55 protein-coding genes and 1 pseudogene (2 of these 56 only partly in view) are annotated in these 55,998 nt (G+C 62.3%); 33 read left to right on the top strand and 23 right to left on the bottom strand.

Annotated features, from left to right (window positions below; translation table 11 throughout):
- The 5 genes and pseudogenes from ACS4RR_RS13685 to purB all read left to right on the top strand — a co-directional run.
- Positions 1-979, top strand: the 3' portion of a protein-coding gene (locus tag ACS4RR_RS13685) for an ABC transporter substrate-binding protein (protein WP_260110923.1). The gene continues 104 nt to the left of window position 1, outside the view; 979 of the gene's 1,083 nt are visible here — the last part of the coding sequence; its start codon lies off the left edge, out of view; it ends in the stop codon at positions 977-979.
- Between the two features lie 67 nt (positions 980-1,046).
- Positions 1,047-1,724 (top strand): ribulose-phosphate 3-epimerase, encoded by a 678-nt coding sequence (gene rpe / locus ACS4RR_RS13680; RefSeq protein ID WP_222385123.1) that lies wholly within the window; start codon positions 1,047-1,049, stop codon positions 1,722-1,724.
- Positions 1,721-2,442: pseudogene (locus tag ACS4RR_RS13675) on the top strand (DUF2259 domain-containing protein). The gene rpe and the pseudogene ACS4RR_RS13675 overlap by 4 nt, the downstream one beginning before the upstream one ends.
- A 2-nt stretch (positions 2,443-2,444) precedes the next feature.
- The gene (locus tag ACS4RR_RS13670; RefSeq protein WP_222385125.1) at positions 2,445-2,945 is read left to right on the top strand and encodes a hypothetical protein; all 501 of its coding nucleotides are present in this window, start codon (positions 2,445-2,447) and stop codon (positions 2,943-2,945) included.
- A 62-nt stretch (positions 2,946-3,007) separates the two neighbouring features.
- Complete coding sequence (gene purB / locus ACS4RR_RS13665; RefSeq protein WP_222385127.1) at positions 3,008-4,315, top strand: adenylosuccinate lyase; 1,308 nt, start codon at positions 3,008-3,010, stop codon at positions 4,313-4,315.
- A gap of 45 nt (positions 4,316-4,360) precedes the next feature.
- Here the strand turns inward: purB and ACS4RR_RS13660 are convergent, their stop codons facing one another.
- From ACS4RR_RS13660 to ACS4RR_RS13650, 3 genes are all read right to left on the bottom strand, one after another.
- On the bottom strand, positions 4,361-4,783 hold the full coding sequence (locus tag ACS4RR_RS13660; protein ID WP_162117062.1) for a hypothetical protein: 423 nt from the start codon (positions 4,781-4,783) through the stop codon (positions 4,361-4,363).
- Between the two features lie 48 nt (positions 4,784-4,831).
- Positions 4,832-5,311 (bottom strand): low affinity iron permease family protein, encoded by a 480-nt coding sequence (locus tag ACS4RR_RS13655; RefSeq protein WP_222385128.1) that lies wholly within the window; start codon positions 5,309-5,311, stop codon positions 4,832-4,834.
- Between the two features lie 152 nt (positions 5,312-5,463).
- On the bottom strand, positions 5,464-6,270 hold the full coding sequence (locus tag ACS4RR_RS13650) for a DUF2189 domain-containing protein (protein WP_260110926.1): 807 nt from the start codon (positions 6,268-6,270) through the stop codon (positions 5,464-5,466).
- 176 nt (positions 6,271-6,446) lie between these two features.
- Here ACS4RR_RS13650 and ACS4RR_RS13645 point away from each other — a divergent pair, with 176 nt between their 5' ends.
- The 7 genes from ACS4RR_RS13645 to ACS4RR_RS13615 all read left to right on the top strand — a co-directional run bounded on the left by ACS4RR_RS13645 (position 6,447) and on the right by ACS4RR_RS13615 (position 12,432).
- Positions 6,447-7,001, top strand: coding sequence for an RBBP9/YdeN family alpha/beta hydrolase (locus ACS4RR_RS13645; RefSeq protein WP_170261483.1), 555 nt, complete (start codon positions 6,447-6,449; stop codon positions 6,999-7,001).
- Positions 7,002-7,097: 96 nt separating this feature from the next.
- Entirely contained in the window at positions 7,098-9,395 is a 2,298-nt protein-coding gene (locus ACS4RR_RS13640; RefSeq protein WP_222385131.1) for a putative bifunctional diguanylate cyclase/phosphodiesterase, read from the top strand.
- 271 nt (positions 9,396-9,666) lie between these two features.
- A complete protein-coding gene (gene purC / locus ACS4RR_RS13635; RefSeq protein WP_003540062.1) occupies positions 9,667-10,431 on the top strand; it encodes a phosphoribosylaminoimidazolesuccinocarboxamide synthase in 765 nt (254 codons plus the stop codon).
- A gap of 15 nt (positions 10,432-10,446) precedes the next feature.
- Entirely contained in the window at positions 10,447-10,689 is a 243-nt protein-coding gene (gene purS / locus ACS4RR_RS13630) for a phosphoribosylformylglycinamidine synthase subunit PurS (protein ID WP_012757626.1), read from the top strand.
- Between the two features lie 44 nt (positions 10,690-10,733).
- On the top strand, positions 10,734-11,288 hold the full coding sequence (locus ACS4RR_RS13625; RefSeq protein WP_017964480.1) for an RNA 2'-phosphotransferase: 555 nt from the start codon (positions 10,734-10,736) through the stop codon (positions 11,286-11,288).
- Positions 11,285-11,956 (top strand): phosphoribosylformylglycinamidine synthase subunit PurQ, encoded by a 672-nt coding sequence (purQ, locus tag ACS4RR_RS13620; protein WP_260110929.1) that lies wholly within the window; start codon positions 11,285-11,287, stop codon positions 11,954-11,956. Before ACS4RR_RS13625 ends, purQ begins: the two co-directional genes overlap by 4 nt.
- A gap of 86 nt (positions 11,957-12,042) precedes the next feature.
- Positions 12,043-12,432 carry a hypothetical protein gene (locus ACS4RR_RS13615; RefSeq protein ID WP_222385134.1) on the top strand — a complete coding sequence of 130 codons (390 nt, stop codon included), beginning with the start codon at positions 12,043-12,045 and terminating at the stop codon, positions 12,430-12,432.
- 28 nt (positions 12,433-12,460) lie between these two features.
- On the opposite strand, the gene ACS4RR_RS13610 is transcribed toward ACS4RR_RS13615, so the two are convergent.
- The gene (locus tag ACS4RR_RS13610) at positions 12,461-12,718 is read right to left on the bottom strand and encodes a DUF1127 domain-containing protein (RefSeq protein ID WP_222385136.1); all 258 of its coding nucleotides are present in this window, start codon (positions 12,716-12,718) and stop codon (positions 12,461-12,463) included.
- Positions 12,719-12,799: 81 nt separating this feature from the next.
- On the opposite strand from ACS4RR_RS13610, the gene ACS4RR_RS13605 reads away from it, so the two are divergent.
- The 4 genes from ACS4RR_RS13605 to ACS4RR_RS13590 all read left to right on the top strand — a co-directional run bounded on the left by ACS4RR_RS13605 (position 12,800) and on the right by ACS4RR_RS13590 (position 17,499).
- Complete coding sequence (locus ACS4RR_RS13605; protein ID WP_222385137.1) at positions 12,800-14,218, top strand: aminotransferase-like domain-containing protein; 1,419 nt, start codon at positions 12,800-12,802, stop codon at positions 14,216-14,218.
- A 112-nt stretch (positions 14,219-14,330) separates the two neighbouring features.
- Positions 14,331-14,894 (top strand): acyloxyacyl hydrolase, encoded by a 564-nt coding sequence (locus tag ACS4RR_RS13600; RefSeq protein ID WP_222385138.1) that lies wholly within the window; start codon positions 14,331-14,333, stop codon positions 14,892-14,894.
- Positions 14,895-15,011: 117 nt separating this feature from the next.
- The gene (gene purL / locus ACS4RR_RS13595) at positions 15,012-17,246 is read left to right on the top strand and encodes a phosphoribosylformylglycinamidine synthase subunit PurL (protein ID WP_260298760.1); all 2,235 of its coding nucleotides are present in this window, start codon (positions 15,012-15,014) and stop codon (positions 17,244-17,246) included.
- Between the two features lie 19 nt (positions 17,247-17,265).
- A complete protein-coding gene (locus ACS4RR_RS13590) occupies positions 17,266-17,499 on the top strand; it encodes a BolA/IbaG family iron-sulfur metabolism protein (RefSeq protein WP_003540079.1) in 234 nt (77 codons plus the stop codon).
- A 35-nt stretch (positions 17,500-17,534) separates the two neighbouring features.
- On the opposite strand, the gene ACS4RR_RS13585 is transcribed toward ACS4RR_RS13590, so the two are convergent.
- Positions 17,535-18,716, bottom strand: a complete 1,182-nt coding sequence (locus tag ACS4RR_RS13585; RefSeq protein ID WP_456188904.1) for a hypothetical protein — start codon at positions 18,714-18,716, stop codon at positions 17,535-17,537.
- Positions 18,717-18,882: 166 nt separating this feature from the next.
- On the opposite strand from ACS4RR_RS13585, the gene ACS4RR_RS13580 reads away from it, so the two are divergent.
- The 5 genes from ACS4RR_RS13580 to ACS4RR_RS13560 all read left to right on the top strand — a co-directional run bounded on the left by ACS4RR_RS13580 (position 18,883) and on the right by ACS4RR_RS13560 (position 23,138).
- Positions 18,883-19,113, top strand: coding sequence for a hypothetical protein (locus ACS4RR_RS13580; RefSeq protein ID WP_260110934.1), 231 nt, complete (start codon positions 18,883-18,885; stop codon positions 19,111-19,113).
- A gap of 66 nt (positions 19,114-19,179) precedes the next feature.
- Positions 19,180-19,998, top strand: a complete 819-nt coding sequence (locus tag ACS4RR_RS13575; RefSeq protein WP_222385144.1) for a c-type cytochrome — start codon at positions 19,180-19,182, stop codon at positions 19,996-19,998.
- A gap of 144 nt (positions 19,999-20,142) precedes the next feature.
- A complete protein-coding gene (gene grxD / locus ACS4RR_RS13570) occupies positions 20,143-20,478 on the top strand; it encodes a Grx4 family monothiol glutaredoxin (protein WP_017964491.1) in 336 nt (111 codons plus the stop codon).
- A gap of 137 nt (positions 20,479-20,615) precedes the next feature.
- Positions 20,616-21,821, top strand: a complete 1,206-nt coding sequence (locus tag ACS4RR_RS13565; RefSeq protein WP_456188903.1) for a multidrug effflux MFS transporter — start codon at positions 20,616-20,618, stop codon at positions 21,819-21,821.
- A gap of 36 nt (positions 21,822-21,857) precedes the next feature.
- The gene (locus tag ACS4RR_RS13560; RefSeq protein WP_456188902.1) at positions 21,858-23,138 is read left to right on the top strand and encodes a multidrug effflux MFS transporter; all 1,281 of its coding nucleotides are present in this window, start codon (positions 21,858-21,860) and stop codon (positions 23,136-23,138) included.
- Positions 23,139-23,329: 191 nt separating this feature from the next.
- On the opposite strand, the gene ACS4RR_RS13555 is transcribed toward ACS4RR_RS13560, so the two are convergent.
- The 10 genes from ACS4RR_RS13555 to ACS4RR_RS13510 form a co-directional block, all read right to left on the bottom strand.
- Positions 23,330-24,154 carry an inositol monophosphatase family protein gene (locus ACS4RR_RS13555; RefSeq protein ID WP_260110935.1) on the bottom strand — a complete coding sequence of 275 codons (825 nt, stop codon included), beginning with the start codon at positions 24,152-24,154 and terminating at the stop codon, positions 23,330-23,332.
- 40 nt (positions 24,155-24,194) lie between these two features.
- Positions 24,195-25,022, bottom strand: coding sequence for an inositol monophosphatase family protein (locus tag ACS4RR_RS13550; RefSeq protein ID WP_456188901.1), 828 nt, complete (start codon positions 25,020-25,022; stop codon positions 24,195-24,197).
- A gap of 47 nt (positions 25,023-25,069) precedes the next feature.
- The gene (ttcA, locus tag ACS4RR_RS13545) at positions 25,070-25,939 is read right to left on the bottom strand and encodes a tRNA 2-thiocytidine(32) synthetase TtcA (RefSeq protein ID WP_170255794.1); all 870 of its coding nucleotides are present in this window, start codon (positions 25,937-25,939) and stop codon (positions 25,070-25,072) included.
- Positions 25,940-25,999: 60 nt separating this feature from the next.
- A complete protein-coding gene (locus ACS4RR_RS13540; protein ID WP_456188900.1) occupies positions 26,000-26,929 on the bottom strand; it encodes a glutaminase in 930 nt (309 codons plus the stop codon).
- A 102-nt stretch (positions 26,930-27,031) separates the two neighbouring features.
- Positions 27,032-27,649, bottom strand: coding sequence for a 30S ribosomal protein S4 (gene rpsD, locus ACS4RR_RS13535; protein WP_017964499.1), 618 nt, complete (start codon positions 27,647-27,649; stop codon positions 27,032-27,034).
- 224 nt (positions 27,650-27,873) lie between these two features.
- A complete protein-coding gene (locus ACS4RR_RS13530) occupies positions 27,874-29,388 on the bottom strand; it encodes an ATP-binding protein (protein ID WP_260110937.1) in 1,515 nt (504 codons plus the stop codon).
- Between the two features lie 178 nt (positions 29,389-29,566).
- Positions 29,567-30,367 carry a glutamate racemase gene (gene murI, locus ACS4RR_RS13525; protein ID WP_222385150.1) on the bottom strand — a complete coding sequence of 267 codons (801 nt, stop codon included), beginning with the start codon at positions 30,365-30,367 and terminating at the stop codon, positions 29,567-29,569.
- Entirely contained in the window at positions 30,348-31,178 is an 831-nt protein-coding gene (locus ACS4RR_RS13520) for an RNA methyltransferase (protein ID WP_222385151.1), read from the bottom strand. Before ACS4RR_RS13520 ends, murI begins: the two co-directional genes overlap by 20 nt.
- A gap of 4 nt (positions 31,179-31,182) precedes the next feature.
- The gene (locus ACS4RR_RS13515) at positions 31,183-33,222 is read right to left on the bottom strand and encodes an FUSC family protein (RefSeq protein WP_260110938.1); all 2,040 of its coding nucleotides are present in this window, start codon (positions 33,220-33,222) and stop codon (positions 31,183-31,185) included.
- 97 nt (positions 33,223-33,319) lie between these two features.
- Positions 33,320-33,847, bottom strand: a complete 528-nt coding sequence (locus ACS4RR_RS13510) for a hypothetical protein (protein ID WP_170281249.1) — start codon at positions 33,845-33,847, stop codon at positions 33,320-33,322.
- Between the two features lie 187 nt (positions 33,848-34,034).
- Here ACS4RR_RS13510 and ACS4RR_RS13505 point away from each other — a divergent pair, with 187 nt between their 5' ends.
- From ACS4RR_RS13505 to ACS4RR_RS13495, 3 genes are all read left to right on the top strand, one after another.
- Positions 34,035-35,246, top strand: a complete 1,212-nt coding sequence (locus ACS4RR_RS13505) for an NADP-dependent isocitrate dehydrogenase (protein ID WP_260110939.1) — start codon at positions 34,035-34,037, stop codon at positions 35,244-35,246.
- Positions 35,247-35,317: 71 nt separating this feature from the next.
- Complete coding sequence (locus ACS4RR_RS13500) at positions 35,318-35,764, top strand: GNAT family N-acetyltransferase (RefSeq protein WP_017964508.1); 447 nt, start codon at positions 35,318-35,320, stop codon at positions 35,762-35,764.
- A gap of 89 nt (positions 35,765-35,853) precedes the next feature.
- Positions 35,854-36,480, top strand: coding sequence for a glutathione S-transferase family protein (locus ACS4RR_RS13495; RefSeq protein ID WP_017964509.1), 627 nt, complete (start codon positions 35,854-35,856; stop codon positions 36,478-36,480).
- 46 nt (positions 36,481-36,526) lie between these two features.
- Here the strand turns inward: ACS4RR_RS13495 and ACS4RR_RS13490 are convergent, their stop codons facing one another.
- The 3 genes from ACS4RR_RS13490 to recA form a co-directional block, all read right to left on the bottom strand.
- The gene (locus tag ACS4RR_RS13490; protein ID WP_456188899.1) at positions 36,527-37,378 is read right to left on the bottom strand and encodes an AraC family transcriptional regulator; all 852 of its coding nucleotides are present in this window, start codon (positions 37,376-37,378) and stop codon (positions 36,527-36,529) included.
- A 150-nt stretch (positions 37,379-37,528) separates the two neighbouring features.
- The gene (alaS, locus tag ACS4RR_RS13485; protein WP_260110941.1) at positions 37,529-40,183 is read right to left on the bottom strand and encodes an alanine--tRNA ligase; all 2,655 of its coding nucleotides are present in this window, start codon (positions 40,181-40,183) and stop codon (positions 37,529-37,531) included.
- Positions 40,184-40,337: 154 nt separating this feature from the next.
- On the bottom strand, positions 40,338-41,426 hold the full coding sequence (gene recA / locus ACS4RR_RS13480; protein ID WP_003568997.1) for a recombinase RecA: 1,089 nt from the start codon (positions 41,424-41,426) through the stop codon (positions 40,338-40,340).
- Between the two features lie 229 nt (positions 41,427-41,655).
- On the opposite strand from recA, the gene ACS4RR_RS13475 reads away from it, so the two are divergent.
- Together ACS4RR_RS13475 and ACS4RR_RS13470 are read left to right on the top strand one after the other, a co-directional pair.
- The gene (locus ACS4RR_RS13475) at positions 41,656-42,600 is read left to right on the top strand and encodes a carbohydrate kinase family protein (protein ID WP_260110942.1); all 945 of its coding nucleotides are present in this window, start codon (positions 41,656-41,658) and stop codon (positions 42,598-42,600) included.
- 86 nt (positions 42,601-42,686) lie between these two features.
- Complete coding sequence (locus ACS4RR_RS13470) at positions 42,687-43,613, top strand: pseudouridine-5'-phosphate glycosidase (RefSeq protein ID WP_456188898.1); 927 nt, start codon at positions 42,687-42,689, stop codon at positions 43,611-43,613.
- A gap of 265 nt (positions 43,614-43,878) precedes the next feature.
- Here the strand turns inward: ACS4RR_RS13470 and cckA are convergent, their stop codons facing one another.
- Positions 43,879-46,482, bottom strand: a complete 2,604-nt coding sequence (cckA, locus tag ACS4RR_RS13465) for a cell cycle histidine kinase CckA (protein ID WP_260110944.1) — start codon at positions 46,480-46,482, stop codon at positions 43,879-43,881.
- Positions 46,483-46,780: 298 nt separating this feature from the next.
- Between cckA and ACS4RR_RS13460 the strand changes: the two genes are divergently transcribed.
- Together ACS4RR_RS13460 and ACS4RR_RS13455 are read left to right on the top strand one after the other, a co-directional pair.
- Entirely contained in the window at positions 46,781-47,851 is a 1,071-nt protein-coding gene (locus ACS4RR_RS13460) for a flagellar biosynthetic protein FliO (RefSeq protein WP_456188897.1), read from the top strand.
- A gap of 382 nt (positions 47,852-48,233) precedes the next feature.
- Entirely contained in the window at positions 48,234-48,869 is a 636-nt protein-coding gene (locus ACS4RR_RS13455) for a DUF1062 domain-containing protein (RefSeq protein WP_260110946.1), read from the top strand.
- Between the two features lie 141 nt (positions 48,870-49,010).
- Here the strand turns inward: ACS4RR_RS13455 and dksA are convergent, their stop codons facing one another.
- Entirely contained in the window at positions 49,011-49,430 is a 420-nt protein-coding gene (gene dksA, locus ACS4RR_RS13450; RefSeq protein ID WP_017964517.1) for an RNA polymerase-binding protein DksA, read from the bottom strand.
- Between the two features lie 276 nt (positions 49,431-49,706).
- Here dksA and ACS4RR_RS13445 point away from each other — a divergent pair, with 276 nt between their 5' ends.
- From ACS4RR_RS13445 to ACS4RR_RS13430, 4 genes are all read left to right on the top strand, one after another.
- On the top strand, positions 49,707-50,201 hold the full coding sequence (locus ACS4RR_RS13445; RefSeq protein ID WP_170255780.1) for a SixA phosphatase family protein: 495 nt from the start codon (positions 49,707-49,709) through the stop codon (positions 50,199-50,201).
- Between the two features lie 75 nt (positions 50,202-50,276).
- Positions 50,277-51,752, top strand: a complete 1,476-nt coding sequence (locus tag ACS4RR_RS13440) for a YcjX family GTP-binding protein (protein ID WP_260110947.1) — start codon at positions 50,277-50,279, stop codon at positions 51,750-51,752.
- The gene (locus tag ACS4RR_RS13435) at positions 51,715-52,827 is read left to right on the top strand and encodes a YcjF family protein (protein WP_456188896.1); all 1,113 of its coding nucleotides are present in this window, start codon (positions 51,715-51,717) and stop codon (positions 52,825-52,827) included. The genes ACS4RR_RS13440 and ACS4RR_RS13435 overlap by 38 nt, the downstream gene beginning before the upstream one ends.
- 210 nt (positions 52,828-53,037) lie before the next feature.
- Positions 53,038-53,589 (top strand): hypothetical protein, encoded by a 552-nt coding sequence (locus ACS4RR_RS13430; RefSeq protein WP_017964521.1) that lies wholly within the window; start codon positions 53,038-53,040, stop codon positions 53,587-53,589.
- Positions 53,590-53,658: 69 nt separating this feature from the next.
- Here ACS4RR_RS13430 and folK read toward each other — a convergent pair whose 3' ends face one another.
- From folK to folP, 3 genes are read right to left on the bottom strand one after another with little or no spacing between them, the layout of a single operon-like run.
- Positions 53,659-54,177: a 2-amino-4-hydroxy-6-hydroxymethyldihydropteridine diphosphokinase gene (gene folK, locus ACS4RR_RS13425; protein ID WP_017964522.1), complete on the bottom strand. Its 519-nt coding sequence runs from the start codon at positions 54,175-54,177 to the stop codon at positions 53,659-53,661.
- Positions 54,170-54,535, bottom strand: coding sequence for a dihydroneopterin aldolase (gene folB, locus ACS4RR_RS13420; RefSeq protein WP_017964523.1), 366 nt, complete (start codon positions 54,533-54,535; stop codon positions 54,170-54,172). The genes folK and folB overlap by 8 nt, the downstream gene beginning before the upstream one ends.
- Complete coding sequence (gene folP / locus ACS4RR_RS13415) at positions 54,532-55,401, bottom strand: dihydropteroate synthase (RefSeq protein WP_260110949.1); 870 nt, start codon at positions 55,399-55,401, stop codon at positions 54,532-54,534. The genes folB and folP overlap by 4 nt, the downstream gene beginning before the upstream one ends.
- A 101-nt stretch (positions 55,402-55,502) precedes the next feature.
- Here folP and ACS4RR_RS13410 point away from each other — a divergent pair, with 101 nt between their 5' ends.
- Positions 55,503-55,998: the 5' portion of a DUF922 domain-containing Zn-dependent protease gene (locus tag ACS4RR_RS13410; protein ID WP_456188895.1), read on the top strand. Its footprint extends 131 nt past the window's final position; the window shows 496 of its 627 coding nt (coding positions 1-496); the start codon lies at positions 55,503-55,505; the stop codon falls past the right edge of the window.

The raw sequence follows: 55,998 nt of genomic DNA, 5'->3' as shown, positions 1-55,998 counted from the left end.
CCCGCTCGCCCTCCTCGGCGCCCAGATTGCCGCGGGCGCCGGCTTCGAGATCCAGCAGTCGGGAAATACTCTGGTCGCCATCAACGAGACCTGCGAAGACAATAGCGGTGCTGCGGTTGCCGACGCGCTTGTCAGCGCCAAGGTGCAGGTCGCGATCGGCTTTCTCTGCAGCGAAACGCTCGAAGGCGCGCTGCCGAAGCTGAAGGACGCCAGCATTCCCGCGATCACCGTCTCCGTGCGCTCCCGCATCCTGATGGAGGATGCATTGAAGAACGGCTGGCCGCTCTTCCGGGCGGCGCCCGCCGACGGCGCCGAGGCAGCAAAGATCATTGAGGTGATCCTGAAGGACTGGGCCGCCGATCCGATCGCCCTGATCGAGGACGGCACCATTCATGGCCGCGAACTGACGGAATCGGTGCGCAATGCGCTGGAGCAGAACGGCCTGAAGCCGGTCTTTACCGATACCTACCGTCCGGGACAGGAGCAGCAGATTGCCCTGGTCCGCCGCCTGAAACGGGCCGGCGCCACCAGGGTCTTCATCGGCGGCGATCGCAACGACGTCGCCGTCATCGCCCGCGACGCCAAGGCCGAGAACATCCAGCTTTCCATCCTCAGCGGCGATGCCATGCGCGCTGCCGACCAGCCGCTGCCGCTGAATTCAGGCGTGCGCGCCGTCGCCCTGCCCGAATACGCTACCCTGCCGGAAGGCACGGCTGCTGCCGGCGCGCTGCATGCCAAAGGCGTCGAGCCGGAAGGTTATGTCCTGCCGTCGCTGGCCGCCGCCCTCATTGCCGGCCAGGCCGGGCAAGCCGCCGTTGCGGCGGGCAAGCCCCTCCAGGAGACGCTTCTCGGCACGACATTCCAGACGCCGGTCGGCGCTATTGCCTTCACCGGTGCGCATGAACTTTCGCAAAATCCCTACCGCCTGCTCGAATGGCGGGGCAACGGCTTTTTTCCACCTGCGGCGCCGACGCAATGAGCAGCGGCCGCCAGCTTTGAATTCTGGCGCCGCAGTGAAATGGCGCGCCCTATACGGAGTAGTTTTGATGACGCTGCCCATTCGCATTGCCCCCTCGATCCTCGCAGCGGATTTCGCCAGGCTCGGCGAGGAGGTGCGCGACGTGACGGCCGCCGGCGCCGACTGGATCCATCTCGACGTGATGGACGGGCATTTCGTGCCGAACATCTCCTTCGGCCCCGATGTCATCAAGTCGTTGCGCTCCTATACATCAGCCACGTTCGACTGCCACCTGATGATCTCGCCGGTCGACGACTATCTCGAAGCCTTCGCCAAGGCCGGCTGCGACCGCATCACCGTCCATACCGAAGCCGGACCGCATCTGCACCGCTCGCTGCAGACTGTCCGCAACCTCGGCAAGAAGGTCGGCGTGACGATCAATCCGGCGACACCGCTCAGCGCCATCGAGAACGTGCTCGACGATGTCGACCTCATCCTGATCATGTCGGTCAATCCCGGTTTCGGCGGGCAGAAGTTCATTCCGGCGATGGCGAAGAAGATCGCGGCGGCGAAGTCACTGATCGGTGATCGGCCGATCGAACTCGAGGTCGACGGCGGCGTCACGGTGGAAACGGCGCCTGATATCGCGCGGGCGGGCGGCAACGTCCTCGTCGCCGGCTCGGCAATTTTCAAGGGCGATACGGTCGAGGATTACCGCCGGACCGTCGCCGATCTGCGTCAGGCAGCCGAAGGGGCACGAGCATGAAGAAGCGTCTCATCATCGGCGGCATCATTGCCGCAGCATTTGCCGGCCTGCCCGGCCTGTCACTTGCCGGCGACATCGCCAATATCCAGCCGATCGGTTTTTCCGCTGACGGCAAGGTTTTCGGATTCCAGGAATTCGGCATCAAGCAGAGCGTCCCCCCTACTCCAACACTTATTTCGTCGATACCGAAGACGGCCACTATCTCGAGGGCACACCCTTCCGCACCGAACTGACCGATAAGGACGCCAATCTCTCCAAGGCGCGGCGGCAGAACCTGACGGCGGCGCGCAGCCAGATGGACAAATACGATCTGTTGACCAATCCCGGCCTGATCGCCGCCTTCAATCCACCGACCGAACTCGGCTCGCCTTCGAAGACGATCCGCTACACGACGCTTGCGACCGACGGTCCGCCGAAGGCGCCCTATACGCTCTCGCTCGGCGAGATGCCGGTGCCGACGCCGAAGGATTGCGCCGCGATCGATAAACGCGTCATCGGCTTCAGCCTGCAGATGATCGAAAAGGAAGGCGCTCCGAACCGGCAGGCGGCGCGCCAGGCCACCACGGTTCCGGCCGAGCGCACGTGCTCGGTCGAATACCGGATCGGCGGCGCGGTGGTCTATCAGCCGGAAGGCGGAAACCAGGTTCACATCGCCCTCGTCCTGGCCTTCGATGCGACAAGGAACGGCCGCTGGATCGCCGTTCCTGTTCATCCCTAAGCATGGATCGCCCCCGGATAGATCGTCTAAGAGCTGCATGGCCGCCCTACCCCGATCTGATCGCCGGCGCGTTGCTTTGGGGTATGCAGATGCTCGCCGCCGCCATGCTCGGCCTTTACCTGCGCAACGGCCTGCAGACGGGCCGCCTTGCCGAAGTGACAGCACTTTATTTCGCCGGGGGCCTGTTGGCCTGGCCGTTCGCCCTGCCGGTTGCCCGCTTCCTTGCCTATGGCAGGCCGCCGGAAGCGCGTTTTGCCGCTTTTTTCGTGACGTTGACCGCAGCTACGATCCTGATGACCGCCTTCCTCTTCGCCATGGAATACCGGATCTTCTATTCGCGCTGGCACGCGCCCTTCGGCAGTATCGTCTGGGCCTTCCAGTTCGTCTTCACCAGTATCAGCGCCGTCTACCAGTTCCTGGTGATCGGCCTGCGCCTCTTCCTGCCGCTCGGCCTCGTCTGTCTTGTCGCAAGCAGCTATCATCTTGCCAAACGCATGCGTTGAGATTGCCGCCCGTCTTTGCTACAGGGGCGCTAACAAACCTCTCGAAGTGAAGGCAGCCGCCCATGATCCCGCGTTATTCTCGGCCCGAAATGGTCGCCATCTGGTCTCCCGAAACCAAGTTCCGCATCTGGTTCGAGATCGAGGCGCATGCCTGCGACGCGCTGGCCGAACTCGGCGTCATCCCGAAATCGGCGGCAAAGACGATCTGGGAAAAAGGCGGCGCCGCCACCTTCGATGTCGACCGCATCGATGAGATCGAGGCTGTCACCAAGCATGACGTCATCGCCTTCCTCACCCATCTCGCCGAGATCGTCGGCCCGGATGCGCGCTTCGTCCACCAGGGCATGACCTCGTCCGACGTGCTCGACACCTGCTTCAACGTTCAGCTGGTCCGCGCCACCGACATCCTGCTTGCCGATATCGACCGGCTGCTCGAAGCACTGAAAAACCGCGCCTTCGAACACAAGGACACCGTCACCATCGGCCGTTCGCACGGCATCCATGCCGAGCCCACCACCTTCGGCGTCAAGCTGGCGCTCGCCTATGCCGAATTCGAGCGCTGCCGCCAGCGCCTCGTCGCCGCCCGCGAGGAAGTCGCGACCTGCGCCATATCGGGCGCCGTCGGCACCTTCGCCAATATCGATCCGCGCGTCGAAGAACATGTCGCCGAAGCGCTCGGCTTGAAGGCCGAGCCGGTCTCGACACAGGTCATCCCGCGCGACCGCCACGCGATGTATTTCGCCACGCTCGGCGTCGTCGCCTCGTCGATCGAGCGGCTGGCAACCGAGATCCGCCACCTGCAGCGCACCGAGGTGCTGGAAGCCGAGGAATATTTCTCGCCTGGCCAGAAGGGCTCCTCTGCCATGCCGCACAAGCGCAACCCGGTTCTGACCGAAAACCTGACCGGCCTCGCCCGCATGGTCCGCTCCTACGCCATGCCGGCAATGGAAAACGTCGCCCTCTGGCACGAGCGCGATATCTCCCACTCCTCGGTCGAGCGCATGATCGGCCCCGATGCCACCGTGACGCTGGATTTCGCACTTTCGCGGCTCGCCGGCGTCATCGAAAAGCTGCTGGTCTATCCCGAAAATATGGAAAAGAACCTCAACAAATTCCATGGCCTCGTCCACTCGCAGCGCGTCCTGCTGGCGCTGACCCAGGCCGGCACCTCCCGCGAGGATGCCTATCGCCTCGTGCAGCGCAACGCCATGAAGGTCTGGGAACAGGGCAAGGATTTTCTGGAAGAGCTGCTGGCGGATGCGGAGGTCCGCGCTGCACTGTCGGAAGAGGATATTCGGGAGAAGTTCGACCTCGGCTATCATACCAAGCATGTCAATACGATCTTCCGCCGGGTCTTTGGGACGGCTTGAGGGTCGCGGTCAACGCAGTGACGGCGCCCCTGCTCGGCGCCGTCTTCAACATATCTCGCTGTTGTTATTTATTAGCTGGTTTCTCCTTACCCGCAGCCTCAACATAATTGGGAAAGCGATACAGGCGACGAGGACAGAAGGAAGGCAGTAGGCCAAAACGAACAACAAAAAGACGAGCTCTTTTTCTCCGAAACCAGACAACGACAGAAACACTGCTGCAATCAAAGACAGCGTGCCAATAAAAACAATAAACGCCCAGAAACACGGCCGCGAATTCATTTCGATATATTTAATACGATAGGAAATAAACAATATAAAAATGAAGGGAAGCGAAAAAATAAACTTCGCGATCAAAGTGCCCATGGCCAGATCTCCGAAGAAAAATGGCAGATGACCAACCGTTATTCCAAGAAGATAGGCCTGAAAGAACAGCTCAGTCTGGGGCTCTCTTAGTTCGGAATCGACCATCTTCCCTACGCAATACGAACTCATCGTCTTGGAACTGTATTTAGCGATTCAATTTTTCTCAAGTGGCCGCTGCTTCTGCTTCGACGCCTTGGCAGCCACAGAGCGCTTAGGTGCATCCGCCTTTTTCGGCGGTGCCGCATTCGCTGCCTCCGATGTCCTGCAGGCCTCCGTCTCGCCCCTGCCCTTTGCGGCCTTGGCGACCAGGTGGTTGAGGTGCTTCAGCTCCTCCTCCTCGAGATTCTCGATGCCGATGAAACGGTTCTCGGCATGGCTGGTCAGGATGATTTCGTTGAGCTTGGCCTGGATCGCCCGCGTGTCGCGCGTCTGGGCGTTCTGCAGCACGAAAACCATCAGGAAGGTGATGATCGTCGTGCCGGTATTGATGATCAGCTGCCAGGTTTCCGAATAGTCGAAGAAGGGGCCGAGTGCCGCCCAGATAACGACCACGATCAGTGCCAGGATGAAGATGACGGGTTTGCCCGCCCATTCCGATACCTTTGTTGCGAACTGGGCGAACAGATGCTTCATCGTCACCTCTGCAATCCTCCCTCGAGGCCTCCGGACCATGATGTCGACGACATCACGCTCTCGGCTAAACAAACTCCGAGGCAGGTTCGAGGTTCCCCCAGGGATCCGATATTCCCCCGGGGGTCCGGAATTCGCCGCAGGCAAGGCCGTGGTTATGCGGTCGCTTCCCGCGCAATCAGCTTGCGATAGAGATGCCAGGTCGCATGGCCGAGGATCGGGATGACGAGCGCAAGCCCGGCAAAGACCGGGATCGTGCCGATGACGAGCAGCGCGGCGACGATCAGGCCCCAGAGCAGCACCGGCACCGGATTGAGAATCGTCGCGCGGATCGACGCTGTGACGGCCGCCACCGCCCCGACATCGCGGTCGAGCAGCAGTGGAAAGGTGATGACGGTTATCGCCAGCACGACGAGCGCAAAGACGAAGCCGATGAGATTGCCCCAGATGATCAGCTGCATGCCCTCTGACGTGCCGAAGACCTGGCGGAAGAAATCCGCCATGCTGCGCGGAAAGACCTCGCCGAGCAGGTTGATGTAGAGCGTCTGCGCCGTCACCAGCCAGACGACGAAGAGGCCCAAGAGCATCAGCCCGACCGCCACAATCGACGGCAGCGCCGGCGAATGGCGCACCTCGAGTGCATGCGTCCACGACGCGTCGAGGCCGACCTCGCGCCGGCGGCTGATCTCATAGAGGCCGATCGCCGCGATCGGGCCGATCAGCACGAAACCCGCCATCAGCGGGAAGACCATCGGTAAAAGGTTGGCGCCCGAGGTCCATAGCGTCAGGAAGACGCCGGCGATCGGGTACATCAGGCACAGGAACACATAATGGGACGGTTTCTCCATGAAATCTTCATATCCGCGCTTCAGCGCGTCGAAAACGTCAGCGATACCGATGCGATTGACAACGGGCCGCGCGAAGCTTTCGCTTGCACCCGTCATGACGTGAAATGCCGCCATGGCTTTCTCCTCCTCAGCCGAGACCTGATCGGCGGCGGACAGCATCGGCGGGCAAGCCGACACGAAATCCGCAACCGGCACTGGAGGAATATAGCAACTTTCACGGCCCGTGTCGCTCCCTCCCTTGACATTCCCCTCTTGACATCTTGGACCAGCTTTCTCACATCGGCGGCATCATGAAAGCCTCAGACGCAGATATCCTCATCATCCCCGGTTACACCAATTCCGGCCCGGGCCACTGGCAGAGCCGCTGGGAGGCAAAGCTCAGCACGGCGCGGCGCGTCGAACAGGCCGAATGGACGAAGCCGGTGCGCGAGGACTGGATCGCCCGCATCGCCGAGGAGGTGAACGCCTCGACCCGTCCGGTCGTTCTCGTCGCCCACTCGCTGGGCGTACCCTCGGTGATCCACGCCATCCCGCATTTCCGCAAGCCCGTGGCCGGCGCCTTTCTCGTCGCCCCGCCCGATGTCGCCAATCCCGACATCCGCCCGAAACACCTGATGACATTCGGCCCCTATCCGCGCGACCCGCTGCCCTTCCCGTCGATCACCGTCGCCAGCCGCAACGATCCGTTCGGCAGCTACGATCATGCCGACGATGTCGCCAGCAGCTGGGGCTCCTTCCTCGTCGATGCCGGCGAGGCCGGTCATATCAATGCCGATTCCGGTCACGGCCCATGGCCCGAAGGCACCATGGTCTTTGCCCAGTTCCTCGGCCGGCTCCCTGCCTAATCGAGGAAAAGGCGCCATCCCGCTTGTTGAGCAAGTGCTTTCTAAGTCTTTCTTAATGGAATGACAGCAGACTGCACCGAGGTGAAGTAAGCGAGAATGCCCGTGAAGAAAGCCCATCCAGAGGCCGGTGATCCGCACGGCTATGCCGCAGCGGCCGAGACAGGCATCGGCAATGGAGCAGCCGACGATTCCGATCCGGCCGAGCGCGAAAGCCGCTGGAACCATGCGCTCGTTGGCTCCGGCCTTGGCGTATGGGATCACAATTACCGTCTCGACACGAAATATTACTCGCCGACATGGAAAACCATTCGCGGCATGGCGCCCGACGAGGAAGCCGACGGCGATTACGACGCCTGGCTGCAGCTCGTCCATCCCGACGATCGCGATTTCGTCGTCCACGCTATTGACCGACAGAACGCCGGCGATCCCGATTACCAGATCTTCGAATATCGCGAGCGTCACAAGGACGGTCACTGGGTCTGGATCGAGTGTCGCGGCGCCTGCGTCGAATGGGACGAGAACGGCGTGCCGACGCGCATCATCGGCACGGATACGGATATCACCGCCCGCAAGCAGGCCGAGGAGACGCTGTCGCGTTTGTCGCGCCGGCTCGATCTGGCGCTGGAGGTTTCCCGCATCGGCGTCTTCGAGGCCGATATCGAGCATGATAGCGTCGAATGGGACGATCGCCTTATCGCCATTTACGGGCTGCAGGGCGCCTCGCGCCAGATCGCCAGCGACGCCTGGGCGAAAAGCCTGCATCCCGACGATCGCGAGCGCGTGCTTGGCTTATCCGATCGCAGCGTCGAAAGCGGCCGCGATTTCCAGCAGGAATACCGCATCATCCGCGGCGACGGCGTCGAACGTGTCATCCGCGCCCGCTCGGCCTTCTTCATCGATGGCAACGGCCACCGCAAGCTGATTGGCGCCAACTGGGACGTCACCGAGGAAGTCGCGCTCCGCAACGAGCTGCAGCGCGCCAAGGATCTGGCCGAGGCGCGCAACCGCGAGCTCGAAGCCGCCAAGGAGAGCATCGAGCACTTGGCGCTGCACGATTACCTCACCGGCCTTCCGAACCGCCGCTATCTCGACAAGATGCTGGGCGAGCGTTCGGCCGAATGCCAGGCCAAGGGCGCGGCACTGGCGATCCTGCATATCGATCTCGACCGCTTCAAGCAGATCAACGACACGCTCGGCCATCGGGCCGGCGACGCCATGCTGCAGCATGCCGCCAGCGTGCTGAGGAATTCCGTCCGCGCCGCCGATTTTGTCGCTCGCATTGGCGGTGATGAATTCGTCATCCTCTGCGCCGTCGATCCCGCGTCGAAGAAGATCGGCGGCCTTGCCGAACGTCTTATCCGCGAATTGCGCAAACCGGTCAGATATGAGGGGCACGACTGCCGTTTCGGCGCCAGCGTCGGCATCGCCATCGACAGCGGACCGAAGCTCGACGCCAAGCAGATACTGCTCGACGCCGATATCGCCCTCTATCGCGCCAAGGGCCTCGGCCGCAATCGCTTCGAATTCTTCTCGGCCTCGGCCCGCCGCGATATCATTTCCGCCAAGCATCTCGCCGACGAGATCCTGGTCGGCCTCGAATGCAACGAATTCGTGCCCTTCTACCAGCTGCAGTTCGATGCCCGCACGCTGGATGTCACCGGTGTCGAAACGCTTGCCCGCTGGCAGCACCCGGTGCACGGGCTGCTGACGCCCGACCGCTTCCTCGATATCGCCGAGGATCTCGACGTCGTCTCGACTATCGACGCCCTCATCTTGGAGCGCGCCATTGCCGACCGGAAGGCGTGGCTGAAGGACGGGCTACCGATTCCGAAGATATCGGTCAACGTCTCCGCCAGGCGGCTCGCCGATCCCGATCTGGGCAAGAAGCTTCGCGCCTTGAAGATCAAGCCCGGCACATTCTCCTTCGAACTGCTGGAATCGATCTCGCTCGACGATTGCGACGAGGCGGTGGCCGCCAACCTGAAAAAGCTGCGCAAGCTCGGCATCGACATCCAGATCGACGATTTCGGTACTGGCCATGCCTCGATCGTCAGCCTGCTGCGATTGAGCCCGAAGACGCTGAAGATCGACCGCGAGCTGATCCGCATGCTGCCGCAATCGGCCGAGCAGCGCAAACTCGTCGGCTCGATCATCGATATCGGCCGCTCGCTTGATATCCTCGTCATCGCCGAGGGTGTCGAAACAGCGGATCATATCCGGATTCTCGAAGAACTCGACTGTGACACGCTGCAGGGCTACGCGCTCGCCCGACCGATGCCGGCCATGCAGATCCCCTCCTTCATCCGCGCCGGAAGCTGGCGCCACGGGCAAACCGCCGCTCGCGCGCTGCAGACGCAGCTTCGCCGCGCGCTGCCAGGCAGAGCCGCCAAATAAAAACCTGCATAAGCGGCCCGCCATTTCGCCTTCATTCCACCGTAGAGGAAAAGGCGCTAAACTCCTCTCGCGAATTCATTCGATTCTCTTGGCAGTATTCCGTAAAATCGGAAACCGGGCCGCGAAATCTGGAAACCGGGGCCACGAAATCTGGAAACCAGGGAAGGAGCGACAGGCGGATTGTGAAACCCTCTCTTTTCCTTTAAGGGGACGCCACGAGATCGATCCACTCGCGCTATCCCAAGAGCGCCAACAATAGAGAATGACCACGATGAACCGTCGCCGCCGTATCTACGAGGGCAAGGCAAAGATTCTGTATGAAGGCCCGGAACCGGGCACTTTGATCCAGTTCTTCAAGGACGATGCCACCGCCTTCAACAAGAAGAAGCACGAAGTCATCGATGGCAAGGGCGTCCTCAACAACCGCATCTGCGAATATATCTTCAGCCATCTGAACAAGATCGGCATCCCTACTCATTTTATCCGCCGGCTCAACATGCGCGAGCAGTTGATCAAGGAAGTAGAGATGATCCCGCTGGAGATCGTCGTGCGCAATGTCGCGGCCGGTTCTCTCGCCAAGCGCCTTGGCATCGACGAAGGCGTCGTGCTGCCGCGCTCGATCATCGAATTCTATTACAAGTCCGACGCGCTCGACGATCCGATGGTCTCCGAAGAGCACATCACCGCCTTCGGCTGGGCAAACCCCGCTGAACTCGATGACATCATGGCGCTTGCCATCCGCGTGAACGACTTCATGACCGGCCTCTTCCTCGGCGTCGGCATCCAGCTCGTCGATTTCAAGATCGAATGCGGCCGCCTCTTCGAAGGCGATATGATGCGCATCATCCTCGCCGACGAAATCTCGCCGGACAGCTGCCGGCTCTGGGATATCGAAACCCACGAGAAGATGGATAAGGATCGCTTCCGCCGCGACCTCGGCGGGCTGCTCGAAGCCTATTCCGAAGTTGCGCGCCGTCTCGGCATCATCAATGAAAACGAGCCTGTGCGCGGCACCGGCCCGGTTCTCGTCAAGTAAGGCAGGAAAGACAAAGTGATCAAGGCTCGTGTCACCGTCACGCTGAAAAACGGCGTTCTCGATCCGCAGGGCAAGGCTATCGAGGGTGCGCTTGGCGCCCTCGGCTTCTCGGGCGTCGGCCATGTAAGACAGGGCAAGGTCTTCGACCTGGAGCTGGAAGGAGCCGACAAGGGCAAGGCCGAGGCCGACCTCAAGGCCATGTGCGAAAAATTGCTCGCCAACACGGTGATCGAGAACTACGCAATCGCGATCGACTGACGATCACAGACCCGTCGTCCGGTGGACTTTGAGGATTTGGCGTCATGATGAAAGCAAAGCTGGAGACGGAAGTCTCCAAGTATATGAGCTATGTTTTACGTCATGCGCCTGATGCCGCGGGTTTGACGCTTGATAGCGAGGGTTGGGTGTCGTTCGATGAGCTCGAAAAGGTGTTGGCGTCGAAATACAATGTTTCCCGCGCCGATATTATCGAGATTGTCGACAACAATCCGAAGAAGCGTTTCACGATCGCCGATGGCAGAATTCGCGCAAACCAAGGTCATAGCGTCGACGTCGATCTCGCATTGAACCAGGTTGAACCGCCCGCCGCTCTTTTTCACGGCACGTCTCTGACGAATTGGCAGTCGATCGAGCGCGAAGGCTTGAAGAAGATGCAGCGGCACCACGTTCATCTGTCGGCGGATGTCGAAACGGCAAAAATGGTCGCAGCCCGCCGTAAGGGTGAACATCTCATCCTGCGTGTGGACGCGGCCCGCATGTTTTCAGAGGGTCATTCTTTCTTTGTCTCCGACAATGGAGTATGGCTCGCCGAAAGCATTCCAGTTCAGTATCTTTCGTTAGACGCAGGGACCCCATGAAATCAGCCGTCGTTCAACTTCCGGGCCTCAACCGTGACCGCGACATGATCGCCGCCCTGACCAAGATCTCCGGCAAGCAGCCGGTGACGATCTGGCAGACGGAAACAGAGATCCCCGACGTCGATCTGATCGTCATCCCCGGCGGCTTCTCTTATGGCGATTACCTGCGTTGCGGCGCGATCGCCGCCCGCATGCCGGTCATGCAGGCGATCATCGACAAGGCTACAAAGGGCGTGAAGGTGCTCGGCGTTTGCAACGGCTTCCAGATCCTCGTCGAGGCCGGCCTGCTGCCCGGCGCGCTGATGCGCAATTCCTCGCTGAAATTCGTCTGCCGTGAGATCAAGCTCGAAGTCGTCAACGCCGAGACGGACTTCACCCGCGCCTACGCGCAGGGCCAGGTCATCCGCTGCCCGGTTGCCCATCACGACGGCAATTATTTCGCCGAGGAAGCGACGCTGGCCGCGATCGAAGGCAATGGCCAGGTGGTGTTCCGTTATGCCGAGGGCACCAATCCGAACGGCTCGATCAACGACATCGCCGCTGTCATGAATGAAAAGGGCAATGTGCTCGGCATGATGCCGCATCCCGAGAACCTGATCGAAGCTGCCCATGGCGGCTCGGACGGCCGTGGCCTCTTCGCCTCGGCGCTCGACGTCATCGCCGCCTGAGCCAGTGCCTTGCCCAAAAACGCACAGCGGTCGTGGGCAACGGCATGCACCCAAAAATCCTTCCGTCCGGATCTGGAGCACGATTGATGCGCCCTCGCCTCGCAAACGCCGCCCTGTTTACCGCTGTCGCAACCATGGTCGCAGCCTGCCAGACGCCGGCGCCGACAGGCCCGAACCGCGCCGCGCTGCCGACCATGGAACGCGTGGCGCTCGGCGCCAATGCCTGCTGGTTCAAATCGGGCGATCCGGCCTTTGCAGCCTATAAGCTCGCGCCGGAGCTCAATTCCTTCTCCGGCCGGCCGCGCATCCTGCTTGTCCACAAGGGCAGCCCGGAGAGCCGGCCGCTGCTCGTCGTGCAGGCCGAGGGAAGCCCGTCGCGCCTGCAGGCCTTCGGTCCGATGATGTCGGAACCGGTCGCCGGCCGCATCACCACCGACCTTAACCGCTGGTCAGGTGGCAACAAGGCCTGCAACTGACCGACCCGGTCAGTTCCGAAAGCACGTTTCAGTCCCAAAAGAACGACTTGCCGACTTCGCGCGCTGCATCTGACTGCGACACCCCGATATCCTTGAGTTCGGTCGCCGTCAGCCCTCTCAGCGCACGCCGGCCTTCCCGCTTCTGATGCCAGAGAAGAACTGCGGACCAGATCCGGTCCAGGCGCGTCGTCGCCTCGGCAGGCGCGTCGGGGAAGACGACCTGCCTCCTGTCCTCATAAGAGACAATCGGTACAATTGGCATATTGATCTCAGGCAAGGCAGACATTCCATGAATCCTCTCGGTTCGTCCGTTGGATTGTCTCTTACTCTTGACGGGTACAATGTGCCAATATATACAATTGTCACCATGACAAATTGGCTTCCCGACATTTCCCGCGGTTCCGGTCCGGTCTATCTCCGGCTTGCCGACAGCATCGAATCCGCCATATCAAGCGGCGCCTTGCCCGCCGGCAGCAAATTGCCGCCGCAGCGCAACCTCGCCTATGATATCGGCGTGACGATCGGCACGATCGGCCGTGCCTATGCGCTGGTACATGAGCGCGGCCTGGTTGCCGGCGAAGTGGGGCGCGGCACCTATGTGCTGAACCGCTCTGAGACGCCGCCCGGAGAGCAAATCGATCCGCTGACCGTCTCGCTCGGCGGCACCCGCATCCAGGATGCGCCGGCCAACAAGATCCGCTTCGACACGACAGCCGCGCCGGATCTCGGCCAGGGCAAGGTCATAGCGGGCATCCTTGCCGAGATCGGCGTGCAGCATCTATCCGAAATCTCTTCCTATTCCCGGAGTTTCCCGCGCAACTGGTTTGAGGCCGGCCGCCTGTGGCTTGCCCGCAGCGGCTGGACGCCGGACGCTGAAAACATCGTGCCGACTCTCGGCGCTCATGCGGCGGCGATATCAGTCGTCGCCGCCGTCTCGGCGCCGGGCGACAAGATCGTCTTCGAGGATCTCACCTATACCCAGGTCAGCCGTAGCGCCCGCCTTCTCGGCCGCCGCACGCTGACGGTCGATTCCGATGAGCTCGGCGTGATCCCCGAGGATTTCGAGCGGCTCTGCCAGCAGCAGCATCCGAAGATCGCCTTCCTGATGCCGACCGTCCACAATCCGACGCTGGCGATCATGCCCTATGACCGGCGCGCTGCAATCGCTATAATCGCCAGGAAGCACGGCGTCTGGCTGATCGAGGACGACCTCTACGGCGGCATGGCCGACGACGACACGCCGCTGCTCGCCTCGATTGCGCCTGATCGCACCTTCCTCGTCAACGGCCTGTCGAAAGCGGTCGCCGCTGGCGTGCGCGGCGGCTGGGTCGCCTGCCCGCCGCATTTTGCCCAGCGCATCAAAGTGACGCACAGGATGATCACCGGCGGCCTGCCCTTCATCCTGGCGGAGACCTGCGCGCGCCTTGTCGAAAGCGGAATGGCGCACGAGATCCGCAAGGCAAGTGTCGAGGAACTCTCCCGGCGGGTCCGGCTCGCCCGCGAACAGTTGCAGGGCTTCGATTTCGAATCGCACCCGCACGCGCCCTTCCTCTGGCTGAAACTGCCGGAGCCCTGGATGTCGGGCACCTTCAAGAATGCCGCCTTCCGCGATGGCGTGCTCGTCGACGACGAGGACGAGTTCAAGGCGGCGCGGGGAGAGAGGCCCTATCATCGCGTTCGCGTCGGTTTCTCCTCGCCGAAGACAGGGCAGGAACTGATCTCGGGACTGATGATCCTGCGCCGGCTGCTGGAAAATGGCGGCTCCGCCTATGATGGCGAAATATGATGTGTTGCAAATACACGTCAAAATCATCTCGCCAGGGTCCTGCCGCTTTACCCCTCGAACCGTCATGCTACCTCTTGTCATCCCCTCAGGTGAGGGAATCAAAGGACAGCATATGACGATCGACTTCGGAAAAGTCGCTCTGCTATTGTTGGGTATAGCGTCAGTGGCAGCGGTAGCCGGCTCGGCAAGTGCAGGCGAGCAGATATTTGATGAATTACGCTTCGGCGCTTCGGCCTCGGTGCAATCGGGCCACTCCAGGGAAGACGGCGTCTTTCCCGAAATTACCGCTCTCTTCGATCCTTTCGGCTACGACACGGCGGTCGGCTGGCAGCAAAAATTGTTGCATCCCCGCGTCCATCTCGGCACCTCGATCGGTACGTCGGGCGAAGCCACTCAGTTCTTCACCGGTTTCACCTGGACGGTCGATTTCAACGAGAAGCTCTTTGCCGAAGCCGGCTTCGGCGGCGTCATCCATACCGGCGATCTCGAGGGCGATGATGACGGCCCGGAACTCGGCTGTCGCGTCCTCTTCCACGAATACCTAGGCGCCGGCTATCGTTTCAACGCCCACTGGAATGTCATGGCCCAGTTCGCCCATTCCTCGCACGCCGATCTCTGCGACGGGCCGAACGACGGCATGACGCGCGCCGGCTTGCAGGTCGGCTACAAGTTCTGAGTGGTTGCTCTTTTGGATAGGTCTGCCCGCCCTCTGTTGACGGCGGGCATTTTCCTGTCGCGCGTCGCCGCTACATAAGCTAAAGACAGCGCAAAACGCGCCAGGGACTTTCCGCTCATGACCATTCCAAACACCATCCCGATCACGCCGGAACTCATCGCAAGCCATGGCCTGAAGCCGGACGAGTACCAGCGCATTCTGGATCTGATCGGCCGCGAACCGACATTTACCGAGCTCGGCATCTTCTCGGCCATGTGGAACGAGCACTGCTCCTACAAATCCTCGAAGAAATGGTTGCGCACGCTGCCGACCAAGGGGCCGCGCGTCATCCACGGCCCAGGCGAAAATGCCGGCGTGGTCGACATCGATGACGGCGATTGCGTCGTCTTCAAGATGGAGAGCCACAACCACCCCTCCTATATCGAGCCCTATCAGGGGGCTGCGACCGGCGTCGGTGGCATCCTGCGCGACGTTTTCACCATGGGCGCGCGCCCGATCGCCGCGATGAACGCGCTGCGCTTCGGCGAACCGGATCATCCGAAGACCCGCCACCTCGTCTCCGGCGTCGTCTCCGGCGTCGGCGGCTACGGAAATTCCTTCGGCGTGCCGACGGTCGGCGGCGAGGTCGAATTCGACGCCCGCTACAACGGCAACATCCTCGTCAACGCCTTTGCCGCCGGTATTGCGAAGTCCAACGCCATCTTCCTGTCCGAAGCCAAGGGCGTCGGTCTTCCGGTCGTCTATCTCGGCGCCAAGACCGGCCGTGACGGCGTCGGCGGTGCGACGATGGCGTCGGCCGAATTCGACGAATCGATCGACGAGAAGCGCCCGACCGTTCAGGTCGGCGACCCCTTCACCGAGAAGTGCCTGCTGGAAGCCTGCCTCGAGCTGATGCAGACCGGCGCCGTCATCGCCATCCAGGACATGGGTGCGGCCGGCCTCACCTGCTCGGCCGTCGAGATGGGCGCCAAGGGCGATCTCGGCATCCTGCTCGAACTCGACAAGGTGCCGGTGCGCGAAGAGAGGATGACGGCCTACGAGATGATGCTGTCGGAAAGCCAGGAGCGCATGCTCATGGTGCTGCAGCCGGAGAAGGAAGAGGAAGCCAAGGCGATCTTCGTCAAGTGGGGCCTCGATTTTGCCATCGTCGGCTGGACGACCGACGATCTGCGCTTCCGCGTCATGCACCAGGGCGAGGAAGTCGCCAACCTGCCGATCAAGGATCTGGGCGACCAGGCGCCGGAATATGATCGCCCCTGGCGCGAATCCGGCAAGCATGCCCCCCTGCCCGCCAATCTTGTCGCCGCACCCGAGGATTATGGCCAGGCGTTGCTGCAACTCGTCGGCTCCGCCAACCAGTCGAGCCGCCGTTGGGTCTATGAGCAATACGACACGCTGATCCAGGGCAATTCGCTGCAGCTTCCGGGCGGCGATGCCGGGGTCGTGCGCGTCGACGGCCATCCCTCCAAGGCGCTCGCTTTCTCCTCCGACGTCACCCCGCGTTATGTCGAGGCAGACCCCTTCGAAGGCGGCAAGCAGGCGGTCGCCGAATGCTGGCGCAACATCACCGCGACAGGCGCCGAACCGCTCGCCGCTACCGACAATCTGAACTTCGGCAATCCCGAAAAGCCCGAGATCATGGGCCAGCTCGTCGAGGCCGTGAAGGGCATCGGCGAGGCCTGCCGCGCGCTGGATTTCCCGATCGTGTCAGGCAACGTCTCGCTTTACAACGAGACCAACGGCGTCGCCATTCTGCCGACCCCGACGATCGCAGGCGTCGGCCTGCTGCCGGACTGGCGCAAGATGGCTCGTATCGGCACTGCCAACGACGGCGACAAGGTGATCATGATCGGCGTCGACGGCAGCCATCTCGGCCAGTCCGTCTATGTGAGAGACGTGCTTTCCAGCCGCGAAGGTCCGGCACCGGAGGTGGATCTGTTTGCCGAGCGCCGCAATGGCGATTTCGTTCGCTCCGTCATCCGCAACGGCCAGGCGACCGCTTGCCACGACATCTCCTCGGGTGGCCTTGCCGTGGCGCTCGCCGAAATGGCGATGGCCTCGGGCAAAGGCCTGACGATCGATCTGAGCGAAGGCAGAGGTGCACCACATGCGCTGCTCTTCGGTGAGGATCAGGCGCGCTACATCCTCACCTTGCCTGCCGATGTTGCCGATTTCGTCTGCGTCAATGCAGAAGGTGGCGGCGTTCCTTTCCGCCGCCTCGGCACGGTCGGAGGAACGGCGCTCGTCGTCGGCGATCTCATCTCGCTGCCGATTCAGCAATTGCGCGATGCCCATGAATCATGGTTCCCTGACTTCATGGAAGGCCGCGGCGAACTTGCCGCTGCGGAATGATGCGCAAGGAGTAACGATCATGGCCATGAAACCCGGCGATATCGAAGACATGATCAAGGCTGGGATTCCCGGTGCCAAAGTGACGATCCGCGATCTGGCGGGCGACGGCGATCACTACGCCGCCGAAGTCGTCGCCGAAGCCTTTCGCGGCAAGAGCCGCGTGCAACAGCACCAGATGGTCTACGAGGCGCTGAAGGGCAATATGGGCGGCGTGTTGCATGCGCTGGCGCTGCAGACCTCGGCGCCGGAATAGAGCCCGACGCAATCCGGACGGACGATGCCCGGCCCTCAGCCGGCCATTCTCTTTTCGTCGGGATCGGCAAAGACCGAGGCCGGCATCGGCCCGGATGTCAAAAGTGTGAAGTCGAAGGGCGCCTGCAAATCCGGCCCAAGCACATATTGCCGGTGGACGCGCAGCTGGTCCGTGCGGATCTTGCGGTAGTGCTCGCGCGTCAGCATCTGCTTGACGCGGATCAGGATCATCTTCGCCTGAGGCGCATCCGCATGGCCGGAGACGGCGACGACCGGCACCTTGTAGAAATTGATCGAATCCGTCAGGCACTGCACATCGAGCCAGGAAATCTCGGGACAGCGGGCGATCAGCCCGACACGGGCGCGAAGCAGCTTTGCCGATGACATGAGCGCACATTGCAGGATGGCGCTGCCGAGGGTGGCAAACACCACGCGCTTGCCTTTGAATATCTCCGGCTCTCTTTCCAGCAATATGCCGACGACATGGGCGGCGACGCTCGATCCCATGCTGTGCGAGGAAATCACATATTCGTCCACCTCTTCGTCAAGCGCCTTGCGCACGCCAGCGGCCCGGTCTTCCAGCCAGCTGTTGAAATCGGCCCGGTCCATACGGCCGAGCGCCACGGCCATTTTCCAATCGGCAAAGAGATGCAGCGTATGGAAACGCTCGGAAAACGGCAGGAAGGCGAAGATGAAGAAACAAAGCGCCAGCGGCCCGCTCCAGAGCATGTGCCACGGCGAAAAGCTAAGAGCATAGGGCAGGATGGCGATCTGCGCCGTCAGCGCGATCGCCAGCGCGGTCAGCAGGAACGGGAAAAGGAAGAACAGGCCGAAGCGCCAGGCATGGCGGAAATAGCCCCGCATCCCGCCTTCGAGCATGATCTCGGCGCAGCTTCGGAAGCCCGCTATGATCTGGCTCAGCGTGTTGCCGGCACGCAGTCTGCGCACCAGTGCATCGTGATCGACCATATGGATCCGGCTCTTCGTCTGCCAGCCGGGGGATCCGGCCCCTGCCTCCGGCGCTGTAGCCTTCTCACCCGTCGTGACCACGAAACTGACCGGATCGCTCCTCCCGTCCGCTGCCCCTGTCTCCACCGAATAGCCCCAAACGGCTGCACTCTGCCTCGCCGAACGCTCGTAGCGCGCCCTGTGAGCAACGCCGTCAAGCGGCTCGAAGCCCGGGAAATGCAGGACGACCCGCTTCTCGATCAGTTTCATTCCGCTCTTCCGGCCGGGCAAATGGCCGGCATGTTGCTGCGATCCGGCTGCTGTGCCGCTGATATCGGCAAAAAAGGCAGCTATGATCTCGAAGCCGTCTTGCTAACCGAACTCTTCCGGAATTCAATAGCATCCATGTCGATTCCACCACGAACGGAGGGGTTTTGTGGCCGACCTAGTCAAAGAATTGATATCGGGCGTCGTCGACAGCGTGCTGAAGGAGATCCTGAAGAAAACCACCGGCCGCGCCACGACGAAGCGCAGGAGGCGTAAGACACGCCCCGCCGCGACGACCACAGCTGCGCGCAAGACGATCTCGGCCAAACCCAAGCCTCCCCGCAAACAAGTCAGCAAGCGCCGCACCGCCGCCGGCCGCAGCCGTCAACGCCGTAGTTGAGGTGCAATGAAAATGTGAGCAGTTTTCGGACGAGTTCTGCGGCGCTATTGGGGGCATGAAGCGACGATGCGCATCGTGAAAATCATTCTCGCGGCCATCGTCGCGATCTGTCTCATCGCCGTTGCCGGCGTATACGCCCTGTCGGAGATGCGTCTCTCCAGGACCTATGACGTCGCAGCGGCCGATTTCACCGTCAAGACGACGCTGTCTGCGGAAGAAGCCGAACGCCGCGCCCGTACGCTGATGTGCGGCGGCTGTCATCACGATGCCGGCAACGTGCTCATCGACGAGCCGGGCGTCGGCCGCATCGTCGCGCCGAACCTGACCCGCTTCGTGCCCATGTACAGCGATGCTGAACTCGTGCGCCTCATCCGCCACGGCATCAAGAAAGACGGCACCGGTGTCTTCATCATGCCGGCAAGCAACTTCGCCAATATCACCGATGACGACATGGCGGCGATCATTGCCTGGCTGCGCAGTCTGAAGCAGCTTCCCGACGCGTTGGTGGGAACGACGCAATGGGGACCGCTCGGGCGAATCGGCCTGGCGCTCGACAAAATCCCCTTCGAAGCCGATCTGGTGCCCGCCGTCATCACCCCTGCCGCCACGCGTCCGGCCGATATCGGCGAATATGCCTTCAGGACCGACTGCAGCCATTGCCACAATCTCGATACGGCAAAGCAGTCGGAAGCGTTCCTGGCACCGGCGCTTAAGCCCCTGGCGCAATCCTATTCGGCTGCCGATTTCAAGACGCTGCTGCGCACCGGCAAGGGTGTCGGCGACCGCGATCTCGGCGTGATGACGCAGGTTTCACAATGGGATTTCAGCCACTTCACCGATGCTGAAATCGAGCAGATTCAGATCTATCTCGCCCACCAACCGTAACGCGACGGCAACAACCCGGCAACGGCCTGCCCGAATTGGTCTTTTTTTGGTTCGGGCGGCTGGAATTCCTGCTGTCGCATGCTATTTAAAGGCAACGATTGAAACGGTGGGCCTTTAACCCGCCTGTTGAAAGGATTAGGTCCCATGAGCGGTATTCACGAATTCATCGACAACGAAATCAAGAGCAACGACGTCGTCCTCTTCATGAAGGGCACGCCGCAGTTTCCGCAGTGTGGTTTCTCCGGCCAGGTCGTGCAAATTCTCGATTACATCGGCGTCGACTACAAGAGCGTCAACGTGCTCGCCGATTCGGAAATCCGCCAGGGCATCAAGGAATACTCCAGCTGGCCGACAATCCCGCAGCTTTACATAAAGGGCGAGTTCGTCGGCGGCTGCGACATCGTCCGGGAAATGTTCCAGGCTGGTGAACTGCAGCAGCACCTCCAGGAAAACGGCATCGCGGTGCGCGCCGCCTCCTGACCGGTCACCGGGCGTCCGCCCGGTTTCCAAATCTGTATCTTGAGTCCGAGGCGCTGCGGCAAGCAGCGCCTTAGCCTGTTTATGGGAATTTCATTGTGACAGATTCATCACAAGCCGTGTCCGCGGGCCGCCTGCCCATGGGCAAGCGAGAATTTATCGCGCTCGCCGCCTTCCTGATGGCCGTCAACTCTCTGGCGATCGACATCATGCTGCCGGCCTTGCAGCAGATCGGCGCCAGCCTCGGCGTCGAGAGCGAAAATCACCGGCAATTCGTCGTCTCCACCTATCTGCTCGGCTTCGGCTGTGCCCAGCTGTTCTACGGGCCGCTCTCTGACCGTTTCGGTCGCCGCACGCCGCTTTTGATCGGTCTCGTCATCTATATCCTGTCCGCCATCAGTATCGTCTTCGTGCCGTCCTTTGCAGGGTTGCTCGCCCTGCGCTTCGTGCAGGGCGTCGGTTCGGCCGCAACCCGCGTCATCACCGTCTCCATCGTTCGCGATATCTATGGCGGCCGGCAGATGGCCGAAGTCATGTCGCTGATCATGATGGTCTTCATGATCGTACCGGTCATTGCGCCCGGCACCGGCCAGATCGTCATGTTCTTCGGCAACTGGCACCTGATCTTCCTCTTCATAGCCACCATGGCGACTGGTATTGCCATCTGGGCCTATCTCCGCCTGCCGGAAACATTGCATCCCGCCAATGTCCGTCCCTTCACCGCCCGCTCGATCTTCGGCGCCTTCAAGCTGGTGCTGACCAATCGCGTCGCGCTCTGCTACACCATCGCCAGCACCTTCATCTTTGGCGCGCTGTTCGGCTTCATCAATTCGGCCCAGCAGGTCTATGTCGGCATTTACGATCTCGGCGTCTATTTCCCCTTCGCCTTCGCCGGCGTGGCGATCTTCATGTCGCTGTCGTCCTTCTTCAATTCACGCTTTGTCGGCAAGCTCGGCATGCGCCGGCTGTCGCACGGCTCGCTCATCGGCTTCATCGCCATCAACGCCATCTGGCTGATCGTCCAGATGGCCAGCACTGAGCCGATGCCCTTCGCACTGTTCATCTCGTTCTTCGGCCTTGCCATGTTCCAGTTCGGCTGGATCGGGTCAAACTTCAATTCGCTCGCCATGGAGCCGCTCGGCCACGTCGCCGGCACCGCCTCCTCGGTCCTCGGATTCATGAGCACGGTCGGCGGCGCCCTCATCGGCGCCGGCATCGGCCAGGCCTTCGACGGCACCGCGCTGCCGATGGTCGCGGGTTATTTCTTTGTGTCGATCATTGGCCTTGTCTTTGTGCTGATCGCCGAGAAGGGCCGCCTCTTCCAACAGCAGAACCCGGCCGTCTGAACGGCCGGCCTCCCTCGCATTCGGAGTCTCAATTACATGACGCCGTCGCATAAACCGCACCAGGAAAACCAGGGCTCCGGCCGCATCGGCATGGGCTTTGGCGAATTCGTCGTCACCATCGCCATCATGACCGCCAGCGTCGCCATGGCAATCGACAGCATGCTGCCGGCTTTGCCCAATATCGGCAATTCTCTCGGCGTCACCAATACCAACGACGCGCAGCTGATCATCGGCGTGTTTTTCTTGGGATTCGGCATCTCACAGATCTTCTTCGGCAGCCTTTCGGATACGTTCGGCCGCCGCAACATCCTGCTCGGCGGCCTCGCCTGCTATGTTGTCGGAATGTTTGCCGCCGCAGCAACCGGCAGCTTCGAAATGCTGCTCGTCATGCGCTTCATTCAGGGTGTGGGCGGTGCTGCTGTGCGCATAACGACCATGGCCATGGTACGCGACTGCTTCGGTGGCCGCGAAATGGCCCGCGTCATGTCCTATGTGATGATCGTCTTCATGATCGTGCCGATCGTTGCCCCCTCCGTCGGCCAGCTCATCATCCTCTATGCCAACTGGCACTGGATTTTCATCCTGCTCGGCATCATCGCCACCGTCCTGTTCGTCTGGGCTCTCCTGCGGCTGAAGGAATCGCTGCCGCCGGAAGAACGGCTGCCGCTGTCGGTCGGCTCTGTCGTCGATGGCTTCAAGACCGTGCTCACAAACCGCATCACCTGCGGCTATATGATCGGCCTCACCATGTTTACCGGCGTCATCAGCGCTTATGTGATCTCGGTGCAGCAGGTGTTCGGCGAGGTCTATGGCCTTGGCGACTGGCTGCCGATCGCCTTTGCGGCCACCGCCGGCGGCATCGCCGTCGCCAATTTCGCCAACGGCTTCTTCGTGCGCAAATTCGGCATGCGCCGCATCTCGCACGCTGCCCTGCTGATCTTCACGGCGCTGTCGGCCATCGGCTTTTTCCTCGCACTGGCCGGCAAGCCGGATTTCGCCGTCGCCTACGGCATCTTCTCCATCGTATTGATGATGTTTGCCGTGATCGCCACCAATTTCACCGCCATCAGCCTCGAGCCGATGGGCAATCTCGCCGGCACGGCAACCGCCATCACCGGCTTCGTTTCGACGACGGCCGGCGCCATCCTCGGCGGCCTGGTCGGCCAGATGTTCAACGGCACGGTGCAGCCGCTCTTCGGCGGCTTCGCGCTCTTCGGCACGGTGACGATCGCCGCCACCCTCTGGGCGGAAAACGGCAAGCTGTTCACCCACCCCGGCGACAGCCCGCAGATCGATCCGGGTGCTGCCCATTTTTGAATGCGAAGAGTGCTGGACCCGGCGGATTAGTTTGTTGAGAACCTCGCTCCCATTCGGCGTCATCCTCGGCCTTGTGCCGAGGATCTGCTACATATCAAACTGACCGCAGATGCTCGGGACAAGCCCGAGCATGACGAAAGAGGAACTGGCCGACTGTCTCAGCAGTCTGAAGCTCACCGAAACGGCATGGTTCAGACCGTAAAGACCTCACGCCGCAGCACGTCCCAGGAGGCCTTGTCGGGGGTAATCAGCAGCCCGCCATCGAGATGATGCGGCAGGTAGGCCGAGCCGTCGAAGCGCGCCGCATAGGCGCCTGCCTCCTGCGAGATCAACGTGCCGGCAAGGTGATCCCAGGGCATCAGCTTGTTGTACATGAGGTAATGCACATGACCGCCGGCAAAGGTGCGGTATTCGTGGGCGGCGCAGCGGTAATTGGTGAGGAAGCGCACCTTGGCGAGGTTGGCGAGCACCTCGGCGCGCTTTTCCTTCGGCAAGTAGCCAGTCGAGGCCATGCCGACCATGTGCTCCAGTTCGACGGGCGCTGCGACCGACAGCCGCTCGGCACCGCCATCAGGCCGCCGCAGCCAGGCACCGCCGCCCTTTTCCGCCATCACCCAGTCGTCGCCCATCGGATCATAGATGATGCCGGCAATCGTCTCGCCGCCGGAGATGACGGATGCCATGACGCCGAAGGCCGGGATGCCGGCGGCGAAATTGAAGGTGCCGTCGACCGGATCGACGACGATCGCGAGATCGGCATGCTCGAGGCTGCCAAGCAAATCAGGATCGGCCGCGACCGATTCTTCGCCGAGGAACAGCGCGCTCGGCCAGAGTTGGGCAGCTTCCGCCTTGATCATCCGTTCCGCCTGCTCATCGGCCTCGGTGACGAGATCGGTCGCCTCGCTCTTGGCGCGCACGTCGTTCTGGCCGAGCCGGCGAAAGCGCGGCAGAATCTCCGCCTTCGCCGCGCGGCGCAGCAGATCGGCAAGAACGGTCACGTCGACAATCGAAGTCATGTCAAATCCTCACGCTCAGGTCTCTCAGGAGAAGCTTGAATCAGATGCCGACGATCTCGCGCCGGATGAGCTGCCAGCTCTCCCGGTCGGGCGCAGAGATGATGCCACCCGTCGTCTCGCCGGGGCGATAGGGCGTGCCGTCGAATTTCGCCGTATGGCCGCCGGCCTCCTGATGCGCGAGCACGCCGGCCAAGTGGTCCCAGGGCATCAGCTTCGCATGGCCGATGAAATGCATCTTGCCGGAAGTGACCATCCAATATTCGTAGGCCGAGCAGTTGAAGGCGAAGGTCATGCGGATCTTCGCCATGTTGGCGCAGATACGGGCGCGATCCGGTTCGTCCATGTGGCTCCATGACAGGCCACCAACCATCTGGTTCAGGCTAGCAGGCTCGGCGACCTTCAGCTTTGTCGACTGCCCGTCCCGACGTTTCAGAAAGGCGCCTGCCCCGCTGATCGCGGTCACTGTGTCGCCGAGAACTGGATCGTGAATAATGCCGGCGACCGTTTCGCCCCTGACGGTCACCGCCAACATGGTCCCGAAGACAGGAAGCCCGGCGGCGAAATTGAACGTCCCGTCGACAGGGTCGATGACGAAGGCGAGCTCGGCATCGGCAAGGGCCGGCACGACGGACCGGTCGGCGTCATAAGCCTCCTCGCCGACGATGAGTGCTGCGGGAAAGCGCTCTCTCAGCGCCGCGGTGATCCGCTGTTCGGCAAGCAGGTCAGCCTGCGTCACCAGATCGATTGCCGACGTCTTTTCCGAAACATCGGCAGCGTCGAGATTGCGGAAACGCGGCATGATTTCGGCGCGCGCCGCCTCCCTGACGCAATCGCCGAGAAAGAGAATATCCTGATCTGAAATAGTCATGCGAAATCCTGTCCGTCATATAATGAGCAGCCTGCTTAGCTGGCTTTTCATGAAGGATCGGTGACACCAAGGGTGGAAAAGTCGAAGAGTTTCGGGTCGAGCAGATGCGACGGGTTCACATGCGAAAGCGCCCGCAGCATCGTATCCTTGCGGCCCGGCATCCGCCGCTCGATATCGGCGAGCATGTCCTTCATCGCATTGCGCTGCAGCCCGTCCTGCGAACCGCAGAGATCGCAGGGGATGATCGGAAACTGCATGGCGACGGCGAATTTCGCGAGGTCGTCCTCAGCTGCATAGGCCAGCGGCCGCAGCACCATCAGATCGCCCTCGTCGTTCAGAAGCTTCGCCGGCATCGAGGCGAGCCGGCCGCCATGGAAGAAATTCATGAAGAAGGTTTCGAGAATGTCCTCGCGGTGATGACCGAGCACCAGCGCATCGCAACCCTCTTCCCGCGCGACACGATAGAGATTGCCGCGGCGCAGCCGCGAACAGAGCGAACAATAGGTGGCGCCTTCAGGCACCTTCTCCTTCACGATCGAATAGGTATCGCGATACTCGATCCGGTGCTGAACGCCGATCTTGGTGAGATAGTCCGGCAGCACGTGTTTCGGGAAGTTCGGCTGGCCCTGGTCGAGATTGCAGGCGATGAGTTCGACCGGCAACAGCCCGCGCCATTTGAGATCGAGCAGCAGCGCGAGCAGCCCGTAGGAATCCTTGCCGCCGGAAAGGCCGACCAGCCAGCGCTTCTGGCCCTTCAGCATATCGAAATCGTCGAAGGCCTGGCGCACCTGCCGCAGCAGCCGCTTGCGCAGCTTGTTGAAAGAGACGGAACGCGGCGCATCGGCAAACAGCGCATGGCCGCTGGTGTCGGCTTCGCCGGTTTCCAAATCATCGGCGATGTTGGCTGCGATATTCATTGCTTCGTCCTACAGAAATTCCACATTTGCTCTAGCAGAAACCCGCCTGGCAACACAGCGTCAATCGCCGAAAACCGACCAGCCGGTGCGCGCTGCGAGCATTTCCAACGCCGCTGCGCCGAGCTGCGAATTGCCGACCTTGTTCAGCCCCGGCGACCACACCGCGATCGAGGCGATGCCAGGCGCCACCGCGAAGATGCCGCCGCCGACGCCGCTCTTGCCGGGCAGGCCGACATGATAGGCGAAGTCGCCCGAGCCGTCGTAATGACCGCAGGTCAGCATCAGCGCATTGATGCGACGCGCCCGCTTCGGCGAGACCACCGAATGGCCGGTCGTCGGATTGCTGCCGCGCGCCGCCAGGAACAGCCCGGCGCGGGCCAGCTGCTCGCAGCTCATCGACAAGGCGCATTGATGGAAATAAACGCCGAGCACGTGATCGACGGGATGGTCGAGATTGCGGTAAGCGCGCATGAAGTTGGCAAGCGCGAAATTGCGGTATCCCGTCTGCGTTTCCGAGCGCGCCACCTTGTCGTCGATGGTGATCGACTCGTCATCGGCGAGATAGCGCACGAAACGCAGCAGTTCGCCGATTGCCTCGCGCGGCGCATGGCCGGCCATGACGACGTCGCTGACGGCGATGGCGCCGGCATTGATAAATGGGTTGCGGGGGATGCCGCTCTCGTGTTCGAGCTGGACGATAGAGTTGAAAGCCGATCCGGAAGGTTCGCGCCCGACGCGCTGCCACAGCCCCTCGCCGACCTTGCCGAGCGCCAGCGTCAGCATGAAGACCTTCGATATGCTCTGGATCGAGAAGGCGGTATCGGCATCGCCGACACGATAGACCCTGCCGTCGACGGTGACGATCGCCATGCCGAACTGCTTCGGGTCGACCTTGGCGAGCTCGGGAATATAGTCCGCGACCTTGCCCTCGCCGATCCGCGGCTGGATATCGGCGTAGATGCTATCGAGGGTCGCCTGCAAATCTGCCATTGCTTCTCTCCAGCTCGCAAAAAAGCCGCTCGAAAGAGCGGCTTTCCGTATATCGACGCATGCTGTTGTCTCGCAATCGGTTTCGACTGCGAGACGAATGCATTAACGCGAATAGAATTCGACGACCAGGTGCGGTTCCATGACGACCGGGAACGGAACGTCGCTGAGTGTCGGAACGCGGCCGAAGGTTGCGACCATCTTATGGTGATCGACTTCGATGTAGTCGGGAACGTCGCGCTCGGCGAGGCTGACGGCTTCCAGAACGATCACCAGCTGCTTCGACTTTTCGCGAACCTCGATGACGTCGCCGGCCTTGCAGCGGTAGGAACCGATGTTGACGCGCACGCCGTTGACCGAGACGTGGCCATGGTTGACGAACTGACGGGCAGCAAAGACCGTCGGAACGAACTTGGCGCGATAGACGATCGCGTCGAGGCGCGATTCCAAGAGGCCGATCAGGTTTTCAGAGGTGTCGCCCTTGCGGCGGTCGGCTTCGGCGAAGATCGCGCGGAACTGCTTTTCGCGCAGGTCACCGTAGTAGCCCTTGAGCTTCTGCTTGGCGCGCAGCTGCACACCGAAGTCCGAAAGCTTGCCCTTGCGGCGCTGGCCGTGCTGGCCCGGGCCGTATTCGCGGCGGTTCACCGGGGACTTCGGACGGCCCCAGATGTTTTCGCCCATACGGCGGTCAATTTTGTACTTGGACGATTCGCGCTTGCTCATCGTATTTCCTTTCAAAGGTTTAAGACGGCTTGTTGCCAAACCGCACGAAGGAAACACGCCCTCCTCTGATCTCTGCCGAGATCCGACAGGATGTTCCGGTTAGCGAACAGAAACGATCCACGGGACATGTCAAATGAAACACCGGACATTGCTGCCCGGTGCTTGCGGCGGTCTTTAGAGGGCCGTCATGAAAATGTCAACAGCGGCAAACCCGGAAAGCGCCACTATTCCGCCGCCAGCGGTTGGTCCCCGCCAGCATCAGGCGCGTTGGCGTCGCCCGGCGCCGTCTGGCAGTCCATGTCCGGGAAAGCGACGATACGCTTGCCGGAAAAATCGGCGTGCACGACGATGATGCCCTGCTCCTCGAAATAGCCGAGCAGGCGCCGCGCGCGACGGGCGGAGTGGGTGCCGTAGGCGCGGGCTATGCGGGCGTCCGACGGGCACGGCTCGCCGCAGACGGCGGCCTTGGCGAGCATCAGGAAGACGCCCTGCAGGTCGTCGGTGACACCTGAAGACAGCGACAGCGCCGTCGCCCAGGCATCGGTCGCAGCTGTCGTTGCGTCGACGCCGGAACGTGAGATCGCCACACGCCGGCGGAAATCCGGCAGCGCGATCGGCGGTCCCGGCACGCGACGCATGCGCAGCCTTACCAGAAAATCCTGGTAGAGCACCGAATCGGTACGGAAGGCGGAGGTGGGATCGTCGAGGATTTCGGCAAGCACGCCAGCCAGGCGCTCCTTCCGCTCCTCGGCGGAGACTTCCGCCTGGCTCGCCCTCGCCTCGGCAGGTACCGCCGATGCCGCCGGCGTCGAGCGCGAGAGTTCGGCCAGAATATCGGTCGTCGGCCGCGGCGCCGGCGGGGCACGGCGCACCAGCGGCCGCTGGAATTCCTCCGGATCGGGCGTGAAGATCAGATCCTCGACATCCTGAGGCGCATCCGGCAGCGGCATCAGCTTCGGGCTGGAAGAGCGCGCCGAGGTCTCCACCGCGCCGATCTGAATCGGCAGCGGCCGGCGCGATAGCGCCGGTCCGAGGGCGACGAAATTGCCGCGCTTCAGGTCGCGGAACATCTCGGCCTGGCGCCGGTCCATGCCGAGCAGGTCGGCAGCGCGCGCCATGTCGATATCGAGAAAGGTGCGGCCCATCAGGAAGTTCGAGGCCTCAGCGGCGACGTTCTTGGCGAGCTTGGCAAGCCGCTGCGTCGCGATCACGCCGGCAAGGCCGCGTTTACGCCCGCGGCACATCAGATTGGTCATCGCGCCGAGCGACATCTTGCGCGCATCTTCCGAGACATCGCCGCCGACCGACGGCGCAAACATCTGCGCCTCGTCGACCACGACGAGAACCGGATACCAGTATTCGCGATCGGCATCGAACATGCCGTTGAGGAAGGCGGCGGCGGCGCGCATCTGGTCTTCGAGATCGAGGCCTTCGAGCGTCAGCACGCAGGAAACGCGATGCTGACGGATGCGGTTGGCGATGCCCGCCAACTCCCCTTCTGTGCGTTCACCATCTACCACGACATGGCCGAACCTGTCGCTGAGGGTGACGAAATCACCCTCTGGATCGATGATGACCTGCTGCACCCATTGCGCCGACTGCTCGAGCAGGCGGCGCAGTAGATGCGACTTGCCCGATCCGGAATTGCCCTGCACGAGCAGACGGGTCGCCAGCAGCTCCTCGATATCGAGCGTCGCCGGGCTGCCGGACGCCAATCCCATATCGATGCCAACCTGCAATGCATATCCTCGCGACGAAGAGACTTACATGAATGAAGCGCCATTCTTCCGAAACGGCATCGCCCCGTCTATCAAAGAATGCGCGGTTTTTCAGGACTGGATTTCGCCAACCCACAGGACAATTCCTGGCTTCATCCGAGAAACTGATCCAGCGCCGTGATCGCGCTTCTTCGCCGAGCTACGCCCTCAAGCCGAATCCCTGCATCAGCCGCCGGGTCGCAAAATCGGGATCGCCCGAGGTGAGCACCGCGAAGTCAACATTGTCGGGATGCACAGCGTCTGCAACCAGCGGCACCAGCGTGCGGGCGCGCCGCGCGATCGCTTCGGCGGGGTCGAGCCAGTCGACCGGCCAGGGCGCAAGCCGCCGGAAAAGATTGGCCATGAAGGGATAATGCGTGCAGGCGAGCACGACGATATCGGTCTTTCGGCCGTCCTTCTCGACGAAACACTGGTCGATTTCGGCAAGCACGGCGTCGTCGGAGACGGCGTCGCCGCGAATATAGGCTTCCGCCATGCGCGCAAGGTTCTCCGAGCCGACGAGCCGCACATGGCATTGCTGGGCGAAGGACTGGATGAGATCGCGGGTATAGGCGCGCTTGACTGTGCCCGGCGTCGCGAGCACCGAGACGAGGCCGGAGCGCGTACGCTCCGCCGCCGGCTTGATCGCCGGCACGGTGCCGACGAAGGTCATCTGGGGAAAAGCGGCGCGGAGATCGGCGCCAACCAGCGTGAAGGCGGTGTTGCAGGCGATGATGCAGACTTCGGGATCGTGCTCTTCGAGCAGCCGGCCGAAAAGCCCGATGATCCGTTCCTTCAGCGCCTGTTCCTCCCAGCCGCCATAGGGAAAGCCGGCATCGTCGGCGACATAGATGAAACCGCGTTCCGGCATCAGCACACGCGCCTCGCGCAAGACGGTGAGCCCGCCGATGCCGGAATCGAAGACGAGGACGGGTTTCAGCTCATGCGTCGGCGCTGTCATCGGGCGGTGTTTCCTTGGCCGCTATGGGGAACCGGCCACCGCGCGGGCTCTTGCGCGAGAAGCGGTCGAGGGAGGAGATGACGCCGCGCAGCACGCTGATTTCCTGCTCCGTGAAAGCCCGGCGGGATAGAACAGCGCGTAGATTGTCGACCATTTTCGGCTTTTTCCCGGCAGGGTGGAAATAACCGCGCACATCGAGCGCCTCCTCCAGCTGGTCGAACAGGCCGAACAGCTGTTCCTTGGTCGAAGGTGTCTGCCCCATCGCCTGGAAGGGCACGGCGCCGAGATCCTCCATGCCTGATTTCATCCATTCATAGGACATCAGCAGCACCGCCTGGGCGATGTTCAGCGAGGCGAAGGCCGGATTGACGGGAAAGGTGACGATCTCGTCGGCAAGCGCCACCTCCTCGTTGGTCAGCCCCCAGCGCTCGCGCCCGAAGAGGATGCCGGTGCCCTCGCCAGCGCGAAACCTCGCCCGGAGCGTCTCGGCGGCGATGACAGGCGAACGCACCGGTTTGTAACCGTCGCGCTCGCGCGCCGTCGTCGCATAGACGAAATTGAGGTCGGCGACCGCCTGCTCCAGCGTATCGTAGACCTTTGTCGCCTCGATGACGTGATCGGCCTTGGAGGCAGTCGCCAAGGCTTTCTCGTTCGGCCAGCCGTCGCGCGGATTGACGAGGCGCAGTTCTGCAAGGCCGAAATTCGCCATGGCACGCGCCACCATGCCGATATTCTCGCCCATCTGCGGCTCGACCAGAATGATGGCCGGCCCTTCGGCCAGAAGTTGACGCTCGCTGTTCGTGCCTGCCATGGTTCTATCCCTGTTTCGAGCGCGCAATAACCTCGCCCGGTGCAAACGGCAAGACGTCAGCCTGCGGATAGAGCCTTTCCAGCGCCGAACCGATCATTTCGAGCCCCAGCCTGGTGCCCTCGCGCGACAGCGGCAGATGCCGTCCTGTCGTCCGCGATGCCTTGCGCTCGATGAAGAAAGCGGTCGAGCCTTGCGCGGCCGCATCTTTCATCAGCGCCAGATCCGTCGCGATCAGCCTCTTCAGTGCGTCGGCCTCGGCCGGCGCTGTGGAACTCTTCGCCAGGATGCGCGACCAATAAGTGCAGGAGAGGAAGATCGCCAGCGTCTGGCGGATCTGGCCCGGCCGCGTCACCACCGACCAGGACGAGCCGAGCGGCTTGGCGGCCACCGTCACGTCGCGGTAGCAGGCATCGATCTTCTGTGACAGGGCGATCAACTCGAAGCCGCTCTTGCCCTCACCGATCGCGTTCAGCAGGTCCTCCAGCGCCTGGAACCAGCGGGCAAGTGCCGCATCGAGCGCACCCCGGGTGCGGGCCGGAAAGACCAGGAAGGCGACTGCCGTTCCGGCCACCGCGCCGATCATGGTCTCCCCGATGCGCAGCTGCAGCAGGTCGAGCGTCAGCACGCCGGTCATGCCATAGACCAGGCAAAGCACGATCGAGATGAAGAAGGTCATCGTCGCGTAGGAAACCTGCAGGAAATAGAAGGCGAGGAAAATGCAGACGGCCGCAACCGGAATGGCGATCGCCAGCTGCCCCGAAATCAGCGTCGCCAGCACAAGGCCGATCGCGATGCCGAACACCGTGCCGAGCGAGCGCGACAGCGCCTTCATCGCCGTGTCGCCGCGCGAATTGGTGTTGGTGAAAACGAGGAAGGAGGAAAGCACCGCCCAGAACCAGCGTTCGCGCGACAGAAGCAGACCGAAGCCCATGGCGAGCGCCGAGGCGAGCGTGATCTGCAGCGCCGACCGCAGCAGCGGATTGGCAAAGGAAAAGTCGATCTTTTCAGACTGCGCAGTGTCCCTGACGGCATCGATGCCGGCAAAGCCGGAGGTCTGCCCCTCGCCGATCGCCTGCGTTAGCTGCTGCCGCGCCTCGCCGAGCCAGAGAAGCGCCCGCACGGTTTCGCCTTGCGGCTCGTCCCTGATGGCTTCCGCCATGGCGCTATAGGCTGCAAGCTCGGCCGCATCCGCCTCGATCACCGCATGGACGAGTGCGAAGGGCGGCTGGCTCTGGAAGCTCAGCACGATCGCACTCTCGGCGGCAAGATGCGCATCGAAGAGCCGGATCGCCAGCTCCGCGGCGGGATCGGCGGTGGCATCGAAAACCCCGCCGGCCGGGCGCGGAATGAAGGTTTCGGCCATCAGCACCACTTCCTTCAACCGGTCTTCCAGCTGGCGCAGCTCCTGCCTGTCGGCTTCGCCGATCTCGGCGTCACCGGCTAGGGCGGCGAGCTTGAAGAGTATCTGGTTGATCCGGCCGCGCACGCTTTCGAGCGAGCGCAGCAGGTCGCGCCGCCAATCATCCGGCAGGAGCACAGCTCTCACCAGGTGCCCGAAGAGCACCGAAACGACGGGGCCGATCGCCACATCAGGCAGTTCGGCAAGAGAAGGCCGGAAATAAGATCCCATGAAATAGGAAGTGAAGGCGAACATGCCGATCGCAAAACCGCGCGGCCCGAACACGCGGCCGGCCGAGGCGAGCGCGATCACCACCAGGAAAACGAGATCGGAGAGAAAACGCCGATCCTCAAGGCCCGCCGCGATGGCGACGACGCCAACGCTTGCGACGCAACCGAAGAGCCGCGTCACCAGTTGGCGCGTATTGCCCTTGTCGCGAACCGCCACCCCGCCCTCGATCGACAGCACGATGCCAAGGCCGAAAGCTGCCGTCGGCAGCGGCAGGATGAACATCTGGATGGCAAGGAGAATCAAGAAGGAGAAAACGATCGTCAACGTTACCCGCGAGGCCATGCGCAGACGCGAGAGCGCCGGATCGTTGGCAAGCAACCAGTCGCGGAACTGAAAACCGGAAAACAAATGCAAAAGCCCCTCATGCCGCCCAGGGATCAACAGATACCGCCGCAGGAGCGGAAATCAAACCGCCCGAGATCGAATCCCAGTGCTTGCGAATGTCGCGCGCCTATTGGCCCTTGGCAATCAGCGCCATTGTCGTCTTGAGGGAATCGCGCGCCTGCGTTTCGATATTCTCGGTGACGATATCGTCGATGACGGGTTTGCTGCCTTCTTCGACCACGAGGAAATGAACAGTCGTATAATCTTTGGCATCGGGCGCATCCGAGCAGGCGGATTTTCGGAAGCGCACCGTCACCTCGGCCACCCCGTTGACCGGCGGTGCCGCGACCATCGTCAGATCCTCCAGCGGGCAGGCATCCTGGCCATTGACGATGACGTCGTAGTCGAAGGGCGAAATGCCGTCGTCGTCGATGGCGGGAAACTGCGCCGCCGCCTGGTATTTCGCGACGAAATCACGGCTGTAGAGATGGTCGAGCCGGCCCGCATCGAAGATGTCGGTCCAGTCGCTGTTGTTGTCGGCCCAGTTGCTCTTGGTCGCCTCCATGATCTCCTTCACGGGAGCAATGATGTCGGCGGCGTGACCGTTGCCGGAAAAAGCGATAAGGCTTGCGATTACAACGGCGATTGTCTTCATGGTCGAATATTCCGGGGGCAGCAGTTGGGCCGGAGACTAGCCGAAATCTGACACTTGGCAATGGCGGCAAAAACGCATTCCGAAACCGGTTGCAGCTTTGCGTTCCCGGTTCACAATGCTATAGCCCTCCTCATCACGTCACCCACCTGGGACCATGTCCCCATCCAAGCTCGAACGAGGCAGATACATGAACAAGATCAAGGTCGCCAATCCCGTCGCCGATCTCGATGGCGATGAAATGACGCGCATCATCTGGCAGCTCATCAAGGATAAGCTGATCCATCCGTACCTTGACCTCGATATCGACTATTTCGACCTCTCGGTCGAAAACCGCGACGCCACCAACGACCAGGTCACCGTCGACGCCGCCAACGCCATCAAGAAGCACGGCGTCGGCATCAAGTGCGCGACGATCACGCCGGACGAAGCCCGCGTCAAGGAATTCAACCTCAAGGAAATGTGGAAGAGCCCGAACGGCACGATCCGCAACATCCTCGGCGGCGTCATCTTCCGCGAGCCGATCATCTGCAAGAACGTGCCGCGCCTGGTTCCCGGCTGGACCAAGCCGATCGTCGTCGGCCGCCACGCGTTCGGCGACCAGTACCGCGCCACCGATTTCAAGTTCCCCGGCAAGGGCAAGCTGACGATCAAGTTCGTCGGCGAAGACGGCACCGTCATCGAGAAGGAAGTCTTCAACGCACCGGGCGCCGGCGTTGCCATGGCCATGTACAACCTCGACGAATCGATCCGCGAATTCGCGCGTGCTTCGATGATGTACGGCCTGATGCGCAAGTGGCCGGTATATCTGTCGACCAAGAACACCATCCTCAAGGCCTATGACGGCCGCTTCAAGGACATCTTCGAGGAAGTCTACGAGAGCGAATTCAAGGATCAGTTCAAGGAAGCCGGCATCACTTACGAACACCGCCTGATCGACGACATGGTCGCCTCGGCGCTCAAGTGGTCGGGCGGTTACGTCTGGGCCTGCAAGAACTATGACGGCGACGTCCAGTCCGACACCGTCGCTCAGGGCTTCGGCTCGCTCGGCCTAATGACCTCGGTTCTGCTGACGCCCGACGGCAAGACGGTCGAAGCCGAAGCCGCTCACGGCACGGTTACCCGCCACTACCGCCAGCACCAGAAGGGCCAGGAAACCTCGACGAACTCGATCGCCTCGATCTTCGCCTGGACCCGTGGCCTGGCGCATCGCGCCAAGCTCGACGACAATGCCGAGCTTGCCCGCTTCGCCGCGACGCTCGAAAAGGTTTGCGTCGACACCGTCGAATCCGGTTTCATGACCAAGGACCTGGCGCTGCTGATCGGCCCCGACCAGCCGTGGCTCTCGACCACTGCCTTCCTCGACAAGATCGACCAGAACCTGCAGAATGCCATGGCGTAAGCCGGCCTTTCCGAGATAACATCGAAGCGGCGGGGATTTCCCCGCCGTTTTCATTTTGGGAGAATGAACCGATGACGGCCATCCTGCGACCGCTCGAATCCTCGGACCGCGCCGCTTGGGAACCCTTGTGGGAGGCCTATCAGCGCTTCTACGAAGTGGTCATCCCGCCCGAAACCACCGATCTCACCTGGGCTCGTTTCCACGATCCTGACGAACCGATGCATGCGCTGGGCGCCTTCGACGAAGACGGCCATCTTGTCGGCATCGTCCATGCCATCTTTCACCGCTCCTGCTGGCTGCCGCAATGGACCTGCTATCTGCAAGATCTCTATGTCGACAACAGCCACCGCGGGCTCGGCACCGGTGCCGCATTGATCGAGGCCGTCGCCGATCTTGCCCGCGCAAACGGTGCAGGCCGACTCTATTGGATGACGCACGAAACGAATGCAACGGCCCGCCGGCTCTACGACAGGATCGCCGAGCGCTCGGGTTTCATCCAGTACCGCAAGACGCTTTAAAGGCCTGGGGTTGCACAAGGGCCCCGCCGCACTATTGATTCCGGGGGAACGGCAAGGCCGCAGAATAACGGGAACACGAGGAGGATCTCATGACTGAAGATTTGGTATTCTATACGAACCCGATGTCGCGCGGCCGCATCGCGCGCTGGATGCTGGAGGAGATCGGCCAGCCCTATCGCACCGAACTCCTGACCTTCGGCGAGACCATGAAGGCGCCGGAATATCTCGCGGTCAATCCGATGGGCAAGGTGCCGGCAATCCGCCACGGCGATACCATCGTCACCGAATGCGCGGCGATCTGCGCCTATCTCGCCGAGACCTTCCCCGAAAAGGCCCTGGCGCCGAGGCCGGAGGAGCGCGCCCGCTATTACCGCTGGATGTTCTTTGCCGCCGGTCCGCTCGAATCGGCGGTGACGATGAAGGCGCTCGGCTTCGAAATTCCGAAGGAACGCCTTCGCATGGCCGGCTGCGGCGGTTTCGGCGATGTCATGAACACGCTTGAAATGGCGGTCTCGGGCTCGACCTATGTCGCCGGCGAGCGCTTCACCGCCGCCGACGTCTATGTCGGCGCCCATATCGGCTGGGGCCTTGGTTTCGGCAGCATCGAAAAGCGCCAGGCCTTCGTCGACTATTTCGGCCGCATCAGCGAGCGTGAGGCCTACAAGCGCGCGAATGAGTTGGACAACGAGGCAGGCAAGACGATGCAGGCCGCTTGACCCTGAAACCGGCGCGGCTGCCAGACCGCGCCGGGGATATCCGCCGTCAGACAAGCGGCATGTGAATGTCCGTCAGAAGCTCGGTCGGCGGCACCTCGCGCGGATTGTTGAGATACTCCTCGAACATGACCCTGTCCTTCAGCTGCCGACCGGATTTCGGCAGCCATTCTGCAAAGAGCCATTGATAAGACTTGGGCATATTGGCATAGGGACCCTTGTGGCGCAGCACCGCATAATCGCCGCCGTCGATCGTGCGCCGCTCGAACGGCGCCGCCGCCGGCACGTCGGCAGCGCCGGTGACGCAGGCGATCGAGCGCAGCTTTTCCTCCGGCACGATATCGGGATCGTCGAGATAGATGCCGATCATCCGCATCTCGGGCTTGGCAAGGCCGCGGGCGTAAAGCGTGCCGAACAGCGTCTCGAAGGCTTTGTCGATATGCATGTAGGAACCGGTATGAAGCACACCGATCAGCTCGATCGGTCCGATCTCACGTATGGTAACGTCTAACATGACTTTGGTCTTTCCGTTGGGTGAGGGTTCAAAGGCTGTGTGGCTTCCCTCTTTCCGATAGCGCGCCGGCGGCATGCCGTAGACCGACTTGAAGATACGATTGAAGGATTGGAGATTGGGATAGCCTGATCGCTTCGCAATTTCGCTGACGGCAAGCTCCGTGCGGACGATCTCGCCCGCCGCGTGATGCAGCCTGAGCCGCTTGACGGTGGCCGCCAGCGTCTCACCGTAGATCGCCCGGTAGATCCTGTGCCAGTGATAGCTCGACATGCAGGCGATCTCGGCAAGCCGCTCCATATCCAGTTCCTCGTCGAGGTGGTCGTGAATATAGGCCGAAACCCGTCTCAGACGGTTTTCATAAAGTACCCATGCCGTTTCGCCATTCATGTCGGAACCTCGTGCAAATCGATCGGCTTGAGAGAACCATAGTCCGATTTGACAAATCCTGCGGAAATTGGCTCTGGGCTTTGAATCAGAGAACGAAAAAAGGCGGAAGCCGAGCCTCCGCCTTTCGAAAATCACTGGTGAACCGGCAGTTCAGCCGGCAAGTGCCACGGCAACCGCCTCGATCGCTTCGTCGGCCTTCGAGCCGTCGGGGCCGCCGGCCTGCGCCATGTCCGGGCGGCCGCCGCCACCCTTGCCGCCGAGGGCGGCCGAGGCGATGCGGACGAGATCGACGGCGCTGTAGCGCTGCACCAGATCCGGCGTTACCGCGACGACGGCACTTGCCTTGCCGTCGTCGGAAACGCCGATCAGCGTGACGACGCCCGATCCGATGCTGGTCTTGCCGTCATCGGCAAGACCTTTCAAATCCTTGGGATCGACGCCCGAAATCGCCTTGCCGAGGAACTTGATGCCGGCGACTTCGCGCACGGCATCGACCGAGCCGCCCTGCCCGCCACCCATGGCGAGCTTGCGCTTGGCGTCAGCCAGTTCCTTTTCGAGCTTGCGGCGCTCGTCCATCAGCGCTTCGACACGCGACAGCACTTCGCCGGGCTGCACCTTCAGCGAGGCGGCGAGCGCCTTCACGCGTTCGTCCTGTTCGGCCAGATATTCGCGTGCCGACTCGCCGGTGACGGCCTCGATGCGACGGACGCCGGCGCCGACGGCGCTTTCGCCGAGAACGCGGATCAGGCCGATCTGGCCGGTGGCCCCGACATGCGTGCCGCCGCAGAGTTCGATCGAATAGGGCTTGCCGGCCTTGGCGCCGCGCACGCCCTCGCCCATCGCAACGACACGGACCTCGTCGCCGTATTTCTCGCCGAACAGCGCCATCGCGCCTTCGGCGATCGCATCGTCGACGCTCATTAGCCTCGTGGTAACCGGCGAATTCTGCAGCACGATCTCGTTTGCCATGTCCTCGACGATCTTCAGTTCCTCGGCCGACATCGGCTTCGGATGCGAAACGTCGAAACGCAGGCGCTCGGGCGCCACCAGCGAACCCTTCTGCGCCACATGAGTACCGAGCACTTCGCGCAGCGCCTCATGCAGCAGGTGGGTCGCAGAGTGGTTGGCGCGCAGCCGCGACCGGCGGGCATGATCGACCGTCAGCACGACGGCGTCGCCGTCCCTGACCACACCGTCGACGACAGTACCCTGATGCACGAACAGGCCTTCGCCCCTCTTCTGCGTATCTGAAATCTCGATCTTGCCGTGGTCGGACGAGATCACGCCGGTATCACCCATCTGTCCGCCGGATTCGCCGTAGAACGGCGTCTGGTTGACGACGATTTGGACCTTGTCGCCGGCCTTGGCCTCGGTCGAAACCGCGCCTTCTTTGACGATCGCCTGCACGACGCCTTCAGCCGTTTCAGTGTCGTAGCCCAGGAATTCGGTTGCACCGTGTTTTTCCCTAAGCTCGAACCAGACGGTTTCCGTCGCCTTCTCGCCGGAACCGGCCCAATGCGAGCGGGCTTCGGCCTTCTGGCGCTGCATCGCATCGGTGAAGCCGGAAATGTCGACGCCGATCTCACGGGCACGCAGTGCATCCTGTGTCAGATCGAGCGGGAAGCCATAGGTATCGTAGAGCTTGAAGGCGGTCTCACCATCCAGCATGTCGCCCTTGGAAAGATCCGTCGTCGCGTCCGACAGAAGCGACAGGCCGCGTTCCAACGTCTTGCGGAAGCGGTTTTCCTCCAGCTTCAGCGTTTCCGAGATCAACGCCTCGGCGCGCACCAGTTCCGGATAGGCGCGGCCCATCTGCTGCACCAGCGTCGGCAGCAGCTTGTAGACCAGCGGTTCCTTGGCGCCGAGCAGCTGTGCATGGCGCATGGCGCGGCGCATGATGCGGCGCAGTACATAACCACGGCCCTCATTCGACGGAAGCACGCCATCGGCGATCAGGAAGGCCGAGGAACGTAGGTGGTCGGCGATGACGCGGTGGCTGGCGCTGCCTTCCGCCTTGACGCCCATCGTGTCCTCGATGGTGCCGATCAACGTGCGGAAGAGATCGGTGTCGAACACGCTCTGAACGCCCTGCAGAACGGCGGCCATACGCTCCAGGCCCATGCCCGTATCGATCGACGGGCGGGGCAGCGGGTTGCGAACGCCGGGTTCGGTCTGCTCGAACTGCATGAAGACGAGGTTCCAGAACTCCAGGAACCGGTCGCCATCTTCCTCCGGGGAGCCCGGAGGGCCGCCCCAAACATTCTCACCCTGGTCGATGAAGATTTCCGAGCACGGGCCGCAGGGGCCGGTATCGCCCATCTGCCAGAAATTGTCGGATGTCGGGATGCGGATGATCTTGTCGTCGGAAAAGCCGGCGATCTTCTTCCACAGCGTCGCAGCTTCTTCGTCCTCGGAATAGACGGTCACCAGCAGGCGGTTCTTCGGAAGGTCGAAGCCTTCGGTGACGAGCTTCCAGGCAAGCTCGATCGCATTCTCCTTGAAATAGTCGCCGAAGGAGAAGTTGCCGAGCATCTCGAAGAAGGTCAGGTGGCGTGCAGTATAGCCGACATTGTCTAGGTCGTTGTGCTTGCCGCCGGCTCGCACGCATTTCTGCGAAGACGTCGCCGTCGAATAGGGACGCTTTTCGAGGCCGGTGAAGACGTTCTTGAACTGCACCATGCCGGCATTGGTGAACATCAGCGTCGGGTCGTTGCGCGGCACGAGCGGGCTCGACGGAACGATCTCGTGGCCGTTCTTCTTGAAATAGTCGAGGAAGGTCGACCGGATATCGTTCACGCCGCTCATGCTATGCCCTTCAATGCTGCCGGAGGCAGGTAAATACAAATCCATCGGCTTTTAACGTTCGCCTCCGCCACTGTCCAGCAGACAAACAAAGCCGGCCGCATTCTCATCAGGGAATGCGGCCGGCTTTGATGTTTGAAAGAACCGAGCGTGAAAATCACATTTCCGCGGCGGAGTCGCCATCATCCGGGTCCGGTCCGCCATTCTGCAGGAAGCGGTCGGCAATCAGGCCGGCATTCTGACGCAGCGACAGTTCAATCTCGCGGGCGAGATCCGGATTGTCGCGCAGGAAGGTCTTGGCGTTTTCGCGGCCCTGGCCGAGGCGCTGGCTGTTATAGGAGAACCAGGCGCCCGACTTTTCGACGATGCCGGCCTTGACGCCGAGATCGACCAGTTCGCCGGTCTTGGAAACACCCTCGCCGTACATGATGTCGAACTCGACCTGCTTGAAGGGCGGCGCCATCTTGTTCTTGACGACCTTGACGCGGGTCTGGTTGCCGATCACCTCTTCGCGCTCCTTGACCGCGCCGATGCGCCGGATGTCGAGGCGCACGGAGGCATAGAATTTCAGCGCATTGCCGCCCGTCGTCGTTTCCGGCGAACCGAACATGACGCCGATCTTCATGCGGATCTGGTTGATGAAGATCACCATGGTGTTCGACTTCGAGATCGAAGCGGTGAGCTTGCGCAGCGCCTGGCTCATCAGTCGTGCCTGCAGGCCGGGAAGGCTGTCGCCCATCTCGCCTTCGATTTCGGCGCGCGGCGTCAGGGCCGCGACGGAGTCGACGACGAGAACGTCGACCGCGCCGGAGCGCACCAGCGTATCGGTGATTTCGAGCGCCTGCTCGCCGGTATCGGGCTGCGAGATCAGCAGGTTCTGCAGGTCGACGCCAAGCTTGCGGGCATAGACGGGATCGAGCGCATGTTCGGCATCGACGAAGGCGCAGATGCCGCCCTTCTTCTGCGCTTCGGCAATCGTCTGCAGTGCAAGCGTCGTCTTACCGGAGCTTTCCGGTCCGTAGATTTCGATGATGCGGCCCCTCGGCAGGCCACCGACGCCGAGCGCGATATCGAGGCCAAGCGAGCCGGTCGAGATCGTCTCGATCTCGACAACGTTCTCGTTGGAGCCGAGCTTCATGATCGAGCCCTTGCCGAACGACCGCTCTATCTGTGAGAGTGCCGCTTCAAGCGCCTTGCTTTTGTCCACCGATTTGTCCTCTACCAGCCGCAATGAATTCTGAGACATCCCATCCACCTTTAGGTTATTGAAGCCGCTCTAGCAATGTCGAGTTTGTACTCCATTTGTTCCATTCTCGCAATAGGCGATCAAACAGTTGAAAGAAAAAGGTAAAACGACACGTGTTCTGCATTTGTTTTATCGATAAAAAGCAACGGCTTAGGCCAGAAATGCCGACTCGGCCGCGGAAGGGCGCGCTGTATCGATTCGTCCTTCGGGCATCGGGAGAGCGGATCGGATGAAGAAAAAGATTCTTGTTCTCGGCGGCGCCCATATCGACCGGCGCGGCCGCATCTCCGGCGAGACGGCGCCTGGCGCCAGCAATCCCGGCACATGGTTCGAGGAGCCGGGCGGCGGCGGCTTCAATGCGGCGCGCAACCTCTCAAGGCTCGGTTTTCAGGTGACTATGATCTCGCCGCGCGGCGGCGATCCGATGGGCGAGACGGTCGGAGAAGCTGCCGATTTCGCCGGCATCGACGACCGGCCCTTCGTCTTCCTCGACCGCAAGACGCCGAGCTACACGGCGATCATAGAGAAGGACGGCAATCTGGTGATCGCCCTTGCCGACATGGATCTTTACCGCTTCTTCGTGCCGCGGCGTCTCTCCATCCGCTGGGTGCGAGAGGCCTTCGCCGCGCATGATTTCATCCTCTTCGACGCCAACCTGCCGGAAGAGACGGTCGCGGCGATCGTCGCAAAGGCGCATTCGCTAGGCAAGCCCGTTGCGGCAATCGCCATCTCGCCGGCCAAGGTCGTCAGGCTGAAACCCTGCATCAGGAATATCGACTACCTGTTCCTGAATGAGGCTGAAGCCGCCGCCCTTGCCGGTGCACTGCCGGAAGACGCCGCCGGCTGGCCACCTTTGCTGAACGAGATCGGCGTCCGGAACGCCGTCGTTACTCGCGGTCAGCGCGAGCTCGTCGCACTTTGCGAGGGCCGCGCCGTAACACTGCAGCCGCCGATCGCCGACACCGTCGCCGATGTCACGGGTGCCGGCGACAGTCTTGCGGCCGGCACGCTCGCCGCCTTGATATCAGGCCTGCCGCTCGAAGAAGCCGTTCGTCACGGCACCGCAGCCGCCACCCTGACCGTCCAGTCGCGGCATGCCGTCAACGAAAATCTGACGCCCGATCTGCTGAATGAGGCGCTTGCCCTTGTTCCGAAGGTCAGAATTCTGCATTGAAGCGGCCAATTAAATAGTTGAGCATGATGTCGTCCGAAAACCGCTCGCACCTCGACATCATGCTCTGTCGATCACAGGACAAGACCATGACCAAGCCCATCTCCCCTCTTCTGCCGATCGCCTATTCGAAGGAAGTCGCCAGCGCCAAGCAGCGCGGCGCGCCACTGGTGGCACTGGAATCGACGATCATTACCCACGGCATGCCATATCCCGGCAATATCGAGATGGCCCGCAGCGTCGAGGCGATCATCCGCGAACAGGGTGCGGTGCCGGCAACGATCGCCGTCATTCACGGCACGCTGCATATTGGCCTTGAAGCCGGAGAACTGGAGCAACTCGCCAAGGCGACCGAAGTGATGAAGGTGTCGCGCGCCGATCTCGCCTTCGCCATCGCCGAGCGCCGCACCGGCGCCACCACAGTTGCGGCGACGATGATCGCGGCGGCGCGCGCCGGCATCCGCGTCTTTGCCACAGGCGGCATCGGCGGCGTGCATCGCGGCGCCGAGGAAAGCTTCGATATATCAGCAGATCTCGAGGAACTCGCCCGCACCGGCGTCATCGTCGTCTGTGCCGGCGCCAAGGCGATCCTCGACATTCCGAAGACGCTGGAAGTGCTGGAAACCCGCGGCGTGCCTGTCGTCACCTATGAGAGCGAGGAATTCCCCGCCTTCTGGTCGCGCTCCTCGGGCATCGGCAGCCCGCTGTCGCTGAACAGCCCGGCCGCCATCGCCAATTTCCAGACGGTGCGCGAGCAGCTCGGCGTCGACGGCGGCATGCTCGTTGCCAACCCCGTGCCGGAGGCCGACGAGATCGCGCGCGAGGAGATGGATATCTATATCGAGCGGGCGCTTGATAGCGCCGAACGCGACGAAGTGACCGGCAAGGCGGTCACACCCTATCTGCTCTCGACCATTTTCGACCTGACCGACGGCCAGAGCCTCAAGACCAATATTGCGTTGATTGAGAATAATGCGCGGCTTGCGGCTGAGATTGCGGTGGCGCTGGGTGAATGAGCGGTGATGGGGCTGGGGCCAGCATCGCCTTCAAAACGGGCATGCCGTGTAAGCCCCCTCTGCCCTGCCGGGCATCTCCCCCACAAGTGGGGAGACGACAAGCTGCGAGATCTTCGCATCACATCAACGTCTCGCCGAGCTGCAATGAATATTTGCTTGGGGAAGCCGGCGCGCCCAGCCGATCTCCCTCCTTGTGGGGGAGATGCCCGGCAGGGCAGAGGGGGGTGCGGCACGGCACAACGTGCCCTCCGACGCCCACCGCCCCTCACCCGTCCAACGTCTCCTTGACCACAACAGCTAGCTGCTTCAGTGAAAACGGCTTCGGCAAAAATCCGAATTTCGCCTCCGGCGGCAGATTGCGGGCGAAGGCATCTTCGGCATAACCCGAGACGAAGATGAACTTCATGTCGGGATAGGTCTTGCGCAGCTCGCGCAGCAGCGTCGGGCCGTCCATTTCGGGCATGACGACGTCGGAGACGACGATGTCGACCTTGCCGTCGAGTTCTTCCAAGATGGCCAGCGCCTCGACGCCCGAGCCCGCCTCGTGCACGGTATAGCCGCGCGTTTCCAGCATGCGTTTGCCGCCGCGGCGCACCGCCTCCTCGTCTTCGACGAGAAGGATGACGGCCGATCCGGTCAGGTCTTCCGGCTGCTGCGGCGACACCGGCAGCGGCACCACGTCGGCCCCGGCGATGGCGCCGTCGATCGAACCCGCTTCTGCCGCCACTGCCGGCTCCGGGATGTGGCGCGGCAGGAAGACGCGGAAGGTTGTCCCCTTGCCGACTTCGGATTCCGGCTGGATATAGCCCCCCGACTGTTTGACGATGCCGTAGACCATGGCGAGGCCAAGTCCCGTGCCCTTGCCGACATCCTTGGTGGTGAAGAAGGGCTCGAAGATCTTGTCCATGATCTCAGGCGCGATGCCGGTGCCGTTATCGGCGACTTCGACCAGCACCATGTCCTCGGCCGGCATGTAGGAATAGTTGAAAGCCGAGACCTCGGCGGCGGTCAGATTACGGGTGCGGAGTGTCAGCGTGCCGCCGTCGGGCATTGCGTCGCGGGCATTGACGCAGAGATTGATCAGCACCTGCTCGAACTGCGAAAGGTCTGTTTTGACAGGCCAGAGGTCGCGGCCATATTGCACGTCGAGCTTGACATTGGTGCCGGAAAGCAGCCGGTCGACCAGCATGCGCAAGTCGCCGACGACATCGGTGAGGTTCAGCACTGAAGGCCGCATCGTCTGCTTGCGCGAGAAGGCGAGCAGCTGGCGCACCAGCACGGCGGCGCGGTTGGCGTTGCGCTTGATCTCTATCAGGTCTGCAAAGCTGGCATCGGCCGGCCGCGCCTGCAGCAACAGGTGGTCGGCGGAAAGCAGGATCGCCGTCAGCACGTTGTTGAAATCATGCGCGATGCCGCCGGCAAGCGTTCCCACAGCATTCATCTTCTGCGTCTGCGCCATCTGCGCTTCCAGCGCCTTCTGCTCGGTCACCTCGACGGCATAGACGATCGCCGCCTCCTCGGGCGCCTCGTCGCTCTGGTCGATGACGGCATTGACATAGAAGCGGAAATAGCGCGCCTCGTCGGTCGGCGTGCGGGTGTCGAGGGGCGCGATGTCGCCCTGCCGGTCCTTGGCCGCCGCCAGCGCCGCGGCCAGCTGCGGCCGGTCGCTCTCCTGCACGATGGTTTCAAGATGCGGCGCCTTTTCGAGATCATCGCGCGAAACCACGGCGGAGAACATCTTCAGGAACGGCGCATTGGTCCGCAAGATGCGCCCGTTGCCGTCGACCGAGGCGATCGCCATCGGCGTATTGTTGAAGAAGCGCGTGAAGCGCATGGCGGCGGCCGAAGCGGACTGGCCGGCGGCATCGCTCTTTTCACGCGCCAAAACGATCGTCCGGCTTTCGCCGGGCGCGCCGTCGCGCATCGAGGTGACGCTATGGACGATCTGCACCGGCAGGCTCTGGCCGTTGCTCTTGCGCAGGTCGAGATCGAGCGTCACGGTCTTCTTGAGACCCGGTTCGGCCTGCACCGACTGGATCAGCGCCAGTCCCTCGCCCGCCACGACGTCGCCGATCGTCATCGAGCCCGGTACGAATTTGGTGAGGTCAAGGCCCAGCCATTCGGCAAGCGTCGCATTCAGGTAGAAGATCTCACCCTTCCTGCCGGCGGAAAAGAAGCCGGCCGGCGCGTGGTCGAGATAATCGATCGCGTTCTGCAATTCCTTGAAGAAGCGCTCCTGGTCGTCGCGCTCAGTGGTGATGTCGGTGATCTGCCAGATCTGCAGCGGTTTGCCGCCGTTCTCCTCCGGCCGCAGCAGCCGCGCCTTCAGCCGGTACCAATGCGCGCCGGAGCTGTTGCCGCCAGGCCCGACGGCGCGCAGCAGGCGAAATTCCTCCCGGCCTTCCTTGCCCTCGCGCAGGCCGTTGACCAGCCTGTAGAGCGCCTCGTTGGATTCGCGGTGGCGCGACAGCAACGTTTCCAGCGTCTGCACCTCGGTCGCCTTGCGCGCGCCGGTCAGCGCGCCATAGGCGGCATTGGCATAGATGATCCGGCCCTTTTCGTCGGTGATCAGTGTACCATCGGGATGGCTGTTGAGGAAAGCGCGCGCCAGGCTGTCGGATTGGCGCTGCGGCATCACCTCGATGAAGCCGATGACCGAGGATACCAGGAAGAAGATGCCGACCATGGCGAGCACGCCGAGACCGCCAAGCACGACCTCGTTGTCGAGCGATTTTTTGAAGAAAACGAAGGCGCCGGCAGCCGCGATCAGCACGAGCGCCAGCAGAAGAATGCGCAAGACCGTGCCAGAACGCCCCCCACGATCCACAAGCGGTGCGTTATAGTCGTCGGCCTGACGCGGTTTCGTCATATATTCCTCACATAAGCCCTCCTGCTTCGTAGCACGAACACGAAGCAGGAATCAGGCACTCTTTCCTTCTTAGCAATTTGCCGCGTCGGCAAAAACACCGCTAGCCGGCAAGACTGCTTGAATTCACAGGCAACAGCGCCATCTGCCCCGGAAGCCAACGCTGCCACCCGTGCGCAAGGTCGCCGGGTGCCAAGCAGCGGAACACGAAATCGCGTTCTCCCGTGACTGGACAGCACCGGCGGCCCTTGCCTAAGGAACGGAAAAGTCGTCAATATGTGCCGAATGCGAAATGGAGTAAGTGACTATGTTGGATGATGTTGTCGGAGCTTATGGCAGCCGTTTCCTGCTTGCGGCCGGTGGCGTCGGTCTGGCGCTTCTCGTGCTCATCATCGTGCTCTGGGTGATCCGCAGCCGGGCGCCCTCGCCCTTCGTGCGCGGCGGCCGCAATCGCCAGCCGCGCCTGCAGGTGCTGGATGCCGCAGCCGTCGATGCCCGTCGCCGGCTGGTGCTGGTGCGCCGCGACGACGTCGAGCACCTGATCATGATCGGCGGCCCGAGCGATATCGTCATCGAAAGCCGTATCCTGCCGGCAGCGGCCGAACAGCCGGACGGCGCCAGCCGCCCGCAACCCGTCGAGCAGCGGCCGATATCCGTCGCGCCGCCGGAAATGCCACAGGAAACGCCACCGGTTTCGCCACCGCGCCCACCGGTCGCAGCCCGCGTCGAGCCCGCCGCCGAGCCCTCTTTCGCTGCGCCGGCTTCGCCAGAGCCGCGCCCGCGCCCAGAGCCGTCGACCCAACCGCCTGTCCAGCCGGCCGTGGCACCGCCGGTGGTCACGAGCCCTCTTCCGGCAGAGCCGGTGACTGCTCCGCTGTCGGCCGAACGCGACAATCCTCTGCGTGCTGCCCCGCCCCAGCCGCGCCCGCCGGAGCGTCCCGCCGCTCCCCCAGCGGCGCAGCCCGCACCGTTCCACGATACCTCAAGTGCCGCCGAGATCCTCGAAGCCGCCCGTCAGCGCGTGCTGCCGCAGCACCGCATCGAACCCGAGGTCTCCGCCCCGCCTGTCCAGGAGATGCCGGCGGCCGCACGCGCCGCACCTGGTAGCGCCGAAGACGATTCGGCTACGCAGTCGGCAGCAGCGAGCCGTCTTGATTTCCAGCGGGTGCTGGAACAGGAAATGTCGAACAATCTGACGGCTGAACGCATCGTGCCGGCGCCGGCAAACCAGGCGCCCCGGCACGGAGCGCCGCAACCCGGAAACCTGCCGCGCCGCGATCCGGAAATGGCCCCGATCACCGGCGCCGATACCGATCTGCAAAAGGAAGTCGCCCGCATCTTCGGCGAGATGAGCGTCAACCGCGACAAGTGAGCGGAAACGCAGTCCGGCTTCAAGTTGCATAAAAGCCGCAATGCGGCGACTTTCAGTTCCCGATGTGTCAGGGGGCTCCATCTTGTGCTGATAATTTGTTATCGCTTCGGTTGAAGAGCATTGGCGCGTCGAGGTCATACTTTGCCTAAGTAAATACCGGTCTCACTCCAGTTTCACCCGTACTGCCGGACAGCGACACGCTGACGGCGTATGAACACGTTCATCGGGTGGTGGCGAGAGACCGGTCTGGCATTGTTACAATGTGCCATGTGCAGCTCCGCTGTCTCAGCTCTTCAGCCGCCCACAACATCGCCACACCGCGCCCGTAGGGGTTTTCTCAAGCACCATCCTGGTGGACTTCCGAACGGAAGACCAAGACGGTATGTGCAATACACTTCGGGTCCGATGGACCGTTGTTCCCAAGACAGCTCCCCAGCCTTGGATTGCATGCGGCGGATGCGGAGGCCTGAGAGCTTTCCAATCCAGCGGCAAGATCCGGCTCAACGCCAACGGTCGCAAGCTTGACGCTTGGCTTATCTACAAATGCCTGACCTGTGAAAGGACATGGAATCGACCAATCCTCGAGCGCCAGAATGTTCGCGACATCGATCCTGGCGTCCTTGCTGCGCTGCAGTCCAACGATCCGGATTGGATCAGGGCAGAAACCTTCAACCTCGATGCTCTCCGACGCAGATCGAAGCGTGTGGACGAATTTGTCGAATTTGAAATCGCTAAGGAGATGCAGCGCGAAACTGCACATTGGACGAGATTGACAATCGAACTGTTGGTCCCGTTTCCAACGAGCATACGCCTTGACCGCCTGCTGGCGTCCGAGCTGAAGATTTCACGCTCGCGGCTGCAGGCTCTTCACGATGAAGGCATGGTTCGGACAGATCCTGATCGAGCAGACGTCATGCGGCGGCGGATCAGGAATGGCACCCTGGTGTTGATTGACCTCGCCACGGAAGCTGACCGAGAGCAATCGTGGAAGCCTCTGGCGTCGGGAGATCCGCTGTAGTCGTCAAAACCCGCCGCCACAAAGGCTCGAATCTCGGGACCTTTGCGGCTTGTTCTCCAACACGCGGGACAATGGATAAACGAAAAAGCGCCGCGATCCGATCGCGGCGCCTATTCTGCTCTCATGCCTGCATGAAAACTCTCATTCGTCGCGATAGACTTTTTCGCGGCGTTCGTGACGCTCCTGCGCCTCGATCGACAGTGTCGCGATCGGGCGGGCGTCGAGGCGCTTGAGGCCGATCGGTTCGCCGGTTTCCTCGCAATAGCCGTAGGTGCCGTCTTCGATGCGCTGCAGTGCCGCATCGATTTTGGAAATCAGCTTTCGCTGCCGGTCACGGGCGCGAAGTTCGATCGCCCGATCTGTTTCCGACGACGCTCGGTCAGCGAGATCAGGATGGTTTGCGCTTTCCTCGGCCAGATGGTCGAGTGTCTCGCGCGCTTCTCTAAGGATATCATTTCTCCATGCAACCAGCTTGGCCCTGAAATAGGCACGCTGGTTTACGTTCATGAACTCTTCCTCTTCCGAGGGAACGTAATTGCTAAGATCGATCTTCTCACTCAACGCGATTCTCCTGAAGAACATCTCATCTGGCGGGGTGTATATCCCAAGCGCTAGCCGCGATTCAAGCCAAATACGACAGGTAAACAGATTTTTAAATCTGTCACAGTTTTCGGCTAACAGACTATTTTCTCATCATTATTCGGGCCTGCGTTTTTTGCTTCGCCTTCAAAACGCCGTGTTATCGGCCGCGTTTTGGGCAGCTGGAGCAGCGCTGACGGTTGACGCCGGCCGATTGCAACCGCTACTGAAAAGGCCCGCTGGATGTTGGATTTTCCCATGACCGTACCCCTGCCTCCGCCCAACCGCGTCTATCTGCTGCGTCACGCCGAGGCCGCCGGGGCCGAACCCGGGCAGCGCGATTTCGACCGGCCGCTCAACGAAAAGGGCTTCGGCGATGCCGAAATCATCGCCGATAAGACCGCCGACAAGGGCTACCGTCCCGATCTTCTGATCAGTTCTACGGCGCTGCGCTGTCGCGATACCGCCGATGCGGTGTACCGGGCGATGGGCCTTACGCTCGAAGTTCGTTATGTCGACGCGCTCTATAACGCCACGGTCGACAACTATCTCGAGATCATCGATTCGCAGGACGAGGCTGCTGTCATGCTGGTCGGCCACAATCCGACAATGGAGCAGGCGCTGGAGGCGCTGATCGGTCACGAGGCTATGGCAGGCGCCCTTCCCGGCGGCTTCCCGACGGCAGGCCTTGCCGTCGTCGATTACGACGCTTCCGCCGCAGTCTGGCGCCTCACCGATTTCGTGGTCGTCTGAAGACTTTCGCGCCGCTTCTTTCGCGGGCGGCGCGCCCTTCCTATATTGCCGTCAGTCACCAACCGGAATCGCGCCTTGCCGCCACGACTGACATCCTTTGCCGATGACGCCCGCATCGCCTTCGATAATCTCGCCGACCGGGCGAGCGGCCTCGTCAATCCGACCGTGCGCCTCGGCGTTACCGGGCTCTCCCGCTCCGGCAAGACGGTCTTCATCTCCTCATTGGTTCACAATCTGCTGCATGGCGGCCGACTGCCGCTGTTCGAGCCGGTCCAATCCGGCCGCGTCTCGGCGGTGCGGCTGGAACCGCAGCCGGATGATGCCGTGCCGCGCTTCCAGTACGAGGACCATATCCGCGCGCTGGTGAAGGACCGTATCTGGCCGGATTCGACCCGCGCCATCTCCGAGCTGCGCATCACGCTGGATTATCAGAGCGCCAGCGGCTGGAACCGGTTGTTTTCGCCCGGCCGCCTGTCGATCGATATCGTCGATTATCCCGGCGAATGGTTGCTCGACCTGCCGCTGCTCGGCAAGAATTACCGCACCTTCAGCGAGGAAACGTTGGCACTTGCCGAAACCGGCGTCCGCTCCGAGCTGTCGCGCCCATGGCTGGCGCTGACGCGCGCCACTGACATCCATGCCGGCGCCGACGAGATGATCGCCCGCGACCTCGCCGCCGCTTTTGCCGATTATCTCAAAGCCTGCAAGGCCGACGAACGCTCGCTTTCCACCCTGCCGCCTGGCCGCCTGCTCCTGCCCGGCGATCTCGACGGCTCGCCGGCATTGACCTTTGCGCCGCTGGCTCTGCCGCCGGACGGACGTGCCGGCCGCGGTTCGCTCTGGACGATGATGGAGCGGCGCTACGAGGCCTATAAATCCGTCGTCGTCAAACCCTTCTTCCGCGAGCATTTCGCCCGCCTCGACCGCCAGATCGTCCTGGTCGATGCGCTGCAGGCGATGAACCGCGGCCCCGAAGCCGTGCAGGATTTGGAGCGCGCGCTGACCGATGTGCTTGCCTGCTTCCGCCCCGGCACCAATTCGCTGCTCTCCTCCCTGCTCGGGCGGCGCATCGACCGCGTACTGGTTGCCGCCACCAAGGCCGATCATCTCCACCATGAAAGCCACGACCGGCTCGACGCGCTGACCCGCCGCCTGGTGGACCGCGCCATCGACCGCATCGGCATCGCCGGCGCCGGCATCGACGTCATGGCGCTTGCCTCCGTGCGGGCCACCCGCGAGGCGACCGTCAAGCGTGACGGCCATGAACTGCCGGTCATCGTCGGCACGCCGATGGAGGGCGAAGCCATTGCCGGCGAGCGCTTTGACGGCCAGAGAAAGACCGCGATCTTTCCCGGCGACCTGCCGGAGGATCCGGAAAGCCTGTTCGACCTCATCGCCTCGCGTGTAACCGGTGTGCAGCTGCCCGATGTCAATGTCGTCAGGTTCCGCCCGCCGCATCTTGAGGAAACCGGCGGCGGCATCAAGCTGTCGGTGCCGCATATTCGCCTCGACCGTGCCATGCAGTTTCTGTTCGGAGACCGTCTCGCATGAGCAAGCCCCGTCCGATCCGCCGCGCCGCGCGCCCGCCGCCTTCAGCTATGAGGACGAAGCCACCGAGCGGCGTGACAACGGCCGGCAAGGAGGTGAGCGGCGCAAGCCGGAAAGCTTCTCGGAGCATATCGTCGTGACGCCTGATGAGGACGATCCCTTCCTCAATCCCGACAAGGATCTGAGCGCGGTCCCCGTTGCAGCGCCGCGCAAGCGGCGGACCTCCTTCGGCAAGATCGCCGCCGGCGCCTTCGGCATCCTGCTGTCGCTCGCCATCGGCCTCTGGACCGATAGCCTGATCCGCGATCTCTTCACCCGCGCCGACTGGCTGGGTTATGCGGCCCTTGCCGTGCTGGCGGTCGGCATTCTCGCCGTACTCGCCCTCGCCATCCGCGAAACCATCGGCATGATGCGCCTTACCGCCGTCCAGAAGATCAAGGCCGAAGCCGAGGCGGCGATCATCGAGACGCGGCCGGCCAAGGCGCGCGCCGTCGTCGCCCAGCTGACTGCGCTGCTCTCGGCAAATCCCGAGACATCGAAGGGCCGTGCGACGCTGAAGGCGACCGAGGGCGAGGTCATCGATCCCCCGCATCTGATCGCGCTGGCCGAGCGCGAACTGCTCGCTCCGCTCGACCGCAAGGCCCGCGCCCTGATCGTCAATGCCTCCAAGCGCGTCTCGATCGTCACCGCCGTCAGCCCGCGCGCCGTGGTCGACCTGCTCTACGTGCTCTATGAGGCCGTGCGCCTCATTCGCGCCATGGCCGAGCTTTACGGCGGCCGTCCCGGCACGCTCGGCATGTTCCGCCTGCTGCGCGACGTGCTGGCGCATCTGGCCGTCACCGGCTCGATCGCCGTCGGCGATAACCTGGTGCAGCAGGTGCTCGGCCATGGACTGGCCTCCAAGCTCTCAGCGCGGCTGGGCGAAGGCGTCATCAACGGCCTGATGACCGCCCGCATCGGAATCGCTGCGATGGATCTCTGTCGTCCGCTCGCCTTCCGCGCCCTGAAGCGGCCGGGAATCGGTGATTTCATCGGCGATCTCACCCCGTCCATGTCGCCGCGCGGCAACAATCCTTGAACGAAACAGCGATTCCGCAGCTTTCGACTCCCCTTGCGTAATGCCAGAGAAGTTTCAACAGATTCAATAATGTAGTGACGGGAGTTTAAAATCGATGCCGCACGAAAGCCGTACGCTGCCTCGTATTTCGGCACAATTGAAAGGAAGGATTAACCATTCTTCGGCAAAACTTGCAGCCAGTTCGTGAGTGGTGTTTGCCAAGGAAAATCCATGTATTCGCGCAAGTTTCTCATCGTATGCGGCTTGGCCGCCGCGGCATTGTCTCCCGTCGCAGATGTCGCTCCGGCAGCCACTGCTGCAACCCGTGACAAGGCCTTCTTCGATTCCGTCGCCGGCTCATGGAAGGGCCCCGGCGAAATCGTCGCCGGCAAATATAAGGGCACGAAATTCACCTGCAACCTGATCGGTGAGCCCACAGGCGACAGCAGCGCCGGCATCAAACTCGACGGCACCTGCCGCGTCGGCGTCTTCAAGCAGCCGATGACCGCCGTCATCTCGCAGTCGGGCTCGACCTACAAGGGCAAGTTCCTCGACGGCGCCGCCGGCAAGGGCCTTGACGTCGTCTCCGGCGCCGTCTCCGAGGATACCGTCGTCGTCGGCATCAACCGCGCCAAGCTGAATGGCGCAATGATCGCCCGCGTGCGCGACGACAAGACGATGAACGTCACCGTTTCGGTCAAGGTCGAAAGTCAGATGGTGCCGGTCATCGGCCTGACGCTGACCCGCCAGGTCGACGAGATGGCCGTCGGTTCCATCGAGTAGGCAAATCCCACAGCGGATTTTCCTGAAGCGGCGGGTTTCCCGCCGTTTTGCGTTTCAGGTCCCCTTGCTTCAGGCGCTCAGCCACCAGTCGCGACTATCGTCTGCGACCTCGATTCCGGTCACCTCCGCATCCGACAACCACTCACTCACCGCCCTGCCCCTCACGAGCAGACCCGGCGCTATATCGGCAAGCGGCATCAGCACGAAACCGCGATCGGTCATGCGCGGATGCGGCAGTTCCAGCCGCGGCGCGTCCTGGACCACATCGCCATAGGTCAGCACGTCGATATCGAGCGTGCGCGGCCCCCAGCGCTCGATGCGCTCGCGTTTCATTTCGCGTTCGATCGACAGGCAGACATCGAGCAAAGCCTCAGGCGCCAGCCTGGTCTCGACGGCGGCGCAGGCGTTGAAGAAGAAGGATTGGTCCGTCTTGCCCCAGGGCGGCGTGCGATAGAGCCGCGAGACCGCCGTAACCCGACAGTCGTCCCGTCCGTCCAGCCTCTGCAGCGCCGCCGCCATCGCCTTTACGGGATCGCCGATATTGCCGCCGAGACCGAGTGTGGCGGATTGCAGTGCGGCCTCAGGCAAAATGCTCAACGCTCACCTGCACGAAATCGAGCACGCCAGGGACCGGCGCGTTCGGCTTGCGCACCGTGATCTTCGCCCGCCGCACCTGCGGGAATGTCTCGCAGAGCCCCTTGGCGATGTCGAGCGCCAGTGCTTCGATCAGGTAGCGCCGTTTGCCCGTGACGATCTGCTCGATCACGGTGAAGGCGACACCGTAATTGACGGTATCGTTGATCGAATCGCTTTCCAGCGCCTCGCCGGCGACGACATCGAGCTCGGCATCGACGAAGAAGCGCTGACCAAGGAATTCCTCCTCGTCATGCACGCCGTGGCGCGCGAAGAAGGCGCAGTTCTGCAGCGTAATCGTGTAGGTGGTCATGTCGGCCGCTTCCTCTCGAATTCCTGGCGCGCATTGAGCATAGCATCGGCGATATCAAGCGCATCCCTGTTGATTGCGACATTGTGCACGCGGAAAACCGCAGCCCCTTGAAGTCTGAGCAGTGCGCTGGTCGCAGCCGTCGCTGCATCCCTGTCCTGTGCCTCACGCCCCGTCACCGCGCCGAGGAAACGTTTGCGCGACGTACCGGCGAGCAGCGGCAGACCGAAGCGGGAAAGTTCGGAAAACCGCGCCATCAGTTCCAGGTTTTCTTCCGCAGTCTCCTTGGCGAAGCCGAAGCCCGGATCGAGCACGATGCGATCGCTGTTGACGCCTGACGAAGCGGCGATCGCAAGCGACCGCTCGAGGAAATGCACTTGGTCGGCGATCACATCGACAAGTTTTACCCTGTCGCGACCGGTGTGCATGATACAGAGTCCGGCTCCGGTCACCGCGGCTATATCGGCGATATCGGGCTCCTTCTGCAGCCCGAAGACGTCGTTGACGATGTGGGCGCCGGCACTGATTGCCAGCCGCGCCGTCTCGGCGCGATAGGTGTCGATGGAAATCAGCGCCTTGGTGCGGCCGCGCAGCGCCTCTATGACGGGCAGCACGCGCGCCTGCTCCTCGGAAGGGCTGACGGTTGCTGCGTTCGGCCGGGTCGATTCACCGCCGATATCGACAATCCCGGCACCCTCGCTCACCGCCCGCAACGCCTGTTCGACTGCTGCATCGACGGTTTCAAAGCGTCCGCCGTCGGAGAAGGAGTCCGGCGTCACGTTGATGATCGCCATGATCATCGAACGACGGCCGAGTTCGATCTCTCGGCCATGGCCGACACGCCACAATCTGCCTTCGAGCCCTGTCACCAGACTTATCCCATTGGAGACGAAAAAAGCGCCATCCGATATTGCGCTTGTGGTGGCTATGCCCCAAGCTCCCGTCGATTTCAACACGGGTTGCGTTCAGAATGCCGCTTGCAGTGCGTTATATGGTCCTTCCTATCGCCTTTTCCATTGCTCTTTCCCTCTGCAGCCCCGTGGCAGCCGAAGTGATCGCATCGAAAAGCTATTCTTATTTCGACATTCGCGGCAAAACCGCGGATGAGCTCGACCGCGAACTCAGCCGGCGCGGGCCGACAGCGAGCGCTTCTTCGGCGCGTCATCCCGGCGCCACGAAGATCCGCTTCGGCGGCGAGGCAACCTACATTCAGGATAACGGGCGCTGCCGCGTCGGCAGCGTCAAGGTCACGGTTCACACCCAGATCATCCTGCCGCGCTGGAGCAGCCGCAAGGGCGCCAGCAAGGAGCTGTCGATGATCTGGGACGCTCTGTCGAGCGATATCAAGCGCCACGAGGAGCGCCATGCCGAGATCGCCCGTGATCAGGCCCGCGCCATGGAGCGCGCCATCCGGGCGCTGCCGCAGCAGCGCAGCTGCGAAGCCATGCAGGAACTCGTCTCCGGCG

Source organism: Rhizobium zaerense (genome assembly GCF_051810725.1).
In the GTDB taxonomy this organism is placed as follows: domain Bacteria; phylum Pseudomonadota; class Alphaproteobacteria; order Rhizobiales; family Rhizobiaceae; genus Rhizobium; species Rhizobium leguminosarum_I.
Note: the sequence above shows the minus strand (reverse complement) of the source record. Positions and strands in the feature narration are given on the sequence as shown.

Excerpts from the sequence above, each read along its gene's own strand:
- rpe (WP_222385123.1), top strand. The coding sequence starts at position 1,047 with ATGACGCTGCCCATTCGCATTGCCCCCTCGATCCTCGCAGCGGATTTC.
- ACS4RR_RS13670 (WP_222385125.1), top strand. The coding sequence starts at position 2,445 with ATGGATCGCCCCCGGATAGATCGTCTAAGAGCTGCATGGCCGCCCTAC.
- purB (WP_222385127.1), top strand. The coding sequence starts at position 3,008 with ATGATCCCGCGTTATTCTCGGCCCGAAATGGTCGCCATCTGGTCTCCC.
- ACS4RR_RS13660 (WP_162117062.1), bottom strand. The coding sequence starts at position 4,783 with ATGGTCGATTCCGAACTAAGAGAGCCCCAGACTGAGCTGTTCTTTCAG.
- ACS4RR_RS13655 (WP_222385128.1), bottom strand. The coding sequence starts at position 5,311 with ATGAAGCATCTGTTCGCCCAGTTCGCAACAAAGGTATCGGAATGGGCG.
- ACS4RR_RS13650 (WP_260110926.1), bottom strand. The coding sequence starts at position 6,270 with ATGGCGGCATTTCACGTCATGACGGGTGCAAGCGAAAGCTTCGCGCGG.
- ACS4RR_RS13645 (WP_170261483.1), top strand. The coding sequence starts at position 6,447 with ATGAAAGCCTCAGACGCAGATATCCTCATCATCCCCGGTTACACCAAT.
- ACS4RR_RS13640 (WP_222385131.1), top strand. The coding sequence starts at position 7,098 with ATGCCCGTGAAGAAAGCCCATCCAGAGGCCGGTGATCCGCACGGCTAT.
- purC (WP_003540062.1), top strand. The coding sequence starts at position 9,667 with ATGAACCGTCGCCGCCGTATCTACGAGGGCAAGGCAAAGATTCTGTAT.
- ACS4RR_RS13625 (WP_017964480.1), top strand. The coding sequence starts at position 10,734 with ATGATGAAAGCAAAGCTGGAGACGGAAGTCTCCAAGTATATGAGCTAT.
- purQ (WP_260110929.1), top strand. The coding sequence starts at position 11,285 with ATGAAATCAGCCGTCGTTCAACTTCCGGGCCTCAACCGTGACCGCGAC.
- ACS4RR_RS13615 (WP_222385134.1), top strand. The coding sequence starts at position 12,043 with ATGCGCCCTCGCCTCGCAAACGCCGCCCTGTTTACCGCTGTCGCAACC.
- ACS4RR_RS13610 (WP_222385136.1), bottom strand. The coding sequence starts at position 12,718 with ATGTCTGCCTTGCCTGAGATCAATATGCCAATTGTACCGATTGTCTCT.
- ACS4RR_RS13605 (WP_222385137.1), top strand. The coding sequence starts at position 12,800 with ATGACAAATTGGCTTCCCGACATTTCCCGCGGTTCCGGTCCGGTCTAT.
- ACS4RR_RS13600 (WP_222385138.1), top strand. The coding sequence starts at position 14,331 with ATGACGATCGACTTCGGAAAAGTCGCTCTGCTATTGTTGGGTATAGCG.
- purL (WP_260298760.1), top strand. The coding sequence starts at position 15,012 with ATGACCATTCCAAACACCATCCCGATCACGCCGGAACTCATCGCAAGC.
- ACS4RR_RS13590 (WP_003540079.1), top strand. The coding sequence starts at position 17,266 with ATGGCCATGAAACCCGGCGATATCGAAGACATGATCAAGGCTGGGATT.
- ACS4RR_RS13585 (WP_456188904.1), bottom strand. The coding sequence starts at position 18,716 with ATGAAACTGATCGAGAAGCGGGTCGTCCTGCATTTCCCGGGCTTCGAG.
- ACS4RR_RS13575 (WP_222385144.1), top strand. The coding sequence starts at position 19,180 with ATGCGCATCGTGAAAATCATTCTCGCGGCCATCGTCGCGATCTGTCTC.
- grxD (WP_017964491.1), top strand. The coding sequence starts at position 20,143 with ATGAGCGGTATTCACGAATTCATCGACAACGAAATCAAGAGCAACGAC.
- ACS4RR_RS13565 (WP_456188903.1), top strand. The coding sequence starts at position 20,616 with ATGGGCAAGCGAGAATTTATCGCGCTCGCCGCCTTCCTGATGGCCGTC.
- ACS4RR_RS13560 (WP_456188902.1), top strand. The coding sequence starts at position 21,858 with ATGACGCCGTCGCATAAACCGCACCAGGAAAACCAGGGCTCCGGCCGC.
- ACS4RR_RS13555 (WP_260110935.1), bottom strand. The coding sequence starts at position 24,154 with ATGACTTCGATTGTCGACGTGACCGTTCTTGCCGATCTGCTGCGCCGC.
- ACS4RR_RS13550 (WP_456188901.1), bottom strand. The coding sequence starts at position 25,022 with ATGACTATTTCAGATCAGGATATTCTCTTTCTCGGCGATTGCGTCAGG.
- ttcA (WP_170255794.1), bottom strand. The coding sequence starts at position 25,939 with ATGAATATCGCAGCCAACATCGCCGATGATTTGGAAACCGGCGAAGCC.
- ACS4RR_RS13540 (WP_456188900.1), bottom strand. The coding sequence starts at position 26,929 with ATGGCAGATTTGCAGGCGACCCTCGATAGCATCTACGCCGATATCCAG.
- rpsD (WP_017964499.1), bottom strand. The coding sequence starts at position 27,649 with ATGAGCAAGCGCGAATCGTCCAAGTACAAAATTGACCGCCGTATGGGC.
- murI (WP_222385150.1), bottom strand. The coding sequence starts at position 30,367 with ATGACAGCGCCGACGCATGAGCTGAAACCCGTCCTCGTCTTCGATTCC.
- ACS4RR_RS13520 (WP_222385151.1), bottom strand. The coding sequence starts at position 31,178 with ATGGCAGGCACGAACAGCGAGCGTCAACTTCTGGCCGAAGGGCCGGCC.
- ACS4RR_RS13510 (WP_170281249.1), bottom strand. The coding sequence starts at position 33,847 with ATGAAGACAATCGCCGTTGTAATCGCAAGCCTTATCGCTTTTTCCGGC.
- ACS4RR_RS13505 (WP_260110939.1), top strand. The coding sequence starts at position 34,035 with ATGAACAAGATCAAGGTCGCCAATCCCGTCGCCGATCTCGATGGCGAT.
- ACS4RR_RS13500 (WP_017964508.1), top strand. The coding sequence starts at position 35,318 with ATGACGGCCATCCTGCGACCGCTCGAATCCTCGGACCGCGCCGCTTGG.
- ACS4RR_RS13495 (WP_017964509.1), top strand. The coding sequence starts at position 35,854 with ATGACTGAAGATTTGGTATTCTATACGAACCCGATGTCGCGCGGCCGC.
- ACS4RR_RS13490 (WP_456188899.1), bottom strand. The coding sequence starts at position 37,378 with ATGAATGGCGAAACGGCATGGGTACTTTATGAAAACCGTCTGAGACGG.
- alaS (WP_260110941.1), bottom strand. The coding sequence starts at position 40,183 with ATGAGCGGCGTGAACGATATCCGGTCGACCTTCCTCGACTATTTCAAG.
- recA (WP_003568997.1), bottom strand. The coding sequence starts at position 41,426 with ATGTCTCAGAATTCATTGCGGCTGGTAGAGGACAAATCGGTGGACAAA.
- ACS4RR_RS13475 (WP_260110942.1), top strand. The coding sequence starts at position 41,656 with ATGAAGAAAAAGATTCTTGTTCTCGGCGGCGCCCATATCGACCGGCGC.
- ACS4RR_RS13470 (WP_456188898.1), top strand. The coding sequence starts at position 42,687 with ATGACCAAGCCCATCTCCCCTCTTCTGCCGATCGCCTATTCGAAGGAA.
- cckA (WP_260110944.1), bottom strand. The coding sequence starts at position 46,482 with ATGACGAAACCGCGTCAGGCCGACGACTATAACGCACCGCTTGTGGAT.
- ACS4RR_RS13455 (WP_260110946.1), top strand. The coding sequence starts at position 48,234 with ATGTGCAATACACTTCGGGTCCGATGGACCGTTGTTCCCAAGACAGCT.
- ACS4RR_RS13445 (WP_170255780.1), top strand. The coding sequence starts at position 49,707 with ATGACCGTACCCCTGCCTCCGCCCAACCGCGTCTATCTGCTGCGTCAC.
- ACS4RR_RS13430 (WP_017964521.1), top strand. The coding sequence starts at position 53,038 with ATGTATTCGCGCAAGTTTCTCATCGTATGCGGCTTGGCCGCCGCGGCA.
- folB (WP_017964523.1), bottom strand. The coding sequence starts at position 54,535 with ATGACCACCTACACGATTACGCTGCAGAACTGCGCCTTCTTCGCGCGC.